Origin of the sequence: Aequorivita sp. KMM 9714 (genome assembly GCF_011065475.1) — a bacterium.
Taxonomy (GTDB): Bacteria; Bacteroidota; Bacteroidia; order Flavobacteriales; family Flavobacteriaceae; genus Aequorivita; species Aequorivita sinensis.
In genome coordinates this window covers 749729-807399 of sequence record NZ_JAAGRO010000001.1, presented here as the reverse complement: position 1 = coordinate 807399, position 57671 = coordinate 749729, and the positions used below count along the sequence as shown (strand labels likewise).

Annotated in this window: 47 protein-coding genes (2 of these 47 running past the window's edge); 15 read left to right on the top strand and 32 right to left on the bottom strand. The window is 34.9% G+C overall.

The window, feature by feature from the left end:
- The 4 genes from G3A46_RS03565 to G3A46_RS03550 all read right to left on the bottom strand — a co-directional run.
- On the bottom strand, nt 1-461 hold the 5' end (the start) of the coding sequence (locus G3A46_RS03565; protein ID WP_165146291.1) for a G-D-S-L family lipolytic protein. The gene continues 1072 nt to the left of window position 1, outside the view; 461 of the gene's 1533 nt are visible here — the first part of the coding sequence; it begins with the start codon at nt 459-461; its stop codon lies off the left edge, out of view.
- Between the two features lie 18 nt (nt 462-479).
- Complete coding sequence (locus G3A46_RS03560; RefSeq protein ID WP_165146289.1) at nt 480-1730, bottom strand: outer membrane protein transport protein; 1251 nt, start codon at nt 1728-1730, stop codon at nt 480-482.
- A gap of 91 nt (nt 1731-1821) precedes the next feature.
- Nucleotides 1822-2583 (bottom strand): alpha/beta fold hydrolase, encoded by a 762-nt coding sequence (locus G3A46_RS03555; protein ID WP_165146287.1) that lies wholly within the window; start codon nt 2581-2583, stop codon nt 1822-1824.
- Nucleotides 2584-2598: 15 nt separating this feature from the next.
- Nucleotides 2599-3312, bottom strand: a complete 714-nt coding sequence (locus G3A46_RS03550; protein WP_165146285.1) for a pyridoxine 5'-phosphate synthase — start codon at nt 3310-3312, stop codon at nt 2599-2601.
- A 155-nt stretch (nt 3313-3467) separates the two neighbouring features.
- On the opposite strand from G3A46_RS03550, the gene G3A46_RS03545 reads away from it, so the two are divergent.
- The 8 genes from G3A46_RS03545 (at nt 3468) to murI (ending at nt 11605) form a co-directional block, all read left to right on the top strand.
- Nucleotides 3468-4124, top strand: coding sequence for a CBS domain-containing protein (locus tag G3A46_RS03545; RefSeq protein WP_165146283.1), 657 nt, complete (start codon nt 3468-3470; stop codon nt 4122-4124).
- A 65-nt stretch (nt 4125-4189) separates the two neighbouring features.
- The gene (locus G3A46_RS03540; RefSeq protein ID WP_165146281.1) at nt 4190-5074 is read left to right on the top strand and encodes an NAD kinase; all 885 of its coding nucleotides are present in this window, start codon (nt 4190-4192) and stop codon (nt 5072-5074) included.
- Nucleotides 5075-5173: 99 nt separating this feature from the next.
- Nucleotides 5174-5878, top strand: coding sequence for a DUF6089 family protein (locus tag G3A46_RS03535; RefSeq protein ID WP_165146278.1), 705 nt, complete (start codon nt 5174-5176; stop codon nt 5876-5878).
- Nucleotides 5879-5885: 7 nt separating this feature from the next.
- A complete protein-coding gene (locus tag G3A46_RS03530) occupies nt 5886-6626 on the top strand; it encodes an isoprenyl transferase (protein WP_165146276.1) in 741 nt (246 codons plus the stop codon).
- 10 nt (nt 6627-6636) lie between these two features.
- Entirely contained in the window at nt 6637-9210 is a 2574-nt protein-coding gene (gene bamA, locus G3A46_RS03525; RefSeq protein ID WP_241836854.1) for an outer membrane protein assembly factor BamA, read from the top strand.
- 42 nt (nt 9211-9252) lie between these two features.
- A complete protein-coding gene (locus G3A46_RS03520; RefSeq protein ID WP_139855534.1) occupies nt 9253-10089 on the top strand; it encodes an OmpH family outer membrane protein in 837 nt (278 codons plus the stop codon).
- Between the two features lie 122 nt (nt 10090-10211).
- Entirely contained in the window at nt 10212-10721 is a 510-nt protein-coding gene (locus G3A46_RS03515; RefSeq protein ID WP_165146274.1) for an OmpH family outer membrane protein, read from the top strand.
- A gap of 92 nt (nt 10722-10813) precedes the next feature.
- Nucleotides 10814-11605, top strand: a complete 792-nt coding sequence (gene murI, locus G3A46_RS03510) for a glutamate racemase (protein WP_165146272.1) — start codon at nt 10814-10816, stop codon at nt 11603-11605.
- A 4-nt stretch (nt 11606-11609) separates the two neighbouring features.
- Here murI and G3A46_RS03505 read toward each other — a convergent pair whose 3' ends face one another.
- The 3 genes from G3A46_RS03505 to G3A46_RS03495 form a co-directional block, all read right to left on the bottom strand.
- Nucleotides 11610-12119 (bottom strand): gamma carbonic anhydrase family protein, encoded by a 510-nt coding sequence (locus tag G3A46_RS03505; RefSeq protein WP_139855537.1) that lies wholly within the window; start codon nt 12117-12119, stop codon nt 11610-11612.
- A 101-nt stretch (nt 12120-12220) separates the two neighbouring features.
- Nucleotides 12221-13222 carry a type IX secretion system membrane protein PorP/SprF gene (locus G3A46_RS03500; protein WP_206735949.1) on the bottom strand — a complete coding sequence of 334 codons (1002 nt, stop codon included), beginning with the start codon at nt 13220-13222 and terminating at the stop codon, nt 12221-12223.
- 91 nt (nt 13223-13313) lie between these two features.
- Nucleotides 13314-19817: a T9SS type B sorting domain-containing protein gene (locus G3A46_RS03495; RefSeq protein WP_165146268.1), complete on the bottom strand. Its 6504-nt coding sequence runs from the start codon at nt 19815-19817 to the stop codon at nt 13314-13316.
- 90 nt (nt 19818-19907) lie between these two features.
- Here G3A46_RS03495 and G3A46_RS03490 point away from each other — a divergent pair, with 90 nt between their 5' ends.
- The 5 genes from G3A46_RS03490 to G3A46_RS03470 all read left to right on the top strand — a co-directional run bounded on the left by G3A46_RS03490 (nt 19908) and on the right by G3A46_RS03470 (nt 24967).
- A complete protein-coding gene (locus G3A46_RS03490; protein WP_165146266.1) occupies nt 19908-20819 on the top strand; it encodes a NifU family protein in 912 nt (303 codons plus the stop codon).
- 177 nt (nt 20820-20996) lie between these two features.
- Entirely contained in the window at nt 20997-21197 is a 201-nt protein-coding gene (locus G3A46_RS03485; protein ID WP_165146264.1) for a dodecin family protein, read from the top strand.
- A gap of 71 nt (nt 21198-21268) precedes the next feature.
- Entirely contained in the window at nt 21269-23374 is a 2106-nt protein-coding gene (locus G3A46_RS03480) for a thioredoxin domain-containing protein (protein WP_165146261.1), read from the top strand.
- Nucleotides 23375-23399: 25 nt separating this feature from the next.
- A complete protein-coding gene (locus G3A46_RS03475; RefSeq protein ID WP_165146258.1) occupies nt 23400-24254 on the top strand; it encodes a mechanosensitive ion channel domain-containing protein in 855 nt (284 codons plus the stop codon).
- Between the two features lie 11 nt (nt 24255-24265).
- Nucleotides 24266-24967, top strand: a complete 702-nt coding sequence (locus G3A46_RS03470; RefSeq protein WP_165146255.1) for a hypothetical protein — start codon at nt 24266-24268, stop codon at nt 24965-24967.
- A 7-nt stretch (nt 24968-24974) separates the two neighbouring features.
- Here the strand turns inward: G3A46_RS03470 and tsaB are convergent, their stop codons facing one another.
- The 15 genes from tsaB to cyoE all read right to left on the bottom strand — a co-directional run bounded on the left by tsaB (nt 24975) and on the right by cyoE (nt 38291).
- Nucleotides 24975-25634 carry a tRNA (adenosine(37)-N6)-threonylcarbamoyltransferase complex dimerization subunit type 1 TsaB gene (tsaB, locus tag G3A46_RS03465; protein ID WP_165146252.1) on the bottom strand — a complete coding sequence of 220 codons (660 nt, stop codon included), beginning with the start codon at nt 25632-25634 and terminating at the stop codon, nt 24975-24977.
- A 3-nt stretch (nt 25635-25637) separates the two neighbouring features.
- Entirely contained in the window at nt 25638-26906 is a 1269-nt protein-coding gene (locus G3A46_RS03460; protein ID WP_165146249.1) for an efflux RND transporter periplasmic adaptor subunit, read from the bottom strand.
- A gap of 2 nt (nt 26907-26908) precedes the next feature.
- On the bottom strand, nt 26909-28240 hold the full coding sequence (locus tag G3A46_RS03455; protein ID WP_165146246.1) for a TolC family protein: 1332 nt from the start codon (nt 28238-28240) through the stop codon (nt 26909-26911).
- A 144-nt stretch (nt 28241-28384) separates the two neighbouring features.
- Nucleotides 28385-29539 carry an efflux RND transporter periplasmic adaptor subunit gene (locus G3A46_RS03450; RefSeq protein ID WP_165146243.1) on the bottom strand — a complete coding sequence of 385 codons (1155 nt, stop codon included), beginning with the start codon at nt 29537-29539 and terminating at the stop codon, nt 28385-28387.
- Nucleotides 29540-29700: 161 nt separating this feature from the next.
- Nucleotides 29701-30963 carry an ABC transporter permease gene (locus G3A46_RS03440; RefSeq protein ID WP_165147609.1) on the bottom strand — a complete coding sequence of 421 codons (1263 nt, stop codon included), beginning with the start codon at nt 30961-30963 and terminating at the stop codon, nt 29701-29703.
- 1 nt (nt 30964) lies between these two features.
- The gene (locus G3A46_RS03435; RefSeq protein ID WP_165146240.1) at nt 30965-32209 is read right to left on the bottom strand and encodes an ABC transporter permease; all 1245 of its coding nucleotides are present in this window, start codon (nt 32207-32209) and stop codon (nt 30965-30967) included.
- Nucleotides 32202-32909: an ABC transporter ATP-binding protein gene (locus G3A46_RS03430; RefSeq protein WP_165146237.1), complete on the bottom strand. Its 708-nt coding sequence runs from the start codon at nt 32907-32909 to the stop codon at nt 32202-32204. The genes G3A46_RS03435 and G3A46_RS03430 overlap by 8 nt, the downstream gene beginning before the upstream one ends.
- 140 nt (nt 32910-33049) lie before the next feature.
- Nucleotides 33050-33283: a hypothetical protein gene (locus tag G3A46_RS03425; RefSeq protein ID WP_165146234.1), complete on the bottom strand. Its 234-nt coding sequence runs from the start codon at nt 33281-33283 to the stop codon at nt 33050-33052.
- Nucleotides 33284-33310: 27 nt separating this feature from the next.
- Nucleotides 33311-33835: a DUF420 domain-containing protein gene (locus G3A46_RS03420; protein ID WP_165146231.1), complete on the bottom strand. Its 525-nt coding sequence runs from the start codon at nt 33833-33835 to the stop codon at nt 33311-33313.
- A 3-nt stretch (nt 33836-33838) separates the two neighbouring features.
- Nucleotides 33839-34462, bottom strand: a complete 624-nt coding sequence (locus G3A46_RS03415; RefSeq protein ID WP_165146228.1) for an SCO family protein — start codon at nt 34460-34462, stop codon at nt 33839-33841.
- A 49-nt stretch (nt 34463-34511) separates the two neighbouring features.
- Nucleotides 34512-35156 carry a hypothetical protein gene (locus G3A46_RS03410; protein ID WP_165146225.1) on the bottom strand — a complete coding sequence of 215 codons (645 nt, stop codon included), beginning with the start codon at nt 35154-35156 and terminating at the stop codon, nt 34512-34514.
- Nucleotides 35157-35306: 150 nt separating this feature from the next.
- The gene (locus tag G3A46_RS03405; protein WP_165146222.1) at nt 35307-35690 is read right to left on the bottom strand and encodes a cytochrome C oxidase subunit IV family protein; all 384 of its coding nucleotides are present in this window, start codon (nt 35688-35690) and stop codon (nt 35307-35309) included.
- Between the two features lie 18 nt (nt 35691-35708).
- On the bottom strand, nt 35709-36692 hold the full coding sequence (locus G3A46_RS03400; RefSeq protein ID WP_165146219.1) for a cytochrome c oxidase subunit 3: 984 nt from the start codon (nt 36690-36692) through the stop codon (nt 35709-35711).
- 46 nt (nt 36693-36738) lie between these two features.
- Nucleotides 36739-37320, bottom strand: coding sequence for a cytochrome c oxidase subunit 3 (locus G3A46_RS03395; RefSeq protein ID WP_165147606.1), 582 nt, complete (start codon nt 37318-37320; stop codon nt 36739-36741).
- A gap of 71 nt (nt 37321-37391) precedes the next feature.
- Nucleotides 37392-38291, bottom strand: coding sequence for a heme o synthase (gene cyoE, locus G3A46_RS03390; protein ID WP_139855615.1), 900 nt, complete (start codon nt 38289-38291; stop codon nt 37392-37394).
- A gap of 118 nt (nt 38292-38409) precedes the next feature.
- Here cyoE and G3A46_RS03385 point away from each other — a divergent pair, with 118 nt between their 5' ends.
- Nucleotides 38410-39393 carry an MBL fold metallo-hydrolase gene (locus G3A46_RS03385; protein WP_165146217.1) on the top strand — a complete coding sequence of 328 codons (984 nt, stop codon included), beginning with the start codon at nt 38410-38412 and terminating at the stop codon, nt 39391-39393.
- 28 nt (nt 39394-39421) lie between these two features.
- On the opposite strand, the gene G3A46_RS03380 is transcribed toward G3A46_RS03385, so the two are convergent.
- The 8 genes from G3A46_RS03380 to G3A46_RS03345 form a co-directional block, all read right to left on the bottom strand.
- A complete protein-coding gene (locus G3A46_RS03380) occupies nt 39422-41512 on the bottom strand; it encodes a gliding motility protein RemB (protein WP_165146214.1) in 2091 nt (696 codons plus the stop codon).
- A gap of 106 nt (nt 41513-41618) precedes the next feature.
- A complete protein-coding gene (locus tag G3A46_RS03375; protein WP_165146211.1) occupies nt 41619-42398 on the bottom strand; it encodes an energy transducer TonB in 780 nt (259 codons plus the stop codon).
- A 111-nt stretch (nt 42399-42509) separates the two neighbouring features.
- A complete protein-coding gene (locus G3A46_RS03370; protein WP_139855560.1) occupies nt 42510-43232 on the bottom strand; it encodes an energy transducer TonB in 723 nt (240 codons plus the stop codon).
- Nucleotides 43233-43298: 66 nt separating this feature from the next.
- A complete protein-coding gene (locus G3A46_RS03365) occupies nt 43299-43691 on the bottom strand; it encodes a VanZ family protein (protein WP_165146208.1) in 393 nt (130 codons plus the stop codon).
- Nucleotides 43681-44061 carry a glycine cleavage system protein GcvH gene (gene gcvH / locus G3A46_RS03360; RefSeq protein WP_165146205.1) on the bottom strand — a complete coding sequence of 127 codons (381 nt, stop codon included), beginning with the start codon at nt 44059-44061 and terminating at the stop codon, nt 43681-43683. Before gcvH ends, G3A46_RS03365 begins: the two co-directional genes overlap by 11 nt.
- Nucleotides 44062-44079: 18 nt before the next feature.
- Complete coding sequence (gene sprA, locus G3A46_RS03355; RefSeq protein ID WP_165146202.1) at nt 44080-51342, bottom strand: cell surface protein SprA; 7263 nt, start codon at nt 51340-51342, stop codon at nt 44080-44082.
- Between the two features lie 3 nt (nt 51343-51345).
- Nucleotides 51346-51927, bottom strand: a complete 582-nt coding sequence (ruvA, locus tag G3A46_RS03350) for a Holliday junction branch migration protein RuvA (protein WP_139855564.1) — start codon at nt 51925-51927, stop codon at nt 51346-51348.
- A gap of 251 nt (nt 51928-52178) precedes the next feature.
- Complete coding sequence (locus tag G3A46_RS03345) at nt 52179-54461, bottom strand: NADP-dependent malic enzyme (RefSeq protein ID WP_165146198.1); 2283 nt, start codon at nt 54459-54461, stop codon at nt 52179-52181.
- A gap of 202 nt (nt 54462-54663) precedes the next feature.
- On the opposite strand from G3A46_RS03345, the gene G3A46_RS03340 reads away from it, so the two are divergent.
- Nucleotides 54664-56532, top strand: a complete 1869-nt coding sequence (locus G3A46_RS03340) for a hypothetical protein (protein WP_206735947.1) — start codon at nt 54664-54666, stop codon at nt 56530-56532.
- A gap of 29 nt (nt 56533-56561) precedes the next feature.
- On the opposite strand, the gene queG is transcribed toward G3A46_RS03340, so the two are convergent.
- The gene (gene queG, locus G3A46_RS03335; protein ID WP_165146195.1) at nt 56562-57488 is read right to left on the bottom strand and encodes a tRNA epoxyqueuosine(34) reductase QueG; all 927 of its coding nucleotides are present in this window, start codon (nt 57486-57488) and stop codon (nt 56562-56564) included.
- 3 nt (nt 57489-57491) lie between these two features.
- A protein-coding gene (locus G3A46_RS03330; protein ID WP_165146192.1) for a cytochrome P450 crosses the window boundary here: on the bottom strand, nt 57492-57671 show its 3' end. 1152 nt of this gene lie beyond the right edge of the window; only the last 180 of its 1332 coding nucleotides appear in the window; the start codon falls outside the window, past its right edge; it ends in the stop codon at nt 57492-57494.

Sequence of the window (57671 nt, the reverse complement as noted above, 5' to 3'; positions counted from 1 at the left end):
GTTACCAAGTGAAAACTTTTTGCTCCAGGTACTCCCATATTGTTGAAAGGCCCACTTAATTTGTTAGTAACATCTGTAGTTGGAGTTCCATCTAAACGAACTGGAGCTGGATTACCATCTGCACCAACAGCTAAAACAAGTCTGTTTTCAGCAATTTGGTTTCCACCTAATAATAATCCACCAATATTATCATTCATTAATGGTTGAGTAAAATCTCCACCGCCAACAAATTCGAATTGCTGTGCCATTATATTTGGATAACTATTGTTTTGACCAGTAATATATAATGCGCCATCTGCATAACCAGCTGTCAAAGAGTTCCCAACTGCTACATACTTTGATAAGTTAGCAGATCCACTACTATAAAACCCACCATCGGTTACAGGGCTGTCAAATTCTGGCTCACAGCTTACAAGACCTATTGTCAATGCTGCGAATGTATATTTTAATAAGTTTTTCATCTTTCTGAATTTTTCAAATTATAGTTTATAAGTAACTCCTAGACCAGGAACAAAAGCATTGGTTTTGTATGTTCCACCAAAAGGAACAGCTATACCATTTTCTAAGTAATGGTCGTATGAAGCATCAATTTCTTTAAAGTGTGAGAAAAGGAAAGATGCATCAATTTGTAGGTTCTCACCAATATTCACTGTTAAACCTGCAGTAAAGTTGTTACTATCACCACGTGGAGTTTCTGGTGCGAAGAAACCTGGCTGAACTGGAGTTTCATCAAAGTAGTATCCTGCTCTTAGCGTAAACATCTTTGTTGCTTCGTATTGTAATCCAAAACGATAAGCAGAAGAGTTCTTGTAGTTACGTGGGTTATAAGAATCTGGAATTGCTGGATTAGCAAAATCAATATCTAAAGACTCGTATACATTCCAATATGTACGGTTGTAATCGAAAGCGAATAACCAGTTTTCTGCAAATTTATAAGACATACCAACCATCAATTCTGCTGGTAGAGGCATAGCAGCATCAATCTTAGTATCTTCAAAAGGAGTTAATGGAGAATTTGGAATATTCTCAAAAGTTGCATCTCCACCTTCTGCTTCTAAAATCATTTCAGAACGGTAAGTTGCACCTATTCTTAAATTATCAGTAAAATTAAAAGTTGTACTCGCTACCCATCCCCAAGCAGTTACACCACTTGCGTCAATTGTTACATTCGAACGATTTCCATCAAGATCGGTAAGTGTACGGTTTAAGTTTCTGTTAAAGTTTACAGATCCATTTACATATATTGGTCCACCACCAACACTTAATTTTTCATTTATTTTGAACGAAACTGTTGGCTGAACATATACTGCTTGTAGGTCTATATTGTTTACAAGATGAGAACCAACCCAGTCTTTATCATATTCTACAGAACTTCCATAAGGTGTATATACCCCAAGACCAAAAGCCAACCAATCTGTTGCTTGATATGATGCATAAAAATAAAATGGCGTTCCTAACAGACTTTTAGTTTGGTCACTTGCTCCTGTAGTTTCATTTTGATAGGATATGTTTGCTAATACACCGTGCGCACCAGCAGAAATACTAAGTTTATTTTCTAAATAGACTAATGCAGAAGGGTTAAAAAACACAGATTCACTGCTATTTATAACTGCAACACCCGTGTGGCCCATTGCAAGGGACTTATTACCCTGTAGACTTACACGGTACCCGCCCGCATAAGTTACCGCAGTTGCGAGTGCAAATACAGCAAGTACTAATACTTTTTTCATAATTTTTTAATTCTTTAGAGTTAATTTGTGAGGTTATTGGTAAGTTTAAAATGATTTTTATTATGCGTGCATAATAACCGTTCTTACAATATTATAAAAAATTCATAACATTATCATAAAATTCTTCAGGATTTTCTGCATGAAGCCAATGACCTGCATTTGAAATAGTCTGAATCTTGGCTTTCGGGAAGTGTTTTTTAATCAAAATTTCATCCATAGGCTCAATGTAACCACTCTTTTCGCCACTTAAAAACAAAGTTTCACCTTCGTAAATGGAATCTTCGGCAAGTGCAACACCAATAGCTTCAATTTTATCTGTTAATACAGGAAGATTTATACGAAGACCATATTCTTTTTTATCTTTTCGATACAGATTCTTAAGAAGAAACAGTCTTGTGCCTTCATCTTTAATGTATGTTGCCAATATATCTTCGGCCTCACTACGAGATTTAATTTTTGAGAAATCTAATTCTGAAAGGGCCTTTAAAATATCTTGGTGATGAGAAGGATAAAATTTTGGACCAATATCTGCAACAATTAGGTTTAAAACCATTTCGGGATAACTTACTGCAAATTGCATAGCAACTTTTCCACCCATTGAATGACCTAATAATATGATTTGTTTCAAATTGTGTTCATCGCAGTATCTCTTTAAATCATCCGCCATTATTTCATAGGAAAATTCATCGTGATGAAAACTTCTACCGTGATTTCGTTGATCAACCAAGTGAACTTCATATCCATCTTCTGCCCATCTAGAACCAAGTGTTTTCCAATTATCGCTCATACCGAGAAAGCCGTGGAGTATTACGAAAGCTTGTCCGGAGCCGAGAATTTGTGAATGTAAAATCATGTGAAATTTTATTTATTATTTAAGTCTTTGTAAATACCCTGCAATAACTTTTTCTATGCCATCGTATAGCGCCTCACTTATTAGAGCGTGGCCTATACTCACCTCTAAAAGGTTAGGAATATTTTCTTTAAAAAATTGAATATTATCTAATGAAAGATCGTGCCCCGCATTAATTCCCAAACCTAATTGGTTTGCAAGAACTGCACATTCGGTATAAGGCTTTATAGCATCTTTGTTTCCTAGCGCGTACTGATCTGCAAATTCTTCAGTGTACAATTCAATTCTGTCTGTTCCCGTTTCGGCAGCCCCTTCAATCATTTTTAATGTGGGGTCGACAAAGATTGAGGTACGAATTCCGTTATTCTTAAATTCTGAAATAATTTCTTTTAAATAATCTTTATGTTTAACCGTATCCCATCCAGCATTAGAAGTTATAGCGTCTACGGCATCTGGTACAAGAGTAACTTGGGTAGGTTTAATTTCTAATACCATTTTTGTGAAGTTATCCATTGGATTTCCTTCAATATTATATTCCGTAGTAACTATAGATTTTAAATCGTAAGCATCTTGATACCGAATATGACGTTCATCCGGCCGTGGATGAATAGTGATTCCTTGAGCTCCAAACTTCTGAATATCCTCTGCCATCCTTAATAAGTTTGGCACATTACCACCTCGTGCATTACGAAGAGTAGCTATTTTATTTATATTAACGCTTAACTTTGTCATTGAATAAATTGTTATTTTGTAATAATAATTAAAACCTATTAAACCCGAAAATAAACTCAATCAGATTCAACAAATGCATTTTTAACAAAAATACAAACCTTAAGGACGGAAAGGAACTTATATTTTAAGTAATTTGCATTTTAAATAAATATCTAATGGAGACCATAAATTATATTATCAACGATATTGAACCATTCGACATTTCAGCTAATATTAAAGACGTGCAAACCGTTTTTAATCAGCTAACTTATTCGCACGTACCTGTTGAAAAAGACGGGGAATTTATAGGTTGTGTATCCGAAAATGACGCATATTGTTTTGATAATAGTAAACTCCTTAGTGACTATCAATACGCTCTAGAACCTTTCCACGTGCTGGAAGATACCAATTGGCTTGACGTTTTAGAGGCTTTTGCATTACACAATAGCAACGTAATGCCGGTTTTAGGTAAAGACAATAAGTACCTTGGTTATTTCGAATTAGGTGATATAATGAGCCTTTTTAATAATACTCCTTTTTTAAATGAAACAGGTGGCATCATTGTAGTTGAAAAAGGCATTCAGGATTATTCTTTTAGCGAAGCTTGTCAGATAGTAGAATCTAATGGCACTAGAATTTTTGGGATATTTATTTCAAAAATCACAGAAGACACTGTTCAACTTACAGTAAAAGTTGGTCATACCGCAATGAATAGCATCGTTCAAACATTTAGACGATATAAATACAACATCATAAGTCAACACGAAGAAGATAAATTTGTGGAAGATTTGAAAGAGCGTTCCAAATATCTAGACAAGTATTTAAACATCTAAAACAATAACCTTACCCGAACAAATTTAATTTTTAATACAGCACTCCAATCTTCTAAACTAACTAAATGAAAATAGGAATTTACGGTCAGTTTTATCACAAAAATTCAGAAATATACATTCAGATGTTACTGGATGCACTTCAAAAAAAGGCTGCGAAAGTTCTGATAGAGGAAAATTTTCTTGAAATTATTAATCAAAATCAAGAAATCACTAAAAACTTTTCAGAGTGTTCAACCTTTACAAAACTTGATTCTAGTTTCGACCTATTTTTCAGTATTGGAGGTGACGGCACCATCTTGAAGGCTGTGACATTTGTTGGGGATTTAGGTATTCCAATTGTTGGAATCAACACTGGGCGACTAGGTTTTTTGGCGACTATACAGAAAGAAACCATTACTGAAAGTCTCAATCAAATATTAGAAGGAGAATATATTATTTCTGAACGCAGCCTACTAACGGTAGAAACTATACCCGAGAGCGAAGAAGTACCTACACTTAATTTTGCACTGAATGAAGTTGCGGTAAATAGACGCAACACAACATCTATGATAAAAGTTGAGACCTTGGTAAACGATAAATACCTTACCTCCTATTGGTCTGACGGATTGATTGTTGCTACACCTACCGGATCTACCGGTTACTCTTTAAGTTGTGGAGGTCCCGTAATAGACCCTGATTCAAAAAATATGATTCTAACCCCTATTGCACCACACAATTTAAATGCAAGACCTTTAGTTATTGCAGATTCAAACACAGTAACTCTAAAAGTTTATGGACGTGAGGAAACTTTTTTAATGTCCATGGATTCCAGGATTGCCACTTTAAAAAATGAAACGAAGATTGTTATAAAAAAGGCCGATTTTACTATTAAACTAGTTCAATTAAACGATGACAGCTTTATTAAAACCCTTCGAAAAAAATTGTTATGGGGCGAAGACAAGAGAAATTAAACAATAAAACAAACTAAAACTTGTTAATCATTTAAGACAATTTGGCTTCAGTCTATTTCAAGCCAAGTTTATTGTTATATTTGCAAACTTTTAAACTATATGAAGCATTTTGCAACTGCATTTTTACTACTCTTAGCTGTGTATAGCGCACAGTCTCAAACCTATGAAGTAGGCGTAATGTTGGGCGGCGCCAACTATATTGGTGATGTCGGCAAAACAAATTACATAAATCCAAATGCAATTGCAGCAGGTGGGATATTTAAATGGAATAGAGGCCCAAGACACTCATTTAGAGGCTCTCTTCTTTATGCGAAAATTAAAGGAGACGATGTTGATAGCGGGTATAGCAACAGAGAACAGCGCGGATATTCATTTGAAAACTCAATCAAAGAATTGTCGATTGGATTAGAATTTAACTTTTGGGACTTTAATGTTCACAGTGGTAAAAAAGTTCACACCCCATATTTATACACTGGTTTTACTTCATTTTTATATGATTCATCAGGAGCTTTAGATAGAAGAGATGGCAATACAAAAGAGGAAAAAGTACAAACAGGGATAGATTTTGCAATCCCTATGGTAATAGGATACAAAGCAAAGCTCTCTCACAGCACAATGATAGGCTTTGAAATTGGCGCTCGTTATACCCTCACAGACAACTTAGATGGTAGTAGTGATTTAAAGAAAGATGAACCTCGAAGAGCAAATGATTTTGGTAATATCAATAGTGATGATTGGTATGTATTCAGCGGCATAACGTTTACTTTTTCTTTTGGAAGACTTCCCTGCTATTGCAATTTTTAAAACAACAATGGATTCTAAAAACAGCATTGACAAAAACAGACTACCAAAACACCTTGCCATTATTATGGACGGGAATGGTCGTTGGGCTAAACAAAAAGGTCTTATACGTTCCATTGGGCATGAAAACGGATCGAAAGCTGTTCGAGAAATTGTAGAAGGATGTGCAGAAATCGGAATTAATTACTTAACCCTGTACGCTTTTTCTACTGAAAATTGGAAAAGACCTAAAATTGAGGTAGAATTATTGATGAAACTCTTAGTTTCATCTTTAAGAAAAGAAATTAAAACACTTAACGATAACGACATTAAGTTAAATGCTATCGGCAATTTAAATGCATTACCAAAAAAAGCTCATAAAGAACTTTTGGATGTAATCGAAAAAACAAAGGATAATAAAAGGATGACACTTACTCTTGCATTAAGCTATGGTTCAAGAGAAGAAATAACAAAAACAATTAAAGAGATTAGTCTTAAAGTTAAAAATAACCTAATTTCGCCGGACGATATTGACGAAACGGTAATTAATAATCATCTTTACACCCAAAATTTACCAGATGTAGACTTGTTGATCCGCACCAGTGGAGAACAGCGTATCAGTAATTTTCTGCTTTGGCAAATAGCTTATGCCGAATTATATTTTACTGAAACGCTTTGGCCGGATTATACTAAAAACCATCTTTTTGAAGCAATATTAAATTATCAAAACAGAGAAAGAAGATTTGGAAAAACCAGTGAACAACTTAAATAAAAGTTCCCTATTGCATACATACAGAAAATCTTATTGTATTTTTTTATTTACAATACTTTCCGTTTTTACACTACAGGCACAGCAAAAAGAACTTGACAGCGGCATAAAATACACTATTAACGAAATAGTAGTAACAGGCGCTCAAAACTTTAACGAACAAACCGTTATAGCTTTTACAGGCTTAAAAAAAGGGGATCGTATTTATATCCCTGGTGAAAAACTTAGCCAAGTTACTAAGAAACTTTGGGAACAAAACCTTTTTAGTGACATTGCATTCTATGTGACCAATATCAATGGAGATGAAGTAGATTTAGAGCTATACATTGTAGAGCTACCTAAACTTCATGAAGTTACTTTTGAAGGTGACGGAATTCGTAAAGCCAAGAAGAAAGAAATAATTAAGGATAACAACCTTAGCGCTGGCGCTAAAATAACTGAAAACCTTATTTCTACTACCAACAACTACATCACCAATAAGTATAAAAAAGAAGGCTTTTTAAATACGGATGTAACAATCACCACCACTCCTGTTAAGGATTCAACGGGCGTAGAGATTTCTAAAAACATGAAAATCGCGGTTGATAAAGGAAACCGTGTAAAAGTTACCAAAATAAACTTTGAGGGTAATGAGCAGTTTTCAAATGGAAAATTGCGCAGAGCGATGAAAAAAACAAAGCGTAAAAACTTTTTGCGTTTTTGGAAAAGATCTAAATATACCGAAGAAGGTATTGAAGAAGACAAAGAATCTATCTTAAAGAAATACAAGTCTAATGGTTATCGTGATGCACGTATCGTTAAAGATTCTTTGCGAATCCTAAATGATAAAAATGTAGCATTAGACATCAAACTTGAAGAAGGAGACAAATACTATTTTGGTGATATCGATTTTATAGGAAATAGCGTTTTTACAGATTCACAATTACGACAAGTTCTAGGTATTAAGAAAGGAGATGTTTACAATGGTACCCTACTTCAAGAACGTATTGCAGACGACAGCTCTCCTGATGCTGAAGATATGACTAACCTTTATCAAAACAACGGTTATCTTGCTGCAAGAATTAACCCTGTAGAAGTTGCTGTAAGAAACGACACCATCGATTTTGAAATAAGAATCATGGAGCGTAACTTATTCTATTTCGACCATGTTACAGTAGTAGGAAACGACCGCACCAATGACCATGTAATTTACAGAGAGCTTAGAACTCGTCCAGGGCAAAAATACAGCAAACGAGATGTAGTACGTACTATTCGTGAACTTGGACAATTAGGATTCTTTGATCCAGAACAACTTTCACCTAATTTCAAAAAAGTAGACGAAAGCAACGGTTTAGTAGACCTTGAATACTCTGTAGTTGAAAAAGGAAGTAGCCAAGTTGAGCTACAAGGTGGTTATGGTGGTGGAGGTTTTGTTGGAACCTTAGGGCTTTCCTTCAACAACTTTTCACTAAGAAACATTTTTAATCTTGACAGCTACAAACCACTTCCAATGGGAGACGGTCAAAAGCTTTCATTAAGAGCACAAGCAAGTAGCTATTACCAAACCTATAGCGTTTCCCTTACAGAACCATGGCTTGGTGGTAAAAAACCAGTTCAGTTCTCTGCTTCGTTCTCACATACAATTCAAAATTTCTACGACTATAGAAATAGAAGAGCCGATACAGATAGAAGTTTTACCATTACTGGTGGTTCTCTTGGATTAGCTAAGAAGGTTAAATGGCCAGATGATTATTTTGTGTGGTCTAATGCTCTTAGTTTTCAACATTACAACTTAAATAATTACAATACTGGATTATTTACATTCGGTGATGGGTACTCAAATAACCTAGCCTATACTATAGGGATAAGCAGAAACAATACAGCTACAAACCCGATATATCCAACTTCTGGATCGGACTTCAGCATTACTGCTAAACTTACCCCTCCATATTCAGCATTTAACAGTGTAGATTATGGTGCTTTAAAAGATGAAAGAGCTAGATTATTGGAAACATTACCGGACGATCCTAACTTTGTAAATGCAAATCAGAGAATTTCTGAAATTGATCAAGAACGTTTTAAGTGGTTAGAATACTATAAAGTTAAATTTAAAGGAACTTGGTACACACGTTTATACGATAAGCTTGTGCTTCGTACAAACACTGAATTAGGGTTCTTAGGCGCATACAACCAAGACCGTGGTGTTCCTCCTTTCGAAAGATTCTTTGTTGGTGGTGATGGACTTGGAGCTTATAGCTTGGATGGACGAGAAGTAATTCAAATGAGAGGATATCCAAACCAAGGACTTTCTGATCCTGATGGAAATACGATTTATAATAAATTTTCGTTAGAGGTAAGATATCCTGTAACTTTGGCACAAATGGCGTCGATTTACGTATTAGCTTTTGCTGAAGGTGGAGCTTCTTACGATGGCTTTAGAAATTACAATCCATTCGAACTCAAGCGTTCAGCTGGAGCAGGATTACGTATATTTATGCCAGCATTCGGACTCTTAGGTATCGATTTCGGATATGGATTTGATCCAGCGTTAGGAGGTACCGAAAAGAATGGATGGGAGACACATTTTATCATCGGACAACAATTTTAAAAAAACTGGCACGATATTTTCTTAACCTACAACCAAACAACTATGAAGACAAAAAAAATACTCTTTTTTACTATTGCCCTTTTTTGCTTTACCTTCATGGCAGAAGCACAACGAGGTGTTCGTATAGGATATATTGACATGGAATACATTCTAGAGAGTGTTCCAGAATATAAAGAAGCGTCAATTCAATTAGAAGGAAAAGTTCAACGTTGGAAGCAAGACATCGAAAAAAGGCAAAAAGATATCGATCAGATGAAATTGAATCTTGCCAATGAAAGAGTGTTACTAACACAAGAATTAATTGAAGAGCGAGAAGAAGAAATAAAAATTAAGGAAGATGAAATGCTTCAGTACCAGCAAGACCGATTTGGCCCTAATGGTGACTTAATGATTCAGCGCAGACAATTAGTTCAGCCAATTCAAGATCAAGTATTTAATATTGTTCAAGAAATTGCAGAAGGTAAGAAATACGATTTTATTTTTGACAAGTCTGCAGATGTAGTAATGTTGTTTGCAGCAAAAAGAAATGACATTAGCGACTTAGTGATCAGAAGCATCGAACGTGCTGGTAGAAGAACGCAAGCTTTAGATAAAAAAGAAAAGCGTGAAATAGAACGCAAAGAAAAACTTTCTTTAGAAGAGGAAGGAGCACTTTCAGAAAGAGAAGAAGAAATTCAAAAGAAACAGGAAGAGCGCGAAGCTATCATCGAGGCTAAGAAAACAGAGCGTGAGCAAATGATGGAAGATCGTAAAAGAGAACGCGATTCTATTAGAGATGCAAAAAGAGCTGAAATGGAAGCTCGCAGGCAAAAAATGATCGAAGAAAGAGAACGTAGAAGAGACTCTATCTTAAATGCTCGAAAAAATAGAAACAACTAAAACCCTGGAAACAGTGGTAAGGAATAGGAAATAAATAAATGAGTTGTTAAATCTCACTAAACCTTTAACACAATAACCAAATCAATTTAATTAAAATAACACTTAAATTTAATACACTTACGATGAAAAAAATGAAAACCTTATTAATTGCAGTTGCACTAATGATAGGAGCTACTAGTTTCGTAAACGCTCAAGTAAAAATTGCTCATATTAATGCACAAGAACTTATTGAGTCAATGCCAGACTATAAAGCTGCTCAAAATCAGTTAGACAAAGTTCAAAAGACTTACGATACTGAAATTAAAGCAATGGTAAAAGAATGGGAAACTAAAATGAAGCAATACGATGCTGAAGCTTCATCAAAAACCGACGAAGAAAATCAAAAGAGATTCCAGGAGGTTCAAGCAATGCAAGAAAACATTCAAGCATACAGACAACAAGCATTACAAGATTTAGATAAGAAAAGAGCTGATACATTTAAGCCAGTTCTTGAAAAAGCTCAATCTACAATCCAAAGAGTTGCTAAATCTCTAGGATACCAATATGTATTGGATTCTACAATGGGAGGTGGTGTAATTCTTGCCGATGGTAAAGACCTTATGGCTGATGTGAAAAAAGAATTAGGAATGTAATTCTTTTTAGATTATACTTTTTAAAAAAACTGCCCCTCAAAAGGGCAGTTTTTTTATGCAATATTTTTAATGGAATTGGCTACTTTTACGATATGGATAAAAATAGTCCTATAGGGATTTTTGATTCTGGAGTGGGTGGCACTTCTATATGGAAAGAAGTAGAAAAGCTACTTCCTTTCGAGCACACCATTTACCTTGCTGATAGCATAAACGCTCCCTATGGCGATAAATCTGCTGACGATATTATCGCACTCAGTATTAAAAATGTAGAAAAGCTACTTAGCTTAAAATGCAAGATTATAATTGTAGCTTGTAATACAGCAACTACAAATGCAATTTCAATACTTAGAAATAAATACGACATTCCAATTATCGGAATAGAACCTGCAATAAAACCTGCAGCATTACAAACCAACTCAAAGAGTATCGGCATTCTAGCTACAAAAGGAACGCTTAGCAGCGCACTTTTTAGCAAGACCACCAAAGAGTTCACTAAAGATATAAACGTTGTTGAAATCATAGGAGAAGGACTGGTTCCCTTAATTGAAAAAGGAAATTTAGAGGGTCCAGAAATGATGGCTCTTTTAAAGAAGCATATTCAACCTATGATTGATGCCAATGTAGATTATTTGGTTTTAGGATGTAGCCACTACCCTTATATTATCCCTCAATTAAAAATGATTTTACCAGACAACGTTAAAATTATTGATTCAGGGGAAGCAGTGGCCAGACAAACAAAAACGATACTACAGAGCTTGGATTTACTTCGTGAAGAAACTTCTGCTCCAACTCTTCAATTCTATACTAATGCCGAAACAAGTACTTTAGAATTTCTTTTAAAAGAATATTCTAAAATCATTACGATAGAAAAAAAAGACTTTTAGAAAGTTATTTAAACCAAGAAGAATACATAACGTAATTTTCGGCAATACGTTCAACTTCTCCTTTTGTAAGTTCTGGACTAATATCCTTAATTTTTTTTGCTGGGATTCCAGCGTAAATACTTCCACTTTCAACTACAGTGTTTTTAGAAACAACAGCTCCCGCAGCTATGATGGTATTACTCTCCACAATGCAATCGTCCATCACAATACTCCCCATCCCAATCAGCACGTTATCGTGTACCGTACAGCCGTGCACGATAGCATTATGACCTATGGAAACATTATTACCAATGGTTGTAGGTGAGGTTTTGTAGGTAGCGTGAATTACCGCTCCATCTTGTACATTTACCCTATTTCCCATTTTAATATAATTCACATCTCCGCGGATAACTGCATTAAACCATACACTACACTCATCACCCATAACCACATCGCCAACGATGGTAGCATTTTCAGCTATAAAACAATTTTCAGGTATTTCAGGATGTTTTCCGTTTACTGATTTTATTATCATAAGAATATATTAAGAAAGTAAATTTCAAATTTATTAATAAAACAAAGCCTAATACAAATTTAAGTATTAGGCCTTATTGTAACTTATAAAAACTGTTTCAATTAGTTAATCGCAGGGCAATTACATTCATACGGCGCTGGTCTTCCACCTAAAAAGTCGAAACCTAAGGTAATCTGATGAAATCCTCCACTTTGATATTTAACATTCCCAGATTGGTATGAATAAGTATAAGCAAACATAAAGTTGTTAAAGTCTATCCCTAAAACTGGAGTAAAATATTGAAGTTTTTGATTTTCAATTTTTGTACCATCTAAGTATTCTGCACCGTCTAAAGTTCTTCTGTACGATATCCCTCCCCAAAGTTTTCCAAAATCCATTTTGCGATAGGCTTTCATATTTACATCAACAGTTTTTTCACCTGTACGTTCAGCCCATTGGAATAGAAATGAAGGTTCATAACTCCAATCGGAATCAAACTTTCCAATTGCGTAAGCCATAGAAGCTAAGTATTTACGCTGGTTGTTCGATTCAAATTCTTCACTGTAAATATTTCTATTTCTAAAAATGATGTTCTTAACAGTAACGTGACTTGAGAAATTTAAAAAGTTATAAGAAAACCCTGCGTCTACATTAAAGTAAGTGCTACTCTGAATAATTCCACCAATAACAGGATCGAAGTCGGATAGATCAAAGCTAGTTTCATCCAATCTACCTTGAGTAATTCCCGCACTTAATCCAAAAGATAATTGATTTAAATCAACTTCAGTTCTGGAAAACATAATATGATGCGCATAAGTTACATACCCCCCAGTTTGCGAATGGTATCCATTTTTATCGTTATACAGAATTAATCCAAGACCAGATTGTTCGCCTACACGAGCGTTAACACTCAATGTTTGCAAATTTGGCGCTTCCTTTTGATCAAACCATTGCTTTCTAGCCGTTAGTCTAATCTTGTTATAATTTGCTGCACCCGCCATAGATGGATGAATAAGATATAAATTATCTGCAAAATAGTCTGAGTAAACTGGAATTCCATCTTGTGAATAACCACAGAAAGAAACTATTAGTAGCAGTAAAATGGGGAATTGTTTAAATTTCATGTGCATAAAATATTTGATAAAGCGTAAGATAAATTGCCTGTTCTAATCTTCGGTAATTTACTATTTTTTGTTAAACACTTTATATTTTCTATTAACGTTTTAAAGTAAAATGTCCTTTAAATTCTTTTAATTGGTCGTCTTCTTTATATTCAACTCTAAACCAATAGTCACTAGACGGTAATGGTGTACCATTATATGTTCCATCCCAACCTTGATCTGTAGGGCTTAATTGCTTCAATAATTTTCCGAAGCGATCAAAGATATATATTTTTGCCGTTGGGTCACTTGCACCAATGCCATAAATATTCCAAGTATCGTGATAACCATCTTCATTTGGAGTAAAATACTGAGGATAATCTATTACACTTACTTCAAAAGTAACAGATCCGCAACCATTCACATCCTTAATAGTTATTAAGTGAACTCCAGGACTTACATTTTCAAATATATTGCTAGTTTGAAATGGTCCATTATCAAGTTGATATTGATACTCTCCAATACCAGTAGCGAGCACTTCTATTATATGATTTCCTGCAAAAGCTCCATTGCTTAAAATAGCCTCATAAGTAAGCGGTGGAGATGATAAAGTAACCGTTGTACTTGCTGTGGTTTCACAGCCTGTAGCAATTTCAATAATTGTAACTGTATATACCCCTTCTTCCAAAGCAGTTATAGAAGGCCCCGTTTCACCAGGCACTAATACTCCATTTAAATCCCACATAAATGAATACAGGTTAGGGTCTAAACCAGTATCAATTACAGGTGGCGACACACTTCCCTCTTCCTCAGGAATTGGATTGCCATTTTCATCAACACATAATCTATATTCATCATCAAAAACAATAGTTGGCAAATGGTTTACTTTCAAAATCATTTCAACTACTGCATAACATTTCGGAATAAAAGTATTGCTTTCATTAGTAACCCTTACATAGATACGTTGTGGATTTATGATGTTTACATAAGGGAATTCAATTGCACCTTCTCCACTTTCGGCACCTTCAAATGTTTCATAGAAGGTTAATTGGAAATCAGCAGGATCTTGACCATCTAAAATTTCATTGTGAAGATCTTGCACTTGTGGATCTGTTAAATCGTATAAATCAAATTCTGTAAAACCATCACTTGGAGGAAGGTTGTCACAAACTACAAATGGCTGAGCTGGTGTATTTGCAAGTGCCTCTCGATTCACCTGAAGTTCGAAAGATTGATTGCCACCTACATAACATCCTGTTTCTGTGTTGAGAATACCTGTGTAAATAGTTTGTGGATTTATAGCGTTGTTATTCGCATCTCTATTTTGATAAGTAGTAGTGTTTACAATTGCGTTTGTTTGATTTTCTGCATCTAGTATATCTGTATAAAAACTTACTTCAAAAATAGATGAAGACTGACCATTTAATATTTCATCAACCTTAGAATCTAAATTGAAAATACCAATTCCGCTATCATTCGAAATACAAACTACATAAGGAGAAACCTCAGCAGTATCATCAGGAATTGGGTTTACGATTAGTTCCAATTCTACTATTTCAAAACATAATGAAGTAGGATTGGTTGTACGAACGTAAATTGTTTGTGGATTACTAATGTTTTGATAAGATGTTGTTTCCGCCTCTGGAATAGCGTCGGTTTCTGAAACCGCATTTTCATAACTTAAATAATAATCTAACGTCCAAGTGGTGTTTCCATTCAGAATTTGATTAATGCGAGAAGTAAGGTCGAAAAGCTCTGTTTCATCATAAGGTCCCGGAGGAATAATCAAGTTGTTATCGCAAAGCACTATAGGGTCTGGTGTAACAGGTTCTGGGTTACTTTTTACTCTTATGGTTAATGTTGTAAAAGACAAACATCCGCTATCACTATCTTCTACTCTTACATAAAGTACTTGAGGATTTATAGCATTACCTGCAGCGTCAACATTTACATAAGCTGTATCTGGATCTATAGGGTTAATATTATCCTGAGCATCTTCTTCTGTAATAAAGTAAGAAACTCCATGTGTAAGTACTCCCCCAGTAATTTCACTGTTTTTAACTGTAAGGTCAAAAGTTGTTATTCCGTCGTTCGCCTCACCTAAATCATCACATAAAGACAATGGTGTTGGGTCTATTATTTGCACTCCATCTTGAACTACAAGATCAAATTCGCCTAGCTTATAGCATTCCGTAACATTATCACTTAACCGAACCCATATCGTTTGTGGATTGCTTGTGTTTGTATAAGACTCTGGTTGAGCTATAACATCTGTTCCTAAGGCTGCTGAAGCTTCCGATTCATGATATGTCAAAGTAAAATCATTTGTTGACTGACTTCCAAAAATTAAATCTTCATGAACAGTAAGATCAAAAACAGCAAAATTATCGTCGCCACAAAGTATTAAATCTGGTAAATCTTGAGGAACAATTGGCGTTGGATTAACGATAAGCTCCAAAGTAGTAACATCAAAACATCCTGTCCCATTTGGCTCATCATCGTAGGCCACTCTTACAAATATCGTTTGATTGTAAGCTATAATATTTTCATAAGGACTTTGTAATGGAAAACTACCTGTATTTGCATCTTGTAGTGTTTCGTGATAGCTAACATTAAGAAGTGTATTACCTCCACTAATTTCATCACTTTTACTTTCTAAATCAAAATCGGAAACTATTCCATCGTTATCCATATCGCAAACAACTAATGGTGTTGGCTCTACAGGAACAGGAAGTGGGTTTACTATTAGATTAAACGAAATCTCTGCCATACAATCCTGCTGATTTGAAATAGAAACAAATATTTCGTGGGGATTGCTTGTGTTTTGAAACGCTGTAGGGTTATCAATAGGAATATTATTCGCTAAATCGTTTGCATCTTTATAGTACGTTACTGTTAATGTTGCATCATTATTAGTTATCAAAGGCGTATTCACTGTTAAGTCGAATGTAGACACCTCATCATTTGATGTACTTCCATTAACTTCATCATCGCAAAGTTCAAGATCCTCTGCCGTTCCCGAACCAGGGAATTCCCCAACTTCTAAATCAAAAGAAGAAACTCTGTAGCAACCAGTATTTAAATTTTCTAAGCGCACGTATATAGTTTGTCCCATGCTAGAAAACTCATTTGCTTGCGTAATTTGATTAATACCGGCTTCGGCATCTGATTCAACTTCATAATAAGAAATTGGCACAAAATCGGCAGGATTCTGAATTCCATAAACTGAAGAATTTTGAATTGTTAAATCAAAAATTCCAAATCCATCACCGTTTAAATCACAAACGATATACGGATCTAAAAAGTTAACATCTGGTGCATCTGGCAATGGAATAACAATAAGTTGCAGCTCCACAATGGCATAGCATTCAGATACATTCTTTTCTACTCTTGCCCATACAGAATCATTAAAAGCAACAACGTTTGTATATAGGAAAGGAGCTACAATTTCACCTGCACCCCCTACTTCTGCTTCTGCTTCGGTTGGGTAATATTTTACCGTTACGTCTAACTCCCCATTCATTATCTGGTTTGTACGCAAACTAAGGTCGAATTCTGCAAATCCATCACCTTCATCACAAAGTTCAAGTGGATCAGGAACTGCTGGAGTTGGTAACGGGTCTACCACTAATGTTAAAGTAACAAGGCTTTTACATTCAAAAGTATTTGCAACTCTTGCGACAATAGTCTGTGCATTTGTAGTATTTTGATAAGCGGTTGGGTTAGCTATTGGATTATCGGCAGCTTCATCTGCAAAAGTTTCAAACCAGGTAACAACTAAATTAGGAACGCCTCCTGTTATTTCATTATTTTTTGAAGTTAAATCGAAAGTACTTATTTGGTCAGTAGCTGTACTTCCATTTACAGTATCATCACATAAATGATAATCGACTGGTTCATTTCCTACGGGACTTGGCTCTACAATTAGCTCCAACTCAACAATTGTATAACATCCCTGTCCTCCATTATTAGGAGTAGTATTAGCTGCTGAACCAACTCCAAGAACATAGATAACCTGGGTATTTGGAACAATATTTTGATAAGCAGTTGGGTTTGCAATTGCTTGAGAGAAATCTGGGTTTTCTAATGCTGAAACCCCAGCATCTATAGCATCTTGTTCTGATGCATAGTAGTATATGTCGTATTGCAACGGATCAAGTCCGTTAAGTATTTCGTCTTGCTTAGTTGTTAAATTGAAAATTTCAAAACCATCGTTATTGTCATCGCATAAACGATAAACTGAAGGTTCGTTTAGCATAGGGCTGTCACGTACTTCAAGCTTTAACAAAACAGTTGTGTAACAAGTTGAATTCGGACTTTCTATTCTTGCATATACCTCGTCATTATATGGAATAATATTCTCGAACGGTTCTGGTAAAATCCCTTCGTTGGTTTGTGCATCTGATAAGGTATAATGATATGTAACTGTTAAAGTAGGATCTCCCCCTGTAATATCTTCGTCTGCATTATGGAGAAAAAAGTCTGTAAAACCATTGCTATCACTATCACAAGCAACTAATGGATCAGGGTTTTCATTTACTACCTGAAGTGAATCAACAGTGATTTCAACAGAAGTAGTTAAAAAACAGTCTGGATTTATAACTGTCTCAATCCTAGCAAAAATCGTTTCGCCTGGAACAGAAACTGGATAAATAATTGGCAGTGGATTAGCTCTTGTTTGAGCTTCATTTAAAGTGTTATGATATGTAATATTAAATTCTGAAGCATTTTGACCGTCCAAAATAAATGCATCAAACTCTAATGGCAAGTTTACATCCTCACTACCATTTTCATCTTGATCGCATAAAGCCATTGATGGAAGTACTCCTACACTAATTGGAGTATAATAAATCTCAAATTGTTCTAGGTCGTAACACATTTCCTGTGCTCTGTCATGAATACGTACGTAGATTGTTTGTGGTGATGGCCCCACCATAGGGTAAGCCCCTGGTGTTGTAATTGCACTTATGTTATTTTCACTATCTGAATATGTTTCAAAGTACTTAACCTCAAAAACAGTTGAGTTTTGCCCACCTAAAACATTTACATCATTCTGAGTAAGGTCGAAAAAATTTGTTTGGGTTCCATTATCGCATCTAAAAAGATCTAATGGTTCATGGGCGACTGCTTGCGGATTGAATGTGACAATAAATGCGGGTGATTCTTCCACAAAACAAGCGGCTTTATTACCACTTACAGTGTAAACCCCAGACTGGGTTACATTTATTGTAGGCGTATTACCACCATATGGATTTCCATCAAGAAACCAGTTATAAGTGTCTAAGTCGTTAAAATTCGCCGTTAATGTCTCTGTTTGACCTTCGCAACTTTCGTTATTTCCTGTTATAAATAAACCCTGTGCTGCTAGATCTATTGTTTGCTCAAATTCATTATTTTCTTCATTAGTTTCTAGAACAATTCCCACCCCTGTTCCGTTATCATCAACAACCGCTTTTAGCGTAAATATTTGAGGTGTACCTACAGGAATATTAAGGTTTATCGTTCCGCTTTCGCTACCATCAATTGGAAGTTCAATATTTGTTTGAGTTTGCCCTAACAAAACTGCATCGGCATAAAATGCTATAGGAGTACCAGCTGGCAATGCTGCAGTACTGTTAATATTGTATACGGTATAGTCTACTTCTATAGTACTATCTGCACACAGCACCCCAAGATTATCAATAGTTATGGTAGCATCTGGAAGTTCTGAATTTACGCTGGTAATGATATTGTTTACCATTATCCAATCTTGGTCTGATGTAAGTTTAATATCAATAGTACTATCACCAGGCTCAACAATTCCTACTAAATCGTAAAAATCCAAGTCCATATTATAATTTTGGGCATTTCCAGGAGCACCAATATAGGAGTTGGTTCCGTTAAAGGCATTATTTGAAGGGTTTAAAGGTGGATCGGATATTAGTTGACCATTGATATATAAACTTTCTTGATTATCGATAAACCTATCACCTTCCCAAGCAAGAAATCCAATTTTTGATAATTCATCGGAAGCTACAGAAATATCAGTAAGTGTTATTTCAATTGGATGCGCAAATTCGTTAACACCTTCAAGTCCGTCAAAAAGACTAATCTGGTTTAATAAAATATCTGGATCAGTTGGGTCTTCATAAATTATATAGATGGCCCACCCTCCAAAGTTAGTACCACTACCCGAACCATTTGGAGGCGAACAGTAGTCAGACAGAATATTCATTACATCCAATCCAGAGAATGTATAAACTCCATTCCCATTAGCCAACAATAAATTTGTAACATCTGCATAAGCTGCAAAATATGGTAGGTTTCTAAAAGTATGTGAAAAAGTTCTTTCAGCTGTTATTGCTGTTCCATTGATATCAACTTGGAAATCTCCAGGGCCAATTGAAGACCAATATAGATGAGCAGAAACTAGGCTTTGGGTTGGAGCTAAATTTAATGTTGCGCTGCTTTCTGTAAGCATATCACAATAAGAAGCACCATTTTCAGCGGCATTTAAAGTGTTACCTATAGCTGTAAAATCGTAACGCCCATTAAACTGTTGAAATAATCCTATTGGATTCTGTTGAGAAAATACTAATAGAGGTATTAGAAAAAGTAAGGAGAGTATTAATTTTTTCATAATTCGGTGTTAAGATACCAAATATATTGAATGTTCTGATTTCCTTTTTATAATTTTGCAAATTATTCCTAAAACTCTCCCCTTTTTATTATGGAAATCGCCAAAACATCTAATCCTAGTATAGTAAAATTTGTGTCTGATTCTTTTCTTACTAAAGCATCAAGCTATGAATTCAAAAATATTGATGAAGCTAAAAACAGCTCTTTGGCACAACAACTTTTTTACCTCCCCTTTGTGAAAACAGTTTATATTTCTCAAAACTTTGTTGCCATTGAGAAATACAATATTGTAGAGTGGGAAGATGTACAAGAAGAGGTAGCAGAATCAATTTCAGAATATATCAAGTCTGGGAAACCTGTTGTTACAGAAGCTGAAGTTGTGGCTCCAAAAAAACTTCCTGTTAGTATTTATGCAGAAAGCACACCGAACCCAACAGTTATGAAGTTTGTTGCCAATAAAACATTAGCGAAAGGCACTTTTGAATTTAAAAGTGTTGAAGATGCTATTCTTTCACCATTGGCACAAGCGTTATTTAACTTTCCATTTGTAAAAGAAGTTTTTATTAGCAACAATTATGTTTCAGTTACGAAACACAATATGATTGATTGGGAAGAAATTTCTATGGAAATTAGAGAGTTTCTTCGTCAATATGTTCAAGACGACAAACTTATTGTGAAAGATGAAATTACCAAGGCTTCAAATATTTCGAACAATATTGGTTCGGCAGATTCTTCTCCAGAAAAAGACGAGAAAAATTATTCTGATATAGAAAAAGAAATTATATCTATCTTAGACGAATACGTTAAGCCTGCAGTAGCAAGAGACGGTGGAAATATTATGTTCGACTCCTTTAACGAGAGTTCTAAAACCGTTAAGGTAGTACTTCAAGGAGCTTGTAGCGGATGTCCTTCATCAACCATCACTTTAAAAAATGGAATTGAAACCATGCTTAAAGAATTAATGAAAGGACAAGTGGAAAGTGTAGTTGCTATTAACGGATAACCTTCAGTTTCTGAATTATTTTATTGCAATTTTATAATTTATTTAGTTCATTTTCAGCTTTTAAGATCAAGGTTTAACTTAATTTTCAGACTAATAATTCTTAATAACTGTATCTTAGTGTTTTATTAATTATCCCACCTTTTTATTCAACGAGATGGGAACAAAAACTAAGTAATTATGGCAGTATTAAAAGTAATTGAAATTCTTGCTAGCTCTAAAGAAAGCTGGGAAGATGCTACAAGAAATGCAGTAAAAGAAGCTTCAAAAAGTGTAAAAAACATCCGTTCTGTTTATGTTAAAGATAACAGTTGCGTTGTAGAAAATGGGGATGTAACTCAATTCCGTGTTAACGTAAAGATTACTTTCGAAGTTAAATAAATACTTCAGAAAATATTAAAAATACGCTTTTGAGCTTTCAAAAGCGTATTTTTGTTTTATAAACTTCTGTAATGAAGCTATTTTCTTCTATTTTAATTCTTGGTATTCTACTTGCCTGTAATACTTCTAAAAAAGACACTTTGGACACACATCTCTTTACAAACGATTTAATTCACGAAACTAGCCCTTACCTGCTTCAACACGCTCATAACCCTGTAAATTGGAAACCGTATAATGACGCAGCATTGCAACAGGCCAAAAAAGAAAAAAAACTCATCATAATTAGTATTGGTTATGCCGCCTGCCATTGGTGTCACGTTATGGAGCATGAAAGCTTTGAAGATATTGAGGTTGCAGAGGTTATGAATAAAAATTATATCTCGATTAAAGTAGATCGCGAGGAACGACCAGATGTAGATCAAACATATATAAATGCTGTTCAACTTATGACTGGAAGTGCGGGTTGGCCATTAAATGTTATTACACTTCCAGATGGTCGACCTGTTTGGGGCGGCACTTATTTTCGTAAAAGTGATTGGATAAATGCTCTAGAGCAAATTCAAGAGTTGTACAAAGAAGAACCCGAAAAACTTATCGCTTATGCTAACAGGTTAGAACAGGGTATTAAAAGCATGGATCTAATTGAGTTAAATACTGAAGATGTAGATTTAACTCAGTTTCCAACAGCAGACATTATTAAAAATTTTTCAGAGAAATTTGATAATAAAAATGGTGGATTTCGAGGAGCTCCGAAATTTATGATGCCTAACAATTTTGAATTTCTATTACGACAAGCTGTTGAGAATAAGGATGAAAACTTACTTAACTACGTTACTTTATCATTAGATAAAATGGCATACGGCGGGCTTTACGATCAATTAGGAGGTGGTTTTTCACGTTATAGTACAGATGAAAAATGGCACGTACCTCACTTTGAAAAGATGTTATACGACAATGCCCAGCTCGTAAGCCTATACAGCAATGCCTATCTCGTTACTAAAAAGTCACTTTACAAAGAAGTAGTTGAAGAAACGCTAGATTTTATCGCTTTAGAACTTACCAATAAAGAAGGAGGATTTTATTCTTCCTTAGATGCGGACAGCAACAATAAAGACGGAAAATTAGAAGAAGGAGCTTTTTATGTTTTCACTCAAGAGGAATTAGAAGATTTGCTAGAAGACGATTTTAAAATTTTTAGAGAGTATTACAATGTAAATAGCTACGGGAAGTGGGAACACAATAATTATGTTTTAATAAGAAAGAAAACAAATTCAGAAATTGAAAAAGAGTTTAATATTTCTCATGAAACGCTTCAAAAGAAAAAGAAAAGCTGGAAGCAAACCCTTTTAAACTATCGAAACAATAGACCAAAACCAAGACTGGATGACAAAACACTTACTTCTTGGAATGCTATGATGCTAAAGGGATATATAGATGCATACAAAACATTCAACAATAAAGAGTATTTAGATATCGCTCTTAGGAATGCTGAGTTTCTTGCTAAAAATCAACTTCAAAAAAATGGCGCATTATTTCATAATTATAAAGATGGAAAAAGCACAATTAACGGTTTTCTGGAAGACTACGCTTTTACAATTGAGGCTTTTATAAGTTTATACCAAGTTACTTTGGATGAAAAGTGGCTCAACCTATCAAAAGAAATGACAGATTATTCAATCTTAAACTTTTTTGACGAGGAAAAACATATGTTTTATTTTACATCAAAAGAAGACCCAGCCATTGTTAGCAGAAATTTTGAATATCGAGACAATGTCATTCCTTCTTCAAATTCAGTTATGGCAAAGAATTTGTACAAACTTTCAAAATATTTTGATGAGCCTCGTTTTAATGAAATTTCTAAGCAGATGCTAAAAAATGTATTAGCAGAAGTAGAAAGATACCCTAGCGGTTTTTCTAATTGGTTAGATTTGCTTTCTAATTTTCAAGATAACTTTTTTGAAATAGTTGTTGTTGGAGACAATGCATCTGAAAAAATTCAGGAATTCTACAGTCACTATCTGCCCAACACAATTTTAGCTGCAAGCAATGTAGAAAGCAATGCTCCTCTATTTAAAAATAGGTTCGTTAAGGATGAAACACTTATTTATATTTGCGAAAATAATACGTGCAAGATTCCAGTTAAGGATTCTGAAATTGCAATTAAATCATTAAACTAAAAATTAAAAAAACAGTAAAACATTTATGGAAAAATTTAAGGACATTAATATTTATATCGAAGAATATGGTCAAAAGTTAATCGACTTTCTACCGAGTTTAATCGGGGCTATTTTACTTCTATTTATAGGAATGTGGGTTGTAAGACTTATAAATAAGATAGTTAGAAAGTTTTTTGACAAAAAAGATTATGATCCTACTTTAGAAAACTTTATCGCTAGTTTAATTAACTGGGCGCTTAAAATTGTTTTATTTGTTCTTGTTGTTACCCAGTTAGGAGTAGAATCTGCTTCGCTAGTTGCCATAATTGGTGCCGGTGGTCTTGCTATTGGTTTAGCATTACAAGGATCATTAGCAAACTTTGCTGGGGGGATTCTAATTTTATTAATGAAACCCTTTAAGGTTGGAGACTTTATCAGTGCTCAAGGTATTGACGGTACTGTAAAAGACATTAATATATTCAACACTAAGATTACCACTTTCGGAAACCAACTCGCTATAATCCCTAACGGGAAGTTAAGTAACGACAATATAGTTAATTATACTTCTGAAGGTATTAGAAGAGAAAACTTAACCTTTGGTATAGGTTATGATGATAATATTAAAGAGGCAAAAGATATTTTGCTTAACTTAGTAAACGAACAAGAGACTGTATTACAACTTGAAGATAAAGCACCTATGATTGTAGTTGCCGAATTAGGTGATAGTTCAGTTAATTTAAGTTTACGTTATTGGACTAAAAATGAAGATTTCTGGAACTTAAGATGGTTAATTTTAGAAGAAGGAAAATCTAGATTAGAAGCAGCTGGAATTTCAATTCCATTCCCACAACGAGATGTTCACCACTATAATTTGGAAACACTTAACACTAATAAATCTTAATATAATAAATCATGAAAAAAATATTATTAATAGGACTAATTGCCCTGACTGCAAATCCTTTATTTGCACAACGCGCAAGCACTAGTTTCGATATGTATGCTACCACTATAGATATTAATCAAAAAGCATTGGCTTTTGGATTAACTGAAGCCGAGTTTGAGTCTATAGTAGATGACGCTTATGCAAATCCTAATTTCTTAGAGGGCTCTATTTTCCAAGGGGAAAATTTAATGACTTCTAAGGTGCTTATGCGTTATAATGCCTTTGCAGATGAAATAGAAATTAAAAAGCACGCTACAGATAAAAATTATGGAGCCTTAATTAAAGATCCAGAAGTATTTGTAAAAATTGGTACCGACATTTATTTATTCGTGCCTTACCAGGGTAGTAATGAAAAAGGTGGTTATTTTAATGTATTAAGCGACGGAAAAAACTATGATCTTTACAAAAAAGTGACATCAAAGTTTAACGAAGCAAAAAAAGCACGTAATAATTACCAAACAGACACTAAACCTTCATTTTCAAAAAATGTGAAGTATTATTTAGTAGAAGATGGAACCTTCCTAGAAATGCCTGGCAACAAGTCCAGAATTCTTAAAATGATGGATAAGAAAAAGAATGAAATGAAAGCTTTTATCAAGGAAAACAAAATAGACCTTGACAAAGAAGCTGATTTAATAAAAGCTGTTCAACATTTCGATTCTCTTTTATAAATCGAAATTAGCTTAAAAGAAATTCTTTTAAATAATAAGGTTCAAAATAGGCGACGCTTTCAGTGTCGCCTATTTTATATTTAGCCTCTGCCAAACTAGCCATTTCAGCTGATGAAGGATGTGTTATTTTATGAAACTCTGCATTGTTATGATTGCATATTGCTTCAAATTTTGCTGAACCATCACCAATGAAAACTGTTTTTTTCTCATTTAGAAATTCAGCAAATGAATTTTCATCGATAATTTCCGCCTTAGTATCTTTTATTTGCTTTTTCTCAGCATTAAAAACAGCAGAGTAAACCTCCATCCTTCTAGCATCTAGCAAAGGAATAATAAAGCAGTCTTCGCACTTAACTTGCTGTGCTAAGACTTCCAAGGTAAGTGTAGATATTAAAGGTATATCTAGCGCGAAGCATAGGCCTTTAGCTGCAGAAACACCAATTCGCAAGCCTGTGTAAGACCCAGGGCCTTTACTAACGGCAATTGCGTCTAAATTGGATTTTTCAATATTTGCCTCATTTAAAACTTCATCAATAAAAACGTGAAGTTTTTCGGCATGCGAATATTTTAGATTGTTTTCTTCCCTAATAGCTTTTACTTCACCATCTATTGAAAGTGCAACAGAACAATTAGTTGTAGCTGTTTCTATGCAGAGAATTATTGCCATTTTTTATTTATTCTTTGAATTTGAACTAACCTCAACTTTATCACCTTGCTTTAGTAATTTAGTTACAGTAGTATATGGACCAGTAATTACAGTTTCACCCTCTTTTAAACCAGAAAGAATCTCAATATTTGATTCATCTTGAATACCTGTTTTTACAACTCTTAACTTAGCTTCATCCCCTTCTTTTACATAAACCGCTTCAAACTTTTCAGTATTTGATTTTACTTCATTAGTTTTTGGTTTTCTAGTATCTGACGTGTCAGTTTTAACAACAATTGAACTAATTGGAACTCCAATTACATTTCGCTTCTTATTTGTGATAATATCTACTGTAGCAGTCATTCCAGGGCGGAACGGAGAATAGCTTTCTGGCTTTCCTTCGGTTAGATCTTTATATGATTCTGGAAGGATACTAACTTTAACTTTAAAATTAGTTACCTGATCGGCTGTTAAAGCATTTTCAGCACTATTGGCAATTGCGGTAACTACACCTTTAAACTCTCTTTTTAAATACGCATCAACTTCAACCATAGTTGAGTCACCAACCGATACTTTTACAATGTCGTTTTCGTTTACATCAACCTCAACTTCCATTTTCTGTAGGTTTGCAACACGAACGATTTCTGTACCTGCCATTTGAGCTGTACCCACTACTCTTTCCCCAAGCTCTACAGACAACTTTGAAATTGTTCCGCTCATTGGAGCATAAATAGTAGTTCTTGAAAGGTTATCTACCGATTGTTTAACGTTGGCAGCAGCACTTTGTACACTGTAATAAGCAGCTTTCACGTTTGCTTTAGCCATATCGAAATCTGTAACAGATTTATCCCATTCAGACTTAGAAATCACGCCTTTTTCAAAAAGAGTCTTATTTCTTTCATAGGTTAATTGGGCATTCATTTTACTAGCTTCCGCTTGTGCTAATTGTGCTCTTACATTCTGAAGTCCAGCTTGGGATTGGCTTACCGCAGCTTGAATAAGGTCTGGATTAATTTTAACCAAAAGATCTCCTTTTTCAACCGTTTGACCTTCTTTAATAGGAAGCTCTATAATTTCACCAGAAACCTCTGAAGAAAGTGCCACTTCTACTTCAGGTTGAATTTTTCCCGTTGCAGCAACAGTTTCAGTGATGTCTAATAATTCTATTTGAGTTATTTCAACCTCTTTGAAATCGCCTGATTTTCCAAACCAGCCAGCTTTTTTCCCGAAAATCAATAAAATTATAAGCAGGACAACCGCTACAACAATCCAAATAAGTGTTTTTTTCTTCATATTTAAAATTTTAATTCGCTTGCTGGAACGCCAAAATACAATTCCAAAACTTTTAATTTAAAAATATACTCAAATTTAGTTCTGTTTTCTTCAATTTTAGCATTGTCATATCTCAATTTCGACTGACTAAAATCGAAAGCGTTGGTTAAACCAACATCATAGCGATCTTTTGCATATTGATATGCTAATTCTTGCGATTCCATTGCAACTGTAGCAGCTTCATAAGCTTTTAATGCACCATTCGCATCTACATAAGCTTGGTAAACATTAGACTCAAGATCAAGCTGTGCCTGCTCTAATTGATATTCAGTATTCTTTAAATTTACTTTACTTCTCATTACACCACTACGTGCTGCAAACCCATTGAATATAGGGATATTTAGCTGTAAACCATAACCTATTCCATCGTTCAAATACAACTGCTCCACGAAATCACGTTCAAGTGGGTCATTATCTGCATAACGTGTATTATAACCAAAAAAAGCTGAAAGCGTAGGGTAGTAACTTCCTCTAGAAATCTGCAAATCCTTTTCCGCAAGCTCTACATTTTTTTGAGCAATCTTCACTTCAGAGCGGGTTTCTTTTGCACTTTTAATAATTTCTGAAACATCTTTATCTGCAATTCCACCATCGATAATATTGTATTCTTCTTCGGCTATATCAAAACTAGAGTAATCCTTAATCAATAATAATTGCGCTAGACTAATTAGTGAAATTTTTACGTTGTTTTCCGAAATAGCAATCCTTTGTTTTTCACCGGCATCAGTTGCTTTTATCTCTAAAAGATCTCCACGAGGAAGCACTCCCGCATCTACAAGGTCATTAGTCCTTTGTAACTGTTGAAGGGTAACCTCATTTTGCGATTTTATAACTTCTAAGTTTGCCTTATTTAATAGTACCTGCAGATATGAGTTTGCTACAGCCAAAGCAATATCATCTTTCATTTTGTCTAAACGATACTGCGCTGCAAGTTCTGAAAGTTTCGCTCGCTGTAATTGACGTACGTTCCTTAAACCATCAAAAAGTGTATATCCTACATTAATAGCTCCAGAGGCCGAACCAAGAGTTGTATTTTCTAATTGATTGGTTGTCGGGTTTAAACTAAGTCCTGTGTTTTTTGATGCTGAAGCATTGGCATTTAAACTAGGTAAAAAATTACCAATAGCTTGTAATTTATCAGCTTCGGTAAACTCTAAGTCTAACTGACTTTGTTTTACTGAAATATTATTTTCTAAAGCGTGGTTTACACATTCCTGAAGTGTCCATTGTTTGGTTTGAGCATTTAAGGAAATACTACAAATCAAAAAAAGAAATGGGATTACTATCTTTTTCATAAATTTTTCTATTACTGAATAAGTCTTTTGTATTGCTATTGCGTTACAAAAATTATGAAATTTAAATTTTTCTAAGTTTTTAGCACGTAATAATTTGAGGCAAAGGTATCTTATATTTATACAATGCTTTTACCCTCAACTACTTTATCGATCTGCAGGTTTTAATTGATTCCATACTTTAATGGCATCGCCTTCGGAAACGCCACTTTTTACTTCTACATCGATACCATCACTTATACCTAACTCAACATCTTTTCTTTCAAACTTTTGGTCTCCAACCATAATTTCTACAAAAGGTTTTTGTGTTTTTGGATCGTATTGAACCAAAGCTTCTTTTATGGTTAGAACATTTTCAGCTTTAGCTAAGATTATTGAAGCATTTGCACTTAACCCAGCACGAATAAAAACTTTGGAGGTATCTAAGCTTTTCATTGTAGCTTTTATCTCAAACTGAATAGCTCCATTTTCATCTACACCTTTCGGAGCGATATAATCTAATTCCGCATTGAAAAGTTCATCTGGAAGTGCTCCAACTGTAATTTCAAGAGGTAGACCTTCTTTTATTTTTCCAACTTCACTTTCATCTACTTTACCTTCAAAAATCATTTTATCAACATCGGCTATGGTTGCAATAGTTGTCCCATCGTTAAAGTTATTCGATTCGATTACTTGATTTCCGGCTTTTACAGGAATATCTAAGATCATCCCAGATACCGTAGCTCGAATTTCAGTATTAGCCAAGGCTCCCATTCCTGTAGTGGTTCCAGTTCTGATAATGTCGTAATTTTGATTTGCAGCCGTCAAGCCCACTTGTTCTTGCTTTAATCTTTGTTGGGCTTGATTGTATGCTAATTGAGCATTATCAAACTCATTTGCAGAAATCACTCCTTTTTCAAACAGTTCCTTTTGACGATTGTAGATGTTTTTCTGATTTTCAAAAGCAAGGCGAGCCGTTTCTACTTGAGTACGAACATTGTTTATATTGCTTTTTGCACTATTAAGCGACGAAACATTCGGTACAACTTTCACCTTTGCAATTAAATCACCAGATTTAACCACTTCACCGGCTTCAACAAATATTTGATCTATAATTCCTGAAATATTCGGTTTTATTAAAACCTCCTCCTTAGGAACTATACTTCCCGTTGCGACAGTCTTTTTTAAAATAGTACCTATTGCAGGTTTTTCAGTTTCGTAAACCACCGGATCTTCAATATTCTTACTATACAGCCAATACATTGAAGCCAAAAACAATATCGCTATTGTGGCAAGGATGATTATGGTTTTTGATTTTTTCATTGGTATCGATGTTGATTTAATTTCATGTTTTATTTTATACTCCTAGTAATGGCAAGTGTATTAATTTGTGATACATCAAAGCCATTGAAATACATTGTTTCAATTCAGTTTCGGGAATTTCTTCAACTTTATTTTTTGTTATTAATTCCATTTTTAAAATTCTATTCCGTCCTTAAGGCTTCTACAGGTTTTATTTTTATTGCATTTTGAGCAGGGATTAAACCAGCTAAAAGCCCAGATACGATTAAAATCGTTAAAGCGATAAACACTACACCTATATTTACTGATGGATTTATAAACATCATTTCCGAAGTATCCATACTATCGAGTTGATAATTCACAAACCAAAGTACAGCAGTTGCTAAAACAATGCCTGCCATTCCTGAAACAATGGTTAAAAATATCGACTCTAATAAAATTTGAGCACGTATACTCCAAGGAGTTGCTCCCAAAGCCCTACGGATACCTATTTCCTTTGTACGTTCTTTTACTACAATTAGCATTATATTACTAATACCAATAATACCAGATAGTAACACTAATATACCCACAAAATAGGCTACAAAATTTAGAGCAGAAAACAAGCCTGTTAACTTAGTGTATTCTTGAAAAAGATCGAAATTTCCTATTGCGCGATCGTCGTTGGGGTTAATGGTGTGACGAGTTTTAATAACATCAAAAATTTGTTCTTTTAAGTTTGTAATTGAGTAACCATCTTTCGCGGTTATCGCCATCCAACCTACAATATCTCCCATATTAAACGCTTGTGAAAAAGCTGTAAATGGCACATAAATTTCCTTTTGCATCTCTTCTGGGTCGCCGTTACTTCCCTTCTTTTTATAGGTTCCTACAACCATAAAGTTCACTCCGTTAATCTTAATGTACGAACCGATAACTTCTTCACCTGAATCATATAATGCACTTTTCACCCCACTTCCTATAATTGCGATTTTTCGTTTTTCCTGTATATCTGAATAATTGATAAATCTACCTGATGTAATATCCATAGGCTGTTGTTGGATAATTTCAGGATAGTCCCCATAAACATTAAACGCTCCTGTTTGAAGACCTCTTACTACGTTATTACTTCCTCTAAAGCCACCTAATTGATTTCGAGGAGAAACAAATTGCAAGCCTTCTACACTTTGCTTTATCGCTGGAACATCGTCGGTTTTAAAATTATAGCGTCGCCCTTTAGGCAAACCTTTATAAGGCTGAGAAGCAGTTTGGGTCCACATAAACATTGAGTTTGTAGCCATCCCATTAAATCCCTGCCTTATACCGTTTTCTAAGCCGTTTCCAGCCGCAAGAAGGATTACTAAGATGAAGATACCCCAAAGCACACCAAAAGCGGTCATAACCGTTCTAAACCAATTGCTGCTTAAAGCCTCAATGATTTCCGTCCAACTATCTTTGCTTAATATCTTACTCATCACGCAAAGCTTCTATGGGTTTAATATTTGCTGCTCGGTATGCTGGAAAAAAGCCTGCAATTGCTCCAGCAATTACAAGAATTATCACAGTTGTTATCGCAACTGAAAAATCTACTGCAGGGTTTTTAATATAGTCCATCTCAATAAAGGGCCCGACTATCTGTAGGAGAAATAAACTAAATATAAGCCCTATGAAACCTGCGATTGCTGTTACAAATATGGACTCATGTAGAATCATTCCTATAATCGACCAAGGTTCTGCACCAATTGCTTTTCGGATGCCTATTTCTTTTGTACGCTCTTTTACGATAATTAGCATAATGTTACTCACTCCTACAACTCCAGCAATTATGGTACAAATTCCAACACCCCAGAAAAACCAGCGTATCATTTTATTCAAATCGTAGAACTTTTTAGCGTTTTCTAAGGAATTGTTCACATTTACAGCTCTATCATCAGTTGGAGCAATAGTGTGCTTAGTTTTTAAGTCGGCTTCTAATTGCGCAGAAAAAGCTTCCGAAGCAGCTAAAGCATCTTCATAGCTATCGTGTTTTTCTAAGGTAAAAGCTAAGGACCGAAGTTTATCTCCTGCATTATATACACGTTGTGCCGTAGAAATGGGAATAAATATTCGGGTTTCTTCGCGTTCCCCTCCTGGGTCACTATAAACACCTACTACTTTAAATTTTATTCCAGCAACATCAATGTATTCACCCAAAGCATCTTTTCCTTTAAAAAGGTCGAGATACACTTGGTTTCCTATTACAGCGTGTTTTTCGTAGTTATTTACATCTCCTTGATTAATATATCTACCAACAACAAGAGTTTCATTTTCTAAAAATTGATAATCCCCGTGAACTCCTTCTACTCGATAGCTACCGCTTTCTTTTTTAAAAGTTGTTAATTGTCCCCATCTACTGTAAACACCAGATTTGTATTCAATTTTATCTCCGTTTTTATTTACTGCTAGGTCATAGTCACGATTATCCATTTCTATTCTTCGACCTGGATTTAAACCTTTGTATTCAACTGAAGTTACATTTGTCCATACGCTAATCCTATTGGTAGCATCACTTTCAAATTGTTGCTGTACTCCATTTTGCATTCCTTGACCAATTCCGAGGAGAATTACCAAAATAAAAATACCCGAAGCTACAGATAAACCAGTCAGAAAGGTTCGCAATTTATTTTTGCGAATTGCTTCAAAGATCTCCTGCCAGCGTTCCAGATTAAACATAATTGTTGGCTTTTGCGCGTACCTGTGTAACAATGGAGTCGTCTATAATTAAGCCATCTTTTAGATTTACAATTCGCTTAGTCATATGCGCTATGTCGTCCTCGTGAGTGACTATCAAAATAGTTTTTCCCTCATCGTTGATACCTTGAATGAGCTCCATTACTTCGTAAGAAGTTTTAGTATCTAAAGCACCTGTTGGTTCATCTGCCAATAGCACTTTTGGATCGCTTGCTAAAGCTCTAGCTATCGCCACACGTTGTTTTTGACCACCAGAAAGTTCATTTGGTAAATGTGTAGCCCAATCTGCCAACCCTACTTTCTCTAGGTAATGCATCGCTTTTTCAACTCGAATATTTCGTTTTACACCTTGATAGTAAAGAGGCATTGCCACATTGTCTAATGCAGATTTGTAATTGATAAGATTAAAAGATTGAAAAATAAAACCAAGAAATTTGTTTCGGTAACGAGCAGCTACCTTTTCATTTAGGTTTTTTATGAGAGTACCATCAAGTGTATAAGTACCTTCATCTGCTTCATCTAAGATACCTAGAATATTGAGCAATGTAGACTTCCCTGAACCGGAAGAGCCCATTATAGAAACCATTTCACCTTCAGAAACTGTAAAATTGATGCCTTTTAAAACATGGAGTGAATTTTTCCCCATGTGATATGATTTGTGAAGGTTTTTAATTTCTATCATTATGAAAATATATTGAATTACAAAACTTGAAAATCGTCATTAAAATAACGAATCTCAAGTTAAGACTAAAATCAATTAAGACTTTCGGTCTTTAATTAGACATTAAAAACCGCTCCTTGTTACAATAGAAATTAAAAAAACTAAGCTTTATCTTCAGTACGCGCTTTTTTACGACTTCTATAGATAGCATAGCCCACCCCTCCAACTAATAGGTAAGGAAAGATCATTAGGTAAACTATACCATTGTTTATGCCTTTTGCAGCTCCACCACCGTCTTCAGTTTCTAAAACTGCTCGACACATAGAACATTGTGCTTCGGCAGGAAGAACAGCTATAAAAACAAGTATTAATATTAATAGAACCTTTAGTTTCATTTTTTTATTCAATTAAATCCACAGTGTTTAATAATATGGAGATATCATTAGATAAACTATAACCCCACTAACTGCTACATAAAGCCATAATGGATAAGTGATACGCGCAATTTTTCGATGTTTATAAAACTCCCCAGAAAGAGCACGAACAAAGGTAATCAACACAAAAGGTATAACGATGATTGAAAGCAATATATGCGTTATAAGTATAAAATAATAAACATACTTAATCACTCCCTCGCCGCCATAAACTGTAGAGTCTGACGTCATGTGATAAGCCACATACATTAGCAAAAACAATACTGAGCAACCAATTGCAGTTTTCATTAAGCGTTCGTGAGCCTTTCTATTACCTTTTCTTACCTGATATACTGCAGCAACCAAAAGTACAGCTGTAAGAGCATTTATAGTTGCATAAATAGGAGGCAAAAAGCCTAACCTTTCAACACCAGGAATTTTAACTGTAAACAGAACAGCAACTGCTATAGGAATTGCAATAGATAAAATCCAAATCCAAACGTTATACTTATTATTCTTCACTGTATTATTCATTATTTACAAAAGTGCTTTAATATCTTCTTTTAACATTTGTATTTGCTTATCCTCTAATCCATCATAATAAATAATAGGATTGTCAAATTCATCTATACGAGAACGGATATTGCCATCTTGATCGATTAATGCAAAATATCCAGAGTGCTCAAAGCCGCCATTCGCTTCTGACCCTTTACCTACATACAGATTAAACCCTTCGTTAGCCAGTTTAAAAATTTCGTCTTTATCACCTGTTAGCAAATGCCACTGAAGCTTGGTAATACCAGTATTCTCGGCATAAGTTTTAAGTATTTCTGGAGTGTCGTGTTCAGGGTCGATTGTAAATGAGGCGATACCCACTTTAGGATTACCCAAAAATTCATTTTGAATTTTTATCATATTCTCATTCATTATCGGGCAAATACTTGGACAAGTTGTGAAGAAAAACTCTACAACATATACCTTCCCGTCATAATCTTTGTTGGTAATAGTTTTTCCATTTTGATCTGTGAATTCAAAACTTGGAACAGGTCCTATGGTTGCGAGTTCTGTTTTGGACAAGGTCTCTACAATTTTTGGTACAGCCCAAATTCCAAAAATTAAAATAATAAAAGAAATACCTATGTATGAATAATTTTTTTTCACTTGTAAAATATTTAATGACTGGTTTTATTAAAACAGCTTTATTATAAAATTAAATCTCTCTATCTACATCGTATTTTTTTAAAGCTCTTCGGTATTCAGCTAAAAGAACTTTAACGTCGTCGCTCATTTTATTATTGATTTCTGCAATAATACTAGAGTCGAAACCATACATAACTCCTACTTCCTCATCTTCCTTACGACCACGTAGACTACCTTCTTTATCAACTATAAATACGAATGGAGTAGATAAATTTGAATCTAATGATAAATTAGATTGCAACGAATTAAATACATTATGGATGTTCTCCTTAGAACCAAACGCAAAAAACCATGAATCCAACGGTGCAATTTGCTCTAATTTTTCACTCACGTTTCGAGCTTGATCTTCTGTTCCTTCAGGCAATAGAATCACAAATTGAAATTCGTTGAAGCTATGATTTTTGGTGTATATTTTATGGGCTAGGTTATAAGCATAAGCTCTATGAACTTCTAAATCACTTCCAAAAAAGCCTAAAACTGTAATCCTCCCTTTTAGTTGGACAGGCTCACCTTCAAGAGTTTTAAATCCATCTAGTTCTTGAACAGATTCGGTTAAAATCGGCAATGGCTTAAAGTAATTAGTACTCATTGCAAAAAAGATGTAAACCGTAATTGGCAATATAAACAGTATGCCGAGGACCAAATATTTTTTCATTCTGAACAATTTATCACTCCTACAAGTAACGCTGTAGATGAGACTACAAAAATACAGGGTAAAAGGAGGTAAAACAATGTTTTAGCTGTTAATTTTTAAGCATAAAAAAGCCCTCAAAAAGAGGGCTTTAATTTATCTTAAAAGGTTTAATTAGAAATTGAATTTAATAAAACCGTTTTTATATACTTCGTAGATATAATCTCCTTCAATTAAGATTAGAACAATTATATAAGCAATCAAAAATACTCCTGTCCAAACTACTGCTCTACGTAAGCCTACTGTTTCATCACGCATGTGCATGAAGTCCCAAGTAATGTAATAAGCTTTAACTATTGTAAGAAGTATAAAGATCCAGTTAAGCAAGTTCATTGCTAAAAACTTGTTCCCAATTAAAGCCTCAGGACGTAAAATACCAAGTGCAACTTCAATTATTGTAACGATAGAAAGTAAGATAAATACTCCCCATATTTTGGATACATTAGATTTGAACTTTAATGCTCCTCTAAATATTTCTAATTTATGTTCGTGTGCCATTGTTTAACTTTAATAATTTTATACAAGATAAAAGAATGTAAATACAAATACCCATACTAAATCCACAAAGTGCCAGTATAGACCTACTTTTTCAACCATTTCATAATGTCCTCGACGCTCATAAGTACCGATTACAACATTGAAGAAAACAATTAGATTTAATAGTACTCCAATAGAAACGTGGAATCCGTGGAAACCCGTAATGAAGAAGAAGAAGTCAGCAAATAATGGGTGTCCGTATTCGTTGTGACGAAGATTCGCTCCTTCAACAACTAAGTTACCATCATTAACTAATTTAGCAATAGATTCTTCTCTAGACAGAACAATGTGCTGTCCATTTTCATCTTTATTTGGAAGTCTTATAAGTAGATTTTCATTAGCTAAAAATCCTTCTTTAACTTGTTCAAATGAAACTGAAGTTTTGTATTCAGGTTCACTCTTGTACCATATTCCGCTTTCATTTGTATGCTCTACTCTACCATCTGTTTGAGCAGCAGCAAAATCGGCTAGAGCTACACGTTTTCCATCAGTATCCAAGAATTGAAGAATCTGACGTCCATTAGTTTCAACAGCTCCATAATCACCTTTGATGAATGTTTTCCACTCCCAAGCTTGTGAGCCTAAGAACACAAAACCACCAATTAAGGTTAAGAACATGTACAAAATAACTTTTTTCTGCTGCATTTTTTGACCTGCATCTACAGCTAACACCATAGTTACAGAAGAAAAAATCAGAATAAAAGTCATAAACGCCACATAGTACATTGGCGCTTCTACTCCGTGTAGAAAAGGAAAGTGGGTAAATACCTCATCAGCGATTGGCCATGCATCAATAAATTTGAAACGGGACATTCCATAAGAGGCCAAGAAACCTGCAAATGTCAATGAATCTGATAGTATAAAAAACCACATCATCATTTTGCCATAACTGGCCTTTAGCGGGTTATTTCCGCCTCCCCAGGTTTTTCCTTCAGTACCTGTTTTTACAACAGTTGCTTCCATAAAAAGAATTTGGTTTTTAAATAGGGTTCAAAAATACGTTTAATTTTTATTTAACGAAATATAAAAACAAAAAGAGGTAAATCCACACAACATCTATAAAGTGCCAAAATGTTGCAGCTAGCTCAACACCAAGGGTTTTCCCGTTTTGATATTTTAGTTTATAATGATTATAAATTACAATTAAAAGACTTACTAAGCCTGCAAAAACGTGTGCTACGTGAAGCAATACCACTAAATAAATAAAAGAGGTGGTAATATTACTTGTTGGTCCTGTAAAATTATATCCACTATCGATAATTTCAGAAAAGCCCACAAATTGAAATACAATAAACAAAATCCCTAAAATTAGTGTTGAAACTAAAAGGATCATACCCATACTGTGTTTCTCGTTTTTAATCGCTTTAAGCGCCAAGTGAATTGTAAAACTACTTACAAGAATCAAAGCAAGACTAATGTAAAATGCTGGTGGAATTTCAAAATTTGAAATCCAATCCGGTCTTTCTTTACTTACTACATAAGCACTGGTAAGACCAGCAAAACTCATTGTTAAACTAATGATACCAAACCAAAGCATATTCTTTTTTGCTCTGTTTATCTTAATCTCGTCACTAACCTCTGTTAAACTCATCATATTTTTTATTAATACTGAAATCAGTATATGGCAATCATTTATTATGAAATGAAATTATTTCCTTCTACTTACCTCAAAAACTTATCTGCAACAAATATTATCTGTAATAAAGTGATATAACTAACACTTGCTAGCATAAGTTGTTTTGCAGCTTTTGATGTTTTTTCTTTATAAAGTCTTATTGCATAGTACAATAGACCAATTCCTAAAATTCCTATAATTACACCAGATACCGTAGTTAAATAAAGTTTCCCAGTGATTCCGAATGCTGGTATTAACGATGCAAAAACCGTCCATAAAGTATACAAAACAACCTGAGTTGCTGTCCCTTTATCGCGTTTTCCATTTGGAAGCATAAAGAAGCCTCCTTTTTTATAGTCGTCGAATAAAAACCATCCAATAGCCCAGAAATGTGGAAACTGCCAAAAGAATTGGATCATAAATAATGTCCCAGGTTCTATACCAAATTCACCACTTGCTGCAACCCATCCCAACATAAAAGGTATTGCCCCTGGAAAAGCACCAACAAAAACCGACAGTGGTGTTTTAGTTTTTAAAGGCGTGTATAAACTAACATACATAAATATAGACACCGCCCCAAACATGGCTGTAATCGGGTTTATAGAATACAACAAACCTATACCTGCAATTGTAAGTACGATAGCCAAGATAAATGCAGACTGCACACTCATCTGTCCAGCTGGAAGTGGCCTGTTTTTAGTGCGATCCATTAGCTTGTCTAAATCACGCTCGATAATCTGGTTGTAAACGTTTGAAGCACCAACCATACAATAACCACCTAAACACAAAAGAAATAGCACAAAGAAGTCTATAGAATCTGCGCCCAAAAGATAACCCGCAACAGATGAAAAAACTACACTTACAGAAAGTCGCAGTTTCGTAATCTCAGTAAAATTCCTGATTACGGACTGAAAAGATGATTGGGAATGTGTAACAGACAAACTCATTTTTTTTAAGGCTGCGCAAAGATACGCTTCCTGTAATTTTTCCACAATTTATTCTTGATAAGAAATGCTTTATTTCAGCTTTTTTAGTAATTTGAACTAATTTTCAAACTAAAAAAATATGTTATCAAAAATAATTTTAAGCGCCACATTTTTATTTTCGGTATTTACAGCCTACGCTCAAAGCGATACAGGTCAAGAAATAAACACTAAGATGTTGAAGGTCAGTAACAATATATATATGCTTGAAGGCAAAGGAGGGAATATTGGTTTAAGTTTTGGTGATGACGGGATATTTATGATAGACGACCAATATGCTGAAGGTATTGAACAAATTCAAAACGACATTAAAAAAATAAGCGATAAACCTGTTCGTTTTTTAATCAATACACACTTTCACGGAGACCATACGGGTGGAAATGTTGCAATGGCGGAAACTGGAACAGTAATTTTCTCACACGAAAACGTTCGTTCTCGACTTCAGGACATCATGGAAGCAGAAAAAAAGAAAACTCCAAAAGAGTCGCTACCAGTAATTACATTTTCAGACGACCTTACTTTTTATTTCAACGGTGAAAAAATTTATGTTTTTCACGTTCACAATGCACATACCGACGGCGATGCTATGGTATACTTCACCAAAAGCAATGTACTACATGCAGGTGATGTGTTTTTCAATGGGAAATATCCTTTTATCGACACGAATAACGGAGGAAGTATTAATGGGTATTTGTCTGCTATAAACAAAGCACTTATTGTAATTAACGAAGACACCAAAATAATTCCAGGCCATGGCGATATAGCAAGCTATTCCGATTTTAAAGATTTTCAAGAGATGCTAAGTATATCCTATAGAAAAGTAGCTAAACAATATCTCCTAAATAAAACCGAAGCAGAAGTATTAGCTGATACGAGTTTAACTCAGATGTATGACGATAAAGGCTATGGCGATGGCTTTATCAATAGAGAGCGTTTTGTGAAAATGCTATATGCGGAATTCGCTAAAGAAAATGCTGGTTCTGAAAGCAACAATGAAAAAAATACTAAAGCTCGTGAAAAAATAGAGGAAATGAAGAAAAAGCACGCTGCGAAAAGCAAAAACTAATTTCTAATTCTGCTAAATTCATTTCTACTTAAAAGTCGTAATACCAGTTAAATAAATCGGTACGGATTCCGAAATTTATCCAACTTGTTTGATTTTCATAGACAGTTTCAGTATTAACCATCGGATTAAAATCTCTGTAAATAAAACTACCGTAAATTTTTAAGTTGGTTGCGGGATTTATAACATATCCTGCTTGTAATTCAGCGTGAAAGAAATCTGTTGTATTCCCTTGAGCCAAAGTGTTACCATTTTCTGAAACACGATCGTCTTCTGTACCATAGATATCACTTCCATAGAAATTAGAATCCTCGTCAGTATTAAATTCAAACCCTCTTTTAGCAACTATAAATTTAGCATCGCCATATAGCCTTCCTTTCTGATAACGAGCAATTGCAATAAACTCAGAGAAATTTGCTCCTAAAGTATGCGCCAAGGATTGGTTGTTGTGTCCGTAGTTAAGTATAACTGAATTATGCGAATACGTATAAGGACGAACTCTATTATATTCAGTTTGCAAGTAAAGGTTTTTTAAACCAAAAGCGTCGTAATACTTCAGTCCTAATTGATAGCCAGTTTTGTTTTTATAACTTCCATTTCCACCAAACACATCACTACTCGAAAACTCATCTATGATAAACTGTCCATAAGCGTTTATACGATCGTTTACCTTGTATTTCGCACTTAAACCTATAAGTGCATTTCCACCACGTGACCCAGTAGAGAACTCTATTGCTCGATAAAAAATTATGGGGTTTAAATAATTCACATCAAAACCTCTATCGTTATCATTTTGCCAAACTACTGATTCAAATAGACCTATGTTTAATCGTTTGGTAATATTATAGCTTAAATAGTGATTAGCGATATATTTTGTCCTAAACGATCCACTTTCGGTAACTTCTGGACGTACGTCGCGAAGCGACATCCAAGTGTTGGTATATTTCAATTTCCAAAAAGTCGTATTTATCTTGAAGAACGGATAAGGACTTGAACTATCACTTGTAAGCAATGAACGATAGCCATCTCCTAAAAAAGTTTTTCCATGTCCTAATTGAACATTAAAATACTTTGAAGGTGTGTACGAGATATGTCCAGTTGCAATAGGATAATCGTAAGAATCTGTTTTGAAATCTTTCGCTATTCCTCTACCAGGGATGATTGCAGGATTCCCTCCCGCAGGACGAATGGATTCTGCATATCTATTGAAGTAGTCTGCAAATCGACCTTGACTTTCATAAATTACTCCGAAAAAACCTAACTTTTTACCAATCGCTCCTTGAGTATAAACCAAACGAGTGTTATTATACGTATCGATATCGGCGTCAAAATCTTTTCCTGCTTGTAAATCAACTCCAACATCTAATGTAATCCAATAATCTTTACCCTTAATTGTAACTAAATGTTCATCCCAAAATTTCCGACCAAACCATGACTTTTTGTTTTTAGACAACAATATATTAGCCGCTTCAAAATCGTAATACTTATTTACTTCACTGTATATATATGGCTTTTGTGCTGTGTGACTATTTAATCCAACTCGATTTATAGCAGCATCGAACAAACTATAGTTATGATGAGAAAGCGGAATATTAATATTGCTTGTATACTCTTCATTATTATAAGGAAGGTTTTTTATATCGTCGTATTCATTTACCAATGCAAATCTAGAATCGTTATCCTCAATAGCTTTAGAAGTAATTATATTTTCTCCAGGTGCAATTAACGGAATAGCAATAGGAAACGTAAACTGCACATAAGTTGGCGCTCCATTATAAGTTGCTGGACTTACTTGAGGAAGCATTTCAAAAACACGACGTGCTTCATCCTTTAACTCCTCATAAATACCATCTATATACAAAACCTTAAACCTACCCTCTTTGGTAACTTCAAAAAGCACATTTACATTACCCTTATAATTTTCCTGTACTACTTTTTCAGGTACTTCAAAGTTCTTAAAAATGAAGGATTGCAGTGTACTCTTAAAGCAGCTTTCTAAAGCATCAACATCCACTTGTACACATTCTTCAAAAACCGGATATTTCTCATAATTTGCTAAGGTAACTTGGGCAAAAGACACTATTGAAAAACAAAATGTAATAAGAAAAATAACCTGCTTCATAGGAGTTTATATATTTTAAACCGAAAGATACATTTTTTTTAGAATGAGAGGAATAAAAAAAGGCTCCCATTAAAAATGAGAGCCTTATAAACCTAATAATAACTGATTAATTAATTTTAAACACTATAGGCACAGTGTACAAAACATCTACATATTTATCGCCCTGCTTACCAGGTTTCATCATTGGCAAATTAGCAATAACTCGTTGTGCTTCGTTTTTCAATTTTACATTATGAGAATTGGCTTTAACATCGGTAATGTACCCTTTTGAATCGATTTTGAAGTTCACATAAATTCTATGTGTTTCATTTTTATTCAAATCTTCTAAAATCTCTTTTCTGAAATTTTTATTGATGAAAGAATTGATTTTAGAAGACATACAATCTACCTTTTCAGCATTTGTACTCAATACTTCGCACCCAGGAAAAACCGGCACAAACTCAACATTTAAAATATTCTTAGGACCTTCAGCTACCGGTTCTGAAGGGGTGCTTACTGAAGTTTTTGATTCTTCAATAACTGGGATATCAGTTTCGGCTATTGGAGTTTCAACTTCTGTTGAAGTATCTGGCTTAACCTCAAAAGATGTTGTCTTCACAACTTTTTTAATTGGAACTCGCTTTTCTTTAACTTTTTCAACTGGAGCTTCAGGCTTTGGAATATCTACATCAATTACATAATCAATAATAGGAGGTTCGTTTAAGCCATCAAAGCTATTAGGCTCTACTAAAGAGGCAGTAGTTTTAAAATTGGTTTGCATCACTATGAAAACGATTAGCAAACTTGCAATTACACCTATTTGGAAAAACAAACTTGAATTCCACTTGATGCTTATAGCGCGCTTATCATCTCTTTTGTTTTGAGTACTGTTTGCGGTTGTTTTCATAATAATGGTATTTAAGGGTTACATTATTATGAAATACAACTGTTATGCCAAAAAGAAAAAGCCTCGTATTTGCTAGTGCAAACCGAGGCTTTTAATGTTATGTAATTTCAATTATTGAATATCGAAAACAATAGGTAGTGAGTATAATACCCCAACTGGTTTCCCACGTTGTTTACCCGGAGTCATATCAGGTAGAGATCTTACAACACTCACTGCTTCTTTTTCCAATCTTGGATGTGGAGCACGAGCACGTACATCAATTACCTTCCCACTTTTGTCAATTTTAAACTGAACTGCGATACGTTGTCTTCCTTCCAAACCTAAATCTGAAGCTAGATTAGTATCGAATTTCTTGTTGATAAAGGCGCTAATTTTAGAAGACATACACTTTTTCTTAGCGTCATTTCCTCTTTCGTTTTCACACCCAGGATAAACCGGTACATTTTCGATAACTGCGAAAGGTACATCTGCGATTTCTTCTTCTACTACCTCCTCTACAATCTCCTTAACCTCAACAATTTTTTCATCTTGTTTCACTTCAGTCGATTCGATTACAGTTTCTTCCTCTTCCACTTCGTCTTCCATAACCTCAATAACTTCTGGAGCAGGTGGCGGTGGTGGTGGCGGTGGTGGTGGTGTCAATTGTTGGGTAATTGGAATTTCTTCTTCCAATTCATCACCTACATCAAGAAGACCGTAGTCTAGATCTGATTTATCATAGGTTTTCCATTCTATTGCTTGCCACGCAAGAAATAACATCGCTATCATTCCAATTTGGAAAAAAAGTGTGCTTCTGCGGCCTACATCAACTTTTGGGTTTTTTTTTGTTTCCATTATAGTGGGTTTAACTTGGTGCTAAAATATATAAATTATCGTTCAATTTAAAACTTATTATAAATTTTAAGAATGAAACTTTTCTTTAAACATCTTAAACACTAAAATTCCTAATAAAGCACCTAGTAAATCTGCTAAAAAGTCGAAGACATCGCCAGATCGAGAAACAGGTGACAGTTCTTGAAATACTTCAATTATTATGCCATAAAACATTAAAATCACAAGCAAAACTGTGATAGTTACGGCACTTAAGTTATGTTTTTTATGTTTATAAAAATACCATTGCCAAAGATAAATTAGCACAAAGAATATGATTCCGTGAACCCATTTATCAATATGTGGGATATTTATTTTTGATACTTTTTCATTAGGCACAAGTAAGTAAGTAGGCAGAAAAAACAGTGCTGTTACTGCACAGCTATAAACTACAGCTACAAACAATAAAATCTTACGCTCCAATTACTTCTTTATAAGCATCAGCATCTAACAACTTTTCAATCTCTGAAGCGTCACTAAATTTCACTTTAATCATCCAGCCTTCGCCATAAGGATCTGTATTTACTTTCTCTGGCTCGCTTTCAAGGTTTTCATTAAACTCAATAATCTCACCTGATAATGGCAAGAACAAGTCTGAAACTGTTTTAACCGCTTCTACAGATCCAAAGATTTCATCTTTATCAAGTGTATCACCTACGGTTTCGATGTCTACATAAACGATATCACCAAGCTCACTTTGAGCAAAATCTGTAACGCCTATAATTGCAACATCTCCTTCAATTTTAACCCATTCGTGGTCTTTAGTGTACTTTAATTCTGATGGTAAATTCATAATGATTATTTTTTAAAATTAGTTTCCAAAGTTATATCGCAGGGTAAAGCCACTGCGGATAGTTGTTTGAGGGAATGCAGTTGAGATAGCATACTTCGAGAAAGTATGGTCGTAATAGAATAAAGCCGTTAGGTTTTTACTCAACGCATAATCCATAGTCAATTGAGCGCCATACATAGTTTGTCCTGCTGTGGTTTGACTATTCTCAATATCTAGATATCTTATTATTGTAACATTATCTCTTCTTGTAAGGTCTATCTTAAAGTTAAGATCACTACTCATAACAGATTTCTTTCCTCCAAAATTGGTTGCAATTCGCAAATCTTTAATTCGGTAACCTAGACCAACAGTATATTCATTTCCTCTAATTTCGGTAAGCAGGTTGTTAGCAAAACTTAGTGCAAGCGCTCGGTCTTTACGTACCTCTGCTAAAATTTTAACCGAATTCTTCATCTCAAAATCCATTCTAATTAACGGAGAAAACTGTTCGGTTAAGTTAACATTAGTTAATAATGTTTTCACTTTAAAATTACCCGATTGATCTACAGCTTCAGGATCTGCGTGATTGTAATCTAAATTAGATTGAAATTGGTTTACAGTATACCCAGCTCTATATCCATGAGCCAATGAGAAACGCTTGAAGTTTTTCTTAAACCAAGGCAACCTCATTAATCCAGTATACTTAATATCCCAGTTTGGAAGTGGCACATCTCTAAAGATACCAGTACTTTCTTTATCGGCTTTATTTCCTTTATAAGCTGCAAGGAATGCTGGCAACAATACATCCTGACTATTTCTTCCGAAACCTACCGGGAAACCATCTTCCGTTCTAGGAATTGGGCCTCCTTGATAATGTTCTTCAGCAAGTCTGTTTGCAATAATCAAACGGTTATTTCTAAAGTCTTCAAACGCAGCAGAATTAGCTTCATCGCTTGCAGAAAAAGCAGTCTTAATCAACATAGTTGAAATGTTGAAGTTACCAAATGTATTGGGCGTTAAAGAGTTATAAAGGCCATTTTCAACAATATAGTTTTCAGAATAGTTTTCAGAATATACTCTACTACCATTTACATCAATCGTTAAATCAGTGAAAGGTGTTAAGTTAGCCTGAATGTCTAACTGGCGGCTAGTAGTTTCGGTATACTGCTCATTGAATTCAGGGTATAGCGTTAACCAACCTTTACGAGCTGCCAATTCGCGAATTTCATTTTGACTTCCAAATACAAATCCTGTAGTTGGTTTTAAGGTTCCAATAAATCCAACTGAAGGCGTATATCCTGGTAAGTAAATACCATTGTTTTCTTTATAGCTAAGTTGAATTTTCTTTAATGAAGTTGCAAGTCCGATTAAGGTGTTTACAGCTTTATCTCCAGTATTTAATCCTCCTTCACCAGCTCCTGCTGTACCTCTACCCATTACATTAGGGTTTTCAGTTGCAGCTAAACCTAGTCTACCAGACTTTTCATCTTTAGTGCTCTTGCCATCTAACCCAGCTCTACCACCTCTTTCACCAGCTCTTCCTGTTTTAATATCTCCCTCGCCAGTTTCAGTTCTTCGCTGTTTACTTTTCTTTATTTTGGTTAAACCAATATATCTATAAAAGCCAGTCATATCAACACTCGAGTTGATTTGATGTGTGCTTGCATTCTGAATTGAATTCCCTAAATCATAGTTATTAGTTGATCCATCAGTTAGGGTTACAGGTATATTATTGAATAAGTTACTACTAGCTTGCCACTGATAATCTCCAGTATATGAATAAGTGGCTCTTATAAATTTCAAGAATGGAAACTTATTAAACGGCAAGTCGTAATTCACTTGAAGTGACTGGAAGTGTTGATTAGGATTTCCTACATCGAAGAAACCATCCCACACTCCTACATTATTATTAACGTTACCATCATCATCAAGATAATTATTTACAATCATGTTGTTTGTTGATGTGAAGTTGAATCGTAATGACTTAGTCAAATTATGATTAATAGTATACTGCCAATCAAATAAGAAGTTACGCTGGTACAATGTAGGCAACCCAATATTCCCTTCAATAAAGTTAATATCTCTAAATTTTTGCTCGTTATACTGACGCGTAATATTTGAACCAACTGAAATATTAGTCGGCAAGTAATTAAAGTTTAAGTCCTTTAAGAACTGCCAATATTTACCTCTAAAAATTGAGTCGTTCTTTTTAAATGGCTCTATTGGTTTAGCTTCAAAATTGTAATTGTAAGTTGCACCTACTCTTACATTTTGTTCAACAGCATCTTCAACTTCAAAATCGTGGTGATCTGTTTGATTGTATGAGAATGATCCTGTGAAGTTTTCTATGTCGTAAACTTTAGGCTTAGACTCACCAGTACGTTCTTTACGAACACCTATAAAGTTAACACTTTGACGTTTTGTATAATCTACAGCTTGCTCCTTAATTCTATCGTGTTCAGCATCACTTACTGCATTATCCAGTCTAGTTTGAAGTTCGATATCTTGGAATTCAGGGTCGTATTGTGGAGTGATAAGCTCTTCAGATCTTCCATAGTTAAATGGCAATTGCACACCCCATTTTTTAGGTAACAACTGTCCTAAATTCACATTGGTAACAACGTCGTATTGCTGTACATCTTCTTTGCTACGTTGGTTTGGACCTTGCTCTAAAGAACCGAATCCAACGGTACTTCTTCTACCAGAAGCACTTACTGTTGCGAAGTCGGCAATATTAGCGTCAAGTGCTACTACTGCAGCCCAACCTCCTTGATTTTCTAATTCTGAAAGGCGTAATTCATTAAACCACACTTCTCCACTTATATCATTAGTAGTACTGTTTTTAACACCCAACATTATAGTACGGACATTTCCAAAACTTGGATTTCCTTTAATTCCAATGGTCAATTCATTTTCACCACCAGATAAATCTCCACCTAATTCAGACTCGGTGTAATAAACTACTTCAGTAGAGTTTGCTGGAGTAAGAGTTTTTACTTGTTGCAGCAATTCCAATGGTAAATTTAATCGGTTTGCCAATGGCCAAATATCTTCGGGATTTCTCGCACCAAAACTTGTTGGATTCAACGGAATTTGAACCTCGTAATAGTTATCGGTTAAATCGTTACCCAATCTAATGAACGCCAATAAATCGCCATTAGTTAGTTCGGTTTCATTTTGGAGCGACTCCGCGTGAATAAACATTTCAAGATTTTTATATTGACGCATATCAACATCAAAATTCTTGTAAACTGCTCGACCGTCATTCGGTTCTAATCCACTAACACGAAGTGAAAGCGATTGTTCGTTTTGACGAATAATATCGTTGTTATTGTTTAACTGCTCACGCTCAAGTCCTGGTGGTAATCTATAAGGAATTGGCTCGCGGTTTTCGTTTTCTTCAATACTTACTGTTGTTACTTCAAAAAGCGTATTGTCCAAAATTGGGTCTTCCATAGTAACATCATCCAATGTTTTATCGAAACGCTTATAATCTCCGCGCACTAATTCTAAAGTACCAAATCTTAAAACTGTGTTTTCTGCGAATTGAGACATAAACATTCTCATAAAACGGATAGAACGGAAATCTGTAATTCCATTAATAGCTTGATCCGGCTCACTGATTGGAATTTTAAATTGAACCCAACGCACTGGAATCACACTATTGTTTTCAGTAGTAACTTCTAATTCTTTTACATCAGAAACATAGTTGTTGTTATCTCTATTCATTCCTGGGAACATAGGAACGTTATATTCGAAATAACTATTTACTGTGTTCATTGTATTATCTCTGTTGATGTCTTCAACATCAGGCTGCGCTGTACTACCTCTATTAGTATCGGTTACTTCTACTGGAGAGTTACCCTGAGTACCATTGTATCTCAAATACCTATCTAAGATATTTCCTTCTGCTTGAAGGAAGTATTGATAATCATCGTTAGCTGGATCTGCTAAGCCGGCAAATTGTGGAAATTCTGCAGCTTCTTCAGCATTGTTTAATCCATCTAATCCTATATCTTGATTAATTCGCTCCTGTCCCTCGGTATTGAAGGTGTAAACTAAAGATTGATTTGAAGGTACTTTACCCCAAGCTGTTGAAGTAGTATTTCCGGTTGAACCATCTTTAGGAAGTCCATTTTCATACTGCTTTCTTCCATCTTTAAGAATATCTTCCGAAATATTCCCAAGGTTAAAGTTCAACATACCACCTTGGTTGGTATTGTTTTCCTCATAAATAAACGGGTCCATCACCCAGAATTGAATATACTCTACATTAGAGCGCTCAAAATCTGTGGTTGTAAGTGGTCTCATTATACCTCCAAAATTATCTTCTGGATTAGGAAGCTCATTCGTTCCGTTTGCAGCTGGGTTGAAATTATACTCTCCACGACGCGAAGGATAATAAGCTAAATCTAAAGTGAAAAGTGCTTGTGTTTGTCCTTGTATAATATCTTGATTCGGGAATATCTCATCTCTAAATACTCTTCTAGAGAATGGCGAAGAAAGGTCTTCATCACTAATTCCGTTTGGACGTTGTGTACTATAAAAAATAGGATCAATAGTATACCACGCTAACTTAGCACGCTTGTAGTTATAGGATAAATCGTTATTTATAACTTCTCCTCCAAATCCTACTGGAGTACTCGCTAAGAACCAACTTGAAGGACTACTAATATCGTTTGCTGTTTGTGAAGACTCAAAATCATCTACATAAACAGTTGTTTTTCCACCAAAGTCAGAAACTTTTGGAGCTCCAGGGCTTAAGTAAGCAAATTCACCTCGTAACGAAACGTTTGACTCAACATCTGTATCGATGTTTGGAAGGTGATTAACCATTCTTGTTAAGAAAGGCACTTCGGTAGAATAAGTTGCATTTATACCATATACAGTGTTGTTGATAGGTTCTACACCGTACGATGATTTTTGAGTTAGCGGACGCTCATTTAAGTTTAAATACGTAGCACCAATCATAAATTTATCACTGAATTTATGCTCAACATTTAAACCTGTAAAACGCTTACTTTGTTGACCAAAAAGTGAATTGTTTTCAGTGCTAATAGAAATTGGCGTTTTGCTGTTTAACAAACTTGGGTCTATAATTTTTACTCTACCTAATTGATAGTTTACCGTATAATCTACACCTTCAACTAAAGTACGACCACCAGCGGTTACAGTAACGGAACCTTGAGGAATGTTAAATGCTCCAATAGGAATACCATCTGCACCAGTAGATTTATAACTACCTTTTAATTGGAATTTATTTTTCTCACTTTCTAATTGTTCAGCTCTAGTTTTTGTTGAAGTATAAAGCGATCTAAAAACGTATTTATGCTGGTTTGCGTTATACGTTTCAGGAATATCATAGCTTGCAGGAGGAACTCCTGTAGTTGGTGTTTGATTTAATTTATCGAATAAGTGCTTACCGAAAGGCTCAACAGTAGGGAATATAATTCGACCATTTTGTGAATCTACGGTAATTCCATCTAAGAAATCAAAGAAACCATCCCCTCCATTTTGAGGATCGTTGTTAAAGTTAAGTCGGTCTAAATTAAATACTCTAAGAAGAATTTCATCTTTTACATCTTCAGGAAGTTGTGCATAAGGATGACCAGGCGATGCTTGCGCTTCAGTAATAAAGTTTAAAGGAGAAGGATCTGTATAGAAAATATTCAATTTAAAATCTTCCTTTTCAAGTTGGTAGGCTCCAATTGGATAGATGTTTTTCATCATCAAGTCCCAAATTGGTTCGGTTACACTAGTAATATTACTCTTTAGAAGTTTTACTACTAGGTTTTGCGCCATTCCTACTTCATTGTTTCCTCCCGGAGGATTGCTGCCTCCTAATTCTCTTGGCCCTCCATTCGCTTCAACCCCGTCGCTAGAAAACTCTCCAACTTGGTAAACCTTACCATTTGCAGTAAATTGATAAGAAACCGCAAGAACTTCATCGTTTGATAAACTTTGATTTAACGAGATATATCCTAATTCAGCGTTTAATTTGTACTCGCTCTGGTCTAGTCTTCTCGCATTCTCAAGCGTAGCATAATCGATACCTTCACTTACTTGAACTCCAGAAAAACCTTGCCCTACAGTAGCAACGTCTCGAATAGCTGGGGTTAGTAAAGAAGATGCTCCTCCATTTATTCCAAATGGGTTAAAATCGTTGTTCGCGTTATCTGGATATGCATTTCTTCCTACATTAATAAATCCTCCTGGAGGAGTGTTTAAACCAATGTTTAAAGGGTCTGATTCCCCAATATCCTGAATAGCAACAATATTTCTTACGTTTTCAGTACGAGAGGTACGGTTTGTAACCCATACTTCCATACGTGTTACCTGTACATTGCTATTTACAAATGGATATTGCGCCAATGCACGATCGTAGTTATCTCTAAAATAATGTGCTAAGAAGAAGTGACGGTTTTCGTCGTAATCTAATGCATATAATTCAAAATCGGTAACTGTAGCTCCACCTTCGGCAGTTACAGTTCGCGATTCAGATTTTTGTTCAGAAAACACCCCGGTTATGGTTGTTTTACCAAATTGTAGTTGTGTTTTTACACCAAAAAGACTCTGTGCTCCTTGAATTAAAGAACTGTTAAGCGGCATACTAACATTACCAACTTCAATTTTTTGAATAATATCGTCTTCAGTTGGGGTATATTCAAGTTTTATTTGGTTTTGGAAGTCGAAAGTGCTTTGCGTATCGTAGTTTGCGTTTACCTGAAGTCTTGTTCCAACTTTCGCTAAAAGGCTTAAGCTGATTCGCTGGTCAAAATCAAAAGAAAAATTTGTTCGGTTTCTAGGTGAAAAAGACGGGTTATCTTGCTTTGTATACAAAACACCAAGATCCATTTCAACAGAACCTTGAGGAATTACTTCAATTGAGGTACCTCCAAAAACAGTTTCAAAGAAGTTTGAATTCACATAAAATGTAGGAAGCAAGTTTTTCTGTTCTTCTTCAGAACCTTCTTTTCGTCCATCAGCAGCGTCGATTTTCTGCTTGAAGTACGATTTCATCTGCTCCTTTTGAATTAAATCTTGATATTCTTTAGGCGTAAGAATAGTTGGATAATTTATATTAAAACCGCCAAGAGTTTGCGAATAAATATACCTATCGGTAATAGGGTCGTATGTATATAAATCTTGGATGCTGGTTGGGTTTGGAAGTATCATATTCCCCATTTCATTACCAACTGCGGTTGAATCTTGTGCTAGCGAAGAGTTGCTAACCAAAATGAAACTTAATACTGCTAAAAGCTTGAAAAAGCTACCCTTGTAAACGTAATTTTTTGCCTTCAAATTTTATAAATTTTTTAAAGCTTGTTTAATAATCAATTCTACCGAAGCCTGTGGAGTTTCCTTTATAATGGCATCCACCACCTTTTCAGCCTTTTTTCGAATAAAACCTAGCGTCTCCAAAGCAGATAACGCTTCATTTTTATTCGTATTGCTTGTACCGGCAGAATTTCCTGACAAACCGTACACTTTTAAAATTTTATCTTTTAAATCCAACACTACTCGCTGAGCTGTCTTGGCTCCAATTCCTTTTACCGACTGTATAACTGCAATATCATTCTGTGCGATAGCATCAATAACTTGATCTGGGGATAATGACGAAAGCATAGATCTAGCCGTACTTGCTCCCACTCCTGATACGCTAATTAACAATCTAAATATTTCTCGTTCTGCAACACTGGTAAAACCATAAAGAATATGGGCATCTTCACGCACCTGCAAGTGAGTGTAAAGCTTTATACTTTCACTAGCGGGAATTTCGGAAAATGTATGCAAAGATATATTGATGAAATACCCTACACCATTGCAGTCTATCACTACGTCAGTTGGGTTTTTTTCAACTAATCTGCCCTGTATATGGGTTATCATATGTTAATAAAAACTAAAGGGTTCAAATATAGTATAATTATTTGCAACTGCCATTGGGGATTTTTGGAAATATAAATAACATATTAAGCTTAAAAACAAGGTGATTTGAATTATAAAACTTCAACAATAACTTATCTATATTGTAGCTTTTATATAATTGTAAATAAAAAAGCATTGCTCTAAATCTAGGCAATGCTTTTTAATGTGTATAAACTAACTTATAGAATTACAATAAAAATATCGAACTCTAATTATAATTTACCTCGTTTCTCCTTCTGCTGCGCATCCACAACGGCAACGGCACTCATGTTTACGATTTCATCTACACTAGCTTTCATCTGTAAAATATGCACTGGTTTACGCATTCCCAACATTATTGGTCCGATAGATTCAACACCGTTTAGTTCTTTTAAAAGCTTATAATTGCTGTTTGCAGAATCTAAGTTTGGAAAAATTAATGCATTCACCTTTTTTCCAGCCAATTTTGAAAATGGGAACTTCTTCTTTAATAGCTCTGCGTTCAAGGCAAAGTCTGTCTGTAGTTCTCCATCCAAAATCATATCTGGATTACTCTTGTGGATGATATCAACCGCTTCTCTAACTTTAGTTGCGTGAGGATCCTTTGAAGAACCGAAGTTTGCATACGAAATCATCGCTATTACCGGCTCCATACCAAACATTTTGATGGTGTAATTGGTCATTCGAGCAATTTGGGCTAGCTCTTTTGCTGTAGGGTCAATATTTAAAGACGTGTCTGATATAAATATCGGACCACGTTTTGTGATCATTAAATTGGTTGTAGCAACTTTATTTACACCTTCAAATTTTCCTATAGTTTCAAAAACAGGTTTCACCACAAGTGGGTAAGAACGGGAGAACCCTGAAATCATCGCATCTACATCCCCTTCACTAACCATCATCCCTGCAAAGTAATTACGCTCTGTCATCAACTTTTGAGCATCGTATAGCGTAACACCTGTTCGCCTTCTCTTCATCCAGAATTTCTCAGCGTATTCATCAAATTTTTCAGGTTTTATATCACTCTTTGGATCAATAATTTCTATATCGGCATCAAACTCCAATTGCTCCATATAATCCTTAATAACATCTTTTCTTCCTAATAAAACTGGAATACCGATACCTTCTTCATATACAATTTGAGCCGCTTTTAACACGTCTAGATGATCTGCTTCTGTATATACAATGCGCTTAGGTTTTAGCTTTGCTCTATTGATTAATAAACGAATGGTTTTATTGTCACTACCCATACGTTCGTATAGTTCATCTTGATACTTCTGCCAATCGGTAATTTCGTGTGTTGCAACTCCGCTTTCCATTGCAGCTTTTGCAACTGCCGGAGGAACAGCAGTTATTAATCTAGGGTCAAAAGGTTTTGGGATTATATATTCTCTACCAAACGTAAGCTTCGTTTCCCCGTAAGCAATATTAACCTGCTCAGGCACTGGCTCTTTTGCAAGATTTGCAAGTGCTTTAACAGCTGCCATTTTCATAGCTTCGTTTATTTTTGTTGCACGTACATCTAGCGCACCTCTAAAAATAAATGGGAAACCAAGAACATTGTTTACCTGATTAGGATGATCACTACGTCCCGTAGCCATTATAATATCTTTTCTAGTTTTTACAGCTAAATCGTATTCAATTTCCGGGTCAGGATTAGCCATAGCAAATACAATAGGATTTGCTTTCATGCTCAACAGCATTTCTGGAGTTACAATGTCTTTTACCGAAAGCCCTACAAACACATCCGCATCTTTCATAGCTTCCTCCAAGGTGTCTATTTTTCGATGAGAAGCAAATTCTGCTTTTTCGTCCGAAAGGTTTTCGCGATCATCCCTAATCACTCCCTTGCTATCCAACATTACAATATTTTCAGCCTTTGCTCCGCATGATTTATAAAGTCGCGTACAAGAAACCGCAGCAGCTCCTGCACCACTAATTACGATAATAGCATCTTCAATTTTCTTATCTGCTAATTCCAAAGCATTAAGCAATGCTGCTGCCGAAATTATTGCTGTACCATGCTGATCGTCGTGCATTACAGGAATATTCAACTCTTCTTTCAACCTCCTTTCAATCTCAAAAGCTTCAGGAGCCTTTATATCTTCAAGATTTATTCCTCCAAAAGTTGGCGCTATATTTTTTACAGTAGCTATAAATTCTTCAATATCTTCTGTACCAATTTCAATATCAAACACATCGATGTCTGCAAAAATCTTAAACAGCAAACCTTTACCTTCCATTACAGGCTTAGACGCTTCAGGACCAATATTGCCCAATCCTAACACCGCAGTTCCATTAGAGATAACTGCTACTAAATTTCCTTTGTTAGTATATTTATATGCGTTTTTTAAATCTTTTTCTATTTCAAGACAAGGTTCTGCAACTCCTGGCGAATATGCTAAGGAAAGATCACGTTGTGTAGAATAACCTTTGGTTGGAACTACCTGAATTTTCCCAGGTTTTGGTTTTGCATGGTATAATAATGCTTCTCTGCGTTTGCTCTGTTTGCTCATATTTCTTTACAACATTTATTTATAAAAATCACCAATCAATAAATCTAGTGATGATACTCCAAAGGTACGAGTTTTGAAATAATCCGTAGCATGAATAGCTTCTTGGTTTTTAATATGAATATTTAGAAATGTTTAAAATTTTAAAGCAAAGAAAATGCTTAGCTTTCAATACTTTTGAAAAGAATTAATCTTAAAGTTGAAATTGAAAAAGCTTTTATTTCTCATATTACTATTTTATACATCCTCCCAACTTTCCGCTCAAAACAAACAGACGGAAAAGGATAGTACTGGAATTTATCAAGAAATAGAGTCGTATTCTAAAAAGAGTAAGTTTACAAAAATGGTTCATCGGTGGCTATTTAGATCTACTGCTAATAAATCTAAGGTGGAACCTACCCATAAAAAGAACCCCAATTATAAAAAACACGAAGGAAAAATAATCCGTAAAATAATAATCAACACTAAAGATCCTTTTGGGTATTCTATAAATGATAGTACTCAAACTGCAAATAGTTGGCTAGAGAAAACTGGAAACAATCTTCATATTAAATCTAAACCCTTAGCTATTCATAATTTTTTACTTCTAAAAGAAAAGAAACCTTTAGACACCTTATTGCTTTTAGAAAGTGAGCGTTTGCTTCGTTCACAAAACTACATTCGTGAGGTTAAGATTGAAACCCAGGAAATCCCTAATTCCAAAGATTCTATAGACGTAGTTATTACTGCGCTGGATTCGTGGAGTTTAACACCTAAGGTTCAGCTTTCTGGCTCTCAGACGAAATTCAAACTAAAAGAGCGGAACATTCTTGGTACAGGGCATCAGTTAAGACTAGAGTTTTCAAATAGATTGGATGATGGAAGTGACGCCTACAAAGCAAGTTATAGCGTTCCAAACTTCTTGAATACCTTCATAAGTGCTGATGGAAGGTATTCTATTGATTACGAAGGTTATTTTGAAAAAACCCTAGCACTCGACCGCATATTCTACTCACCATTAACCCGTTGGGCAGGAGGAGTATTTTTACAAGAACGCTTTTTAGGAAGAGAATTAAAAAACGACACCGCAGGCTACGCAGTAAAAAACATGAAATTTATTGCCCAAGATTACTGGGGTGGACATTCATTTCGGTTATTTGAAGGTAATTCCGAAAGAGAACGAACAACAAACCTTATTTTAAGTGCGCGTGCTTTACTAGTAGATTATAGAGATATCCCTCCTATTGAATACGATAGCATCCGATTCTTTTCCGATGAAAAATTTTATCTAGCAAGTATAGGAGTAGCCTCTAGACAATTCGTGAAAGACAATTATATTTTTAAAGATGGAATTACCGAAGATGTTCCGGTAGGCGTAGTCTATTCAATTACTGGGGGAATTCAGAATAAAAACAATAAAAACAGACCTTATCTTGGAGCGAAAATAGCCTATGGCAATTATTTTAAGTTTGGGTTTTTAAGCACCAATTTTGAACTTGGAACATTCTTTAATGATGCCCATACGCAGCAAACTGTATTCAATTTTGAAGCCACCTATTTTTCGCACCTACTACAACTTGGAGACAAATGGAAAATGAGACAGTTTGTAAAACCTCAATTTGTAATAGGAATGAACCGTCTAGAATCTGAAGTGGATAGGCTAAGCCTTAATGAGCGAGGTCATTTTAATGGAGCGTATGGTAACCTTTATTCCAATTATAGAAATGGAGCCATTCACGGCTTCGATGCCTCAATTGTAGGAACTCAAAAATATGTTCTTGCCTTGCAAACACAATTTTACTCACCTTGGGAGCTCTTAGGTTTTAGATTTAATCCATTCGTAAATGTAACCCTAGGAATGCTTGCAGAAAGTAATAGAAGTTGGAAACGAAATCCTATATACTCTTCGTTTGGACTAGGATTCATTATCAGAAATGACTATTTAGTTTTTAGTTCTTTTCAGTTGTCATTTGCATATTACCCTCAAATTCCTGGACAAGGAAAAAATATCTTTAAATCTAATGCTTTTGAAAGTGAAGACTTTGGCTTCCAAAACTTCCAAATTGGGAAACCTAGAACTGTAATCTATAATTAACCTTCAACTTCTTTATTCTGAAGCAGAAATCAATCTTTTAAAAATTGAATGTTTCTTGTGAGTCCAATGTACTTTGTTCGCTTTACTGCACTCTTTTTAAATATTTCACGAAAAACGTCTTCGGTAATTTCCTCCCAATCTTTTTTCGTCATAGAAAGTAATTCAGGATGAGGATTAAAAAGCGGTTCGTTATGTGGTTTACTGAAACGATTCCAAGGGCAAACATCTTGACAAATATCACAGCCAAACATCCAATCTTCAAATTTTCCTTTTTCCGAAATAGGAATTTCGTTTTTCAATTCAATAGTGAAATATGAAATACATTTGCTTCCATCTACAACCCTATCTGCTACAATAGCATTTGTAGGGCAAGCATCAATACAAGCTGTACAGGTGCCACAATGGTCTGTAACGGGGTTATCGTATTCTAAGTCGAGATCGACGATTAACTCAGCAATAAAATAAAATGACCCAGATTGTTTAGTGAGCAAGTTACTGTGTTTTCCTATCCACCCTAATCCACTTTTTGCAGCCCAGGCTTTATCTAATACTGGAGCAGAATCGACGAAGGCTCTTCCATTCACTTCACCAATTTCTTCCGATATAAAGTGCATTAGTTCTTTTAGCTTATCTTTTATAATAAAATGATAGTCGGTGCCGTAGGCATATTTAGAAATTTTATATGAATCAGGGTTTTGAGTTTGAGAAGGATAATAATTCAGCAATAAAGAAATCACACTTTTAGAACCCGGCACTAAAACAGTAGGGTCTAGTCTTTTATCGAAATGGTTTTCCATATATCCCATTTCGCCATTCATATTATTTTTAAGCCATTTTTCTAATCGAGGCGCTTCTTCTTCAAGAAAAGCTGCTTTGCTTATACCACAAGAAAGGAACCCCAAGCGTTTTGCTTCGGATTTTATTAACTGCGAATATTTTGCTGCATTTTCAATCAAAGCTTATCTTAAATTAAACTCCAAAATTGCATTTTTTGGCTTTAAGGTTATTAGTGGTTTTATTTCTATTGGTGAATTCTTTTCAGAAATCTTATATGTTTTTACAATTTCTGCAATCGCTAATATCATTTCATACATTGCAAAGTTATTACCAATACATATTCTTGGGCCAGCACCAAAAGG

What these genes read in the sequence shown, in the direction of transcription:
- G3A46_RS03520 (WP_139855534.1), top strand. Translation starts at nt 9,253, where the DNA reads ATGAAGACAAAAAAAATACTCTTTTTTACTATTGCCCTTTTTTGCTTT.
- G3A46_RS03400 (WP_165146219.1), bottom strand. Translation starts at nt 36,692, where the DNA reads ATGGAAGCAACTGTTGTAAAAACAGGTACTGAAGGAAAAACCTGGGGA.
- G3A46_RS03550 (WP_165146285.1), bottom strand. Translation starts at nt 3,312, where the DNA reads ATGACAAAGTTAAGCGTTAATATAAATAAAATAGCTACTCTTCGTAAT.
- G3A46_RS03420 (WP_165146231.1), bottom strand. Translation starts at nt 33,835, where the DNA reads ATGAATAATACAGTGAAGAATAATAAGTATAACGTTTGGATTTGGATT.
- murI (WP_165146272.1), top strand. Translation starts at nt 10,814, where the DNA reads ATGGATAAAAATAGTCCTATAGGGATTTTTGATTCTGGAGTGGGTGGC.
- G3A46_RS03425 (WP_165146234.1), bottom strand. Translation starts at nt 33,283, where the DNA reads ATGAAACTAAAGGTTCTATTAATATTAATACTTGTTTTTATAGCTGTT.
- gcvH (WP_165146205.1), bottom strand. Translation starts at nt 44,061, where the DNA reads ATGAATTTACCATCAGAATTAAAGTACACTAAAGACCACGAATGGGTT.
- G3A46_RS03545 (WP_165146283.1), top strand. Translation starts at nt 3,468, where the DNA reads ATGGAGACCATAAATTATATTATCAACGATATTGAACCATTCGACATT.
- G3A46_RS03370 (WP_139855560.1), bottom strand. Translation starts at nt 43,232, where the DNA reads ATGGAAACAAAAAAAAACCCAAAAGTTGATGTAGGCCGCAGAAGCACA.
- G3A46_RS03410 (WP_165146225.1), bottom strand. Translation starts at nt 35,156, where the DNA reads ATGAAAAAATATTTGGTCCTCGGCATACTGTTTATATTGCCAATTACG.
- cyoE (WP_139855615.1), bottom strand. Translation starts at nt 38,291, where the DNA reads ATGAGTTTGTCTGTTACACATTCCCAATCATCTTTTCAGTCCGTAATC.
- G3A46_RS03480 (WP_165146261.1), top strand. Translation starts at nt 21,269, where the DNA reads ATGAAGCTATTTTCTTCTATTTTAATTCTTGGTATTCTACTTGCCTGT.
- G3A46_RS03500 (WP_206735949.1), bottom strand. Translation starts at nt 13,222, where the DNA reads ATGAAATTTAAACAATTCCCCATTTTACTGCTACTAATAGTTTCTTTC.
- G3A46_RS03475 (WP_165146258.1), top strand. Translation starts at nt 23,400, where the DNA reads ATGGAAAAATTTAAGGACATTAATATTTATATCGAAGAATATGGTCAA.
- G3A46_RS03515 (WP_165146274.1), top strand. Translation starts at nt 10,212, where the DNA reads ATGAAAAAAATGAAAACCTTATTAATTGCAGTTGCACTAATGATAGGA.
- tsaB (WP_165146252.1), bottom strand. Translation starts at nt 25,634, where the DNA reads ATGGCAATAATTCTCTGCATAGAAACAGCTACAACTAATTGTTCTGTT.
- G3A46_RS03345 (WP_165146198.1), bottom strand. Translation starts at nt 54,461, where the DNA reads ATGAGCAAACAGAGCAAACGCAGAGAAGCATTATTATACCATGCAAAA.
- G3A46_RS03380 (WP_165146214.1), bottom strand. Translation starts at nt 41,512, where the DNA reads ATGAAGCAGGTTATTTTTCTTATTACATTTTGTTTTTCAATAGTGTCT.
- G3A46_RS03470 (WP_165146255.1), top strand. Translation starts at nt 24,266, where the DNA reads ATGAAAAAAATATTATTAATAGGACTAATTGCCCTGACTGCAAATCCT.
- G3A46_RS03560 (WP_165146289.1), bottom strand. Translation starts at nt 1,730, where the DNA reads ATGAAAAAAGTATTAGTACTTGCTGTATTTGCACTCGCAACTGCGGTA.
- G3A46_RS03485 (WP_165146264.1), top strand. Translation starts at nt 20,997, where the DNA reads ATGGCAGTATTAAAAGTAATTGAAATTCTTGCTAGCTCTAAAGAAAGC.
- G3A46_RS03405 (WP_165146222.1), bottom strand. Translation starts at nt 35,690, where the DNA reads ATGGCACACGAACATAAATTAGAAATATTTAGAGGAGCATTAAAGTTC.
- G3A46_RS03530 (WP_165146276.1), top strand. Translation starts at nt 5,886, where the DNA reads ATGGATTCTAAAAACAGCATTGACAAAAACAGACTACCAAAACACCTT.
- G3A46_RS03375 (WP_165146211.1), bottom strand. Translation starts at nt 42,398, where the DNA reads ATGAAAACAACCGCAAACAGTACTCAAAACAAAAGAGATGATAAGCGC.
- G3A46_RS03450 (WP_165146243.1), bottom strand. Translation starts at nt 29,539, where the DNA reads ATGAAAAAATCAAAAACCATAATCATCCTTGCCACAATAGCGATATTG.
- G3A46_RS03535 (WP_165146278.1), top strand. Translation starts at nt 5,174, where the DNA reads ATGAAGCATTTTGCAACTGCATTTTTACTACTCTTAGCTGTGTATAGC.
- G3A46_RS03505 (WP_139855537.1), bottom strand. Translation starts at nt 12,119, where the DNA reads ATGATAATAAAATCAGTAAACGGAAAACATCCTGAAATACCTGAAAAT.
- G3A46_RS03455 (WP_165146246.1), bottom strand. Translation starts at nt 28,240, where the DNA reads ATGAAAAAGATAGTAATCCCATTTCTTTTTTTGATTTGTAGTATTTCC.
- G3A46_RS03435 (WP_165146240.1), bottom strand. Translation starts at nt 32,209, where the DNA reads ATGTTTAATCTGGAACGCTGGCAGGAGATCTTTGAAGCAATTCGCAAA.
- G3A46_RS03430 (WP_165146237.1), bottom strand. Translation starts at nt 32,909, where the DNA reads ATGATAGAAATTAAAAACCTTCACAAATCATATCACATGGGGAAAAAT.
- G3A46_RS03490 (WP_165146266.1), top strand. Translation starts at nt 19,908, where the DNA reads ATGGAAATCGCCAAAACATCTAATCCTAGTATAGTAAAATTTGTGTCT.
- G3A46_RS03460 (WP_165146249.1), bottom strand. Translation starts at nt 26,906, where the DNA reads ATGAAGAAAAAAACACTTATTTGGATTGTTGTAGCGGTTGTCCTGCTT.
- ruvA (WP_139855564.1), bottom strand. Translation starts at nt 51,927, where the DNA reads ATGATAACCCATATACAGGGCAGATTAGTTGAAAAAAACCCAACTGAC.
- G3A46_RS03540 (WP_165146281.1), top strand. Translation starts at nt 4,190, where the DNA reads ATGAAAATAGGAATTTACGGTCAGTTTTATCACAAAAATTCAGAAATA.
- G3A46_RS03555 (WP_165146287.1), bottom strand. Translation starts at nt 2,583, where the DNA reads ATGATTTTACATTCACAAATTCTCGGCTCCGGACAAGCTTTCGTAATA.
- G3A46_RS03395 (WP_165147606.1), bottom strand. Translation starts at nt 37,320, where the DNA reads ATGAGTTTAACAGAGGTTAGTGACGAGATTAAGATAAACAGAGCAAAA.
- G3A46_RS03385 (WP_165146217.1), top strand. Translation starts at nt 38,410, where the DNA reads ATGTTATCAAAAATAATTTTAAGCGCCACATTTTTATTTTCGGTATTT.
- G3A46_RS03495 (WP_165146268.1), bottom strand. Translation starts at nt 19,817, where the DNA reads ATGAAAAAATTAATACTCTCCTTACTTTTTCTAATACCTCTATTAGTA.